Raw genomic sequence first — 55,302 nt, forward strand, 5'->3', positions numbered from 1 at the left:
CGCCGATGTGAATGGTCATCTGTGAATCTCCAATTGGGTTTATCACAAGATGCCCAGCCTGCGCCGCAGGAGCAAGGGCCAGTTGGTGACTGGACTCTAGTTCATCTGCAACCCATGCGTGTCGATCACATCTAGGTTACCCTAGTGCGAGAGGTGGCCAAAAGGCTTGGTTCCTCTCGCACTAGGGTCAGTAAAATCAGATTTCCAGTGTCGCTGGATCAATTCCATTTGCAATTGATTCGCGGTACCAATTGGGTTGGCGGCCTTTCCCTGTCCATGTTTTGCTTGGATCTGAGGGGTCAGCATATTTTGGTTTTGAAGGTTTCGCGGGCTTTTTAGGGGCCTTTACCTTTTTAACCTTGGTGGGTTCTTCGCTATTTAACTCATTGAGAGAAAAGCCAAATTCGGCTGCTGCACGTTCGGCGGCCTTGCGTGCGTCGCGTCTGTCTCGGGCTTGTGCCGATAGCAGCGCTTTTTTGACATCAGCGAGTAGTTTTTCAAGCTCTTTGCGGCCGAGCGCTTTGAGGTCGTGGTTCATGGACTAAGTATTCCTTCATAATCTTAGGTTCACTTAGTCCATGTTTTTAAATTTTCCACTACTAATTGTATTTAGACGGGAATTATTCGGCAGAAATTGGCGCAGGTTCAACCAAAGTAACGATATCTGCCATAATTGTATTCAGCTCGAAATCTTTTGGGGTATAGACCCGCGACACACCCATTTTCAAAAGACGTTTCGCATCTTCGTCGGGAATAATACCGCCGACAATAACTGGAATATGACCAAGACCTGCGTCACGCATTTGCGCCATTAAGTCTTCAACCAGAGGAATATGCGAGCCGGAAAGAATAGACAGCCCGACAACATGGGCTTGGTCCTCTAATGCGGCGGTAACAATTTCTGTTGGGGTCAGGCGGATGCCCTCATAGGCGATATCCATACCGCAATCGCGGGCGCGAACGGCGATTTGTTCTGCCCCGTTAGAGTGGCCATCAAGGCCGGGTTTACCGACAAGGAATTTCAGGCGGCGGCCCAGACGGTCACTGACAGCGTCCACAGCCATGCGCAGATCATCCAGACCTTCGGTTTTATTGGAACGGCCTTTGCCAACGCCGGTAGGGCCACGGTATTCGCCATGAACGGCGCGCATTTGTTCGGCCCATTCGCCTGTGGTCACACCCGCTTTGGCTGCAACAATAGACGCAGGCATGATATTGCGGCCTGCTTGTGCGGCGGCACGTAGGTCTTTCAGGGCGGCTTGGACCTCGCCTTCGTTGCGTTGATCACGCCATGCATTCAGACGTTCGATTTGTTCGGCCTCGGCTGCGGGGTCCACAACCATGATGCCACCATCGCCTGTCATCAGCGGTGAAGGTTCACCTTTTTGCCATTTGTTCACGCCAACAACGATGGTTTCGCCAGCTTCAATGCGTCCAAGGCGGTCGGCATTGCTGTCGACAAGGCGCGACTTCATATAGTCGATGCCTTCAATTGCGCCGCCCATACTATCAATATGCGCCAATTCGGCGCGTGCGCCTTCTTTCAGTGCTTCTACTTTGGCGTCCACTGCAGGGTTGCCATCAAATAGATCATCAAATTCCAATAGATCGGTTTCATAGGCCATGATTTGTTGCATCCGCATTGACCATTGCTGGTCCCACGGGCGTGGCAGGCCCAAGGCTTCGTTCCATGCAGGCAATTGCACCGCACGTGCACGGGCCTTTTTGCTCAGAGTAACGGCGAGCATTTCAATGAGAATGCGGTAGACGTTATTTTCGGGCTGCTGTTCGGTCAGGCCCAGCGAATTGACCTGAACGCCATAGCGAAAGCGGCGGTATTTCGGATCAGTGACGCCGTAACGTGTTTCGCAAATCTCGTCCCACAAATCGACAAAGGCGCGCATTTTGCACATCTCGGTCACGAAACGAATACCGGCGTTTACGAAGAACGAAATACGGCCCACCAGTGCCGGGAAGTCTTCTTCTGCAACGCGGGGGCGCAATTGGTCTAATACAGCGGTGGCGGTGGCCAGAGCAAATGACAGTTCTTGTTCCGGCGTCGCGCCTGCTTCTTGCAAATGGTAGGAACAAACGTTCATCGGGTTCCATTTGGGGACCGATGTATAGCAGTACTCGGCCACATCCGCGATCATCTTGAGCGAGGGCGCAGGTGGGCAGATATAGGTGCCGCGCGACAGATATTCCTTGATCAAGTCGTTTTGTACGGTGCCTTGCAGTTTCGATACATCGGCGCCTTGTTCCTCGGCCACAGCAATATAAAGCGACAACAGCCAAGGCGCTGTTGCGTTGATCGTCATGGAGGTGTTCATTTGCTCCAGTGGGATGTCTTTGAACAGGGCACGCATGTCGCCCAAGTGGCCGACAGGCACGCCAACCTTGCCGACTTCGCCGCGCGACAGGATGTGATCGCTGTCATAGCCTGTTTGCGTGGGCAGATCGAAAGCAACCGATAGACCTGTTTGGCCTTTGGCAAGATTGCCGCGGTATAACTCGTTTGAGGCCTCTGCCGTCGAGTGGCCCGCATAGGTGCGGATCAACCAAGGGCGGTCTTTTTGCGGAACTTCGGTCATGGCGGCCTCTTTGAATCGGGTTGGCAATAATCTTGCGTTAGTTGGAGGGTATAGGCAACTTTCGGCAAGTGTCAATTCGCCGCAATGCGGCATGTGTGATCAACTGTCCACGTCATCGGGGTTGATGTCGAAAAACCGAATAGCCATCGGAGGGGGCCGACATGTTGCGGGGCGGCTGCAATAAATCCTTCGCGCAGATACAAGGCACGGGCTCGTGGATTTATATCAATGACGTCGAGACGGACATGCGCAAGATTGCGCGATTGTGCATGAGCTTTGATCGCGTCTAACAATGCGGTGCCGACCCCAAGACCGCGTGCCGCGGCATCCACGCAGATCCCGTCCATGAGTAAAGTGTTTTCGGCCAAATCACGCTCCAAAAGGTGAAGAAAGGGCGCCCGCCATGACGCACCAAGCCAACCGTAATACTGTGAAAGCTCGCGCAGCCCACCACCCGTCAACGCGCCTTCGGCGGTCTTGAAACCGGCAACGCCGATCACTTTTCCCGCAGGGCTACGCGCAACCAGTGCGAAGTCGGGTGAAATGATATGCTCAAAAAAGGCAAGCGCACGTGGGGTAGGGCCCAATAGGCGCCCCAACTTTGCAGAGAAAGCCTGCCAATAGAGGCGTGCTATGTCTGGGCGCTCTTGTTCGGTAAAACCTGAGGATATTTTGAATTTTGACACCCGACACTCCTTAAAACTATGAGTTAGATATTGTCCTAAGTGTTACAGACTGCAAGTGTAGGGCACATGACACAAACAGTGCAGCTTCCTCTTTGGCTTTTTGTCCTGATCGTACTGTTCGCTGCGGTGACAGCGCTCAGCCACTTTCTATTGCCTTCTGTGCGCTGGTTCTTTCGCCGCCGTTTTGAAAAAGCAGTTGCGCGGCTGAATAGTCGGCTTAAACGCCCAATCCAGCCGTTTAAATTGGCGCGGCGTCACGATATGATTCAGCGGTTGATTTATGATCCCGAGGTCTCGCGTGAGATCGCTTTATATGCTGAGCATAATAAGGTTCCCGAAGCGGTGGCCTTTCAAAAAGCTCATGAATACGCCCGCGACATTGTGCCCAGCTTTTCGGCATTCGCCTATTTCAGTTTCGCCATGCGGTTGGCCAAATGGCTGGCCGAAGCGGTCTACCGTATTCGCACTGCATCGCAAAATGATGTCATCATTGCCGCCATCCCCGAGGATGCAACGCCTGTGTTTGTTATGAACCACCGCAGCAATATGGATTATGTGCTGGTGACTTATCTGGCCTCCAAGACTTCCACGCTCAGCTATGCAGTCGGAGAATGGGCGCGGGTGTGGCCGTTGTCTTCTTTGATACGACTGTGGGGTGCGTATTTCATTCGGCGTCATGCGCGGGGCGCGCTTTATCGCAAGGTCCTGTCTCGCTATGTGCAAATGGCAACCAACGGAGGCGATACACAGGCGTTTTATCCCGAAGGGGGGTTGAGCCTGACAGGTGCGTTGCAGCCGCCCAAAGTTGGACTTCTTAGCTATCTGGTAGAGGGGTTTGACCCCGAGGGCGCACGCGACATTGTGTTTGTGCCAGTTGCTATTAACTATGACCGTGTGTTGGAGGACCGCGTTTTGATGGCTGCTCATGCGCGGGGGGATCGGCGCTTTGGCGCGCGCATTTCTGTGGCGGTTGCGTTCATTTTGCGCAAACTGTGGAATAGATTGCGCGGCAAAGACACGCGCTTTGGCACCGCCGCAGTGGCGTTTGGTGATCCGGTGAGCTTGCGAGCGTTGGGTAAAACCGAGGATATTGACGCGCTTTCCAAGACATTGATGAGCAGAATTGAAGCGGTGATGCCTGTCTTGGGGGTGCCATTGGTGGCGACGGCCTTGGGACGAAAAGGCCCGCTGAACGTGATGGAGCTGGAAGCAGAAGTCGCGCAGATACTGGAACGCGTGCCAGAGCAGAGTGTCGCAGTGGACACGCAAAACATCACGGATGAGGTCGCGCGCGCATGTCGCCATATGGAGCAGCATGGTTTGATCGCGATGCAAGACGGCGCGTGGGCAGTTTCTGAGGGTCAGCAGGTTGCCGTACAATTTTATGCAAATTCCATTGCGCATTACCTTCCTGAGGCGCATGAATTGGATGATGCTGCGAGCGCGAGTGATTATTCTGCGATTGCAAAGTCATAAAGTTACCAAAATGACGCCCTTGAGGTTGCAATGTTGCGCGACCATCTTTAGTCATTCGTCAAGAGCCGCGATTCTGCACTGCGGCACCCCTTATTTACGCAGGAGACCGACATGGCACTGGATACTACGATCGCGCAATACGAGGCCCCTGAAAAAGACCTCTATGAGTTGGGCGAAATGCCCCCCATGGGCTATGTGCCAAAGCAGATGTATTCGTGGGCGATCCGCCGCGAACGTCACGGCAATCCTAACACCGCGATGTTGGAAGAAGTTGTCGATGTCCCCGCGCTGGACAGCCAGGATGTTCTGGTCATGGTGATGGCGGCAGGCGTGAACTATAATGGCGTTTGGGCGGCTCTTGGCACTCCCATCAGCCCGTTTGACGGTCACAAGCAGCCATATCACATCGCGGGTTCTGATGCGGCTGGCATCGTCTGGGCCGTGGGTGACAAGGTCAAGCGCTGGAAAGTGGGCGACGAAGTTGTTGTGCATTGCAACCAAGATGACGGCGACGATGAGGAATGCAACGGCGGCGATCCGATGTATTCCCCGACCCAGCGCATCTGGGGATATGAGACTCCTGATGGTTCCTTCAGCCAGTTCACACGTGTGCAAAGCCAGCAATTGATGCCACGCCCCAAGCACCTGACATGGGAAGAAAGTGCCTGCTATACGCTGACGCTGGCCACAGCATACCGCATGTTGTTCGGTCATGAGCCCCATGATTTGAAGCCGGGTCAGAACGTTCTGGTTTGGGGTGCGTCTGGTGGTCTGGGATCTTATGCGATCCAGTTGATCAATACGGCAGGTGCCAATGCCATCGGCGTTATTTCCGATGAAAGCAAACGCGAGTTTGTGATGGATTTGGGTGCCAAAGGCGTGTTGAACCGCAAGGATTTCAACTGCTGGGGTCAATTGCCCAAAGTGGGCAGCGACGAATACGGCGTGTGGTTCAACGAGACACGCAAATTCGGCAAAGCGATCTGGGACATCACTGGCAAAGGCGTAAACGTCGACATGGTGTTCGAGCACCCCGGCGAGGCGACATTCCCTGTTTCCACATTTGTGGTGAAAAAGGGCGGCATGGTTGTGATCTGTGCGGGGACCAGTGGTTTCAACCTGACGTTCGACGTGCGTTATATGTGGATGCACCAGAAGCGTTTGCAGGGCTCGCACTTTGCGCATCTCAAGCAGGCTTCTGCCGCGAACAAACTGATGATGGAGCGCCGTCTGGACCCGTGCATGTCTGAAGTGTTTGCATGGAATGATCTGCCCGAAGCGCATATGAAAATGCTGCGTAACGAGCATAAGCCAGGCAACATGTCTGTACTGGTACAATCGCCTAAAACGGGCCTGCGTACATTGGAAGACGCGCTGGACGCTGGCAAGTAACGCCATTTCTCCAGTTTGACATTTTGATGCCCCGCGTACAGGTTGTGCGCGGGGCATTTTCATATTCAGCGTTGTAAATTGGGGTGGGGGCCTTAACGGCACTTTCCCCCGTGCGGTCATACGCCTAAAGTCCGCGCATGAGCCAAGACCTTATATATTCCGACGACCAAGCCGCCGCCCATGATGCTGTCTGTGCGATGTTGAAATCCGCAGGCATCAGTCTGGAGGATGATCTGTTGATGCCACCAAAGGCGGATAAATCGCAGGTGATGGCGGTGACAGGCAAGGCGGGTTCGGGCAAGACCCTGCTTCTGGCCGAGTTGTACCGCGCGCTGGAAGAGGCGGGGGTTGATATTGTCTCGGGGGAATATGAGAGTAAAAAGCGTAAAGACAAACGCTCGTTAGCGATCCTTGCACCCACCAACAAAGCGGCCAGCGTGTTGCGCTTGCGCGGGGTGCCTGCCACCACGATCCACCGCATTCTTTATACGCCCGTCTATGACCCAGAATATGAACGCATCGCCGAGTGGCTGGCGGGCAGTGGTGATCGGCCCGTGGATGTGGAGGGGTTGACCGATGTGGCATTAGACCGTGCGCAGGCCTTTTATGCCAAGAATAAGTCCATTCCGGGTGCATTGGCGGCTGCGGGCCTGCGGGGCAGTGATTTCATCACCGGATGGAAGCGCCGCGAAGAGCCGTTGGATATTGGCTTTGTTGATGAATCCTCGATGTTGGATGATAAACAATTCGCAGACCTGAAAGAGATTTTCCCGACTTTGCTGTTGTTCGGTGATCCGGCCCAGTTGGCCCCGGTTGGGCAATCTGGCACGATGGTGTTTGAGAAACTACCCGAAGAGCGGGTGATGAATCTGAACCGCATTTTCCGGCAAGAAGCTGACAACCCGATCCTTGATCTGGCCCATGCGCTGGCTGATCCTGACATTGGGTTCGAGCAATTTGAACGCATGGTCGAAGAGGCCTCCAAACGCGATCCGCGTGTTGTGTGGGGACAGCGGGTTGAGGTGGACCTGATGGCGCGGTCGCCTGTTTTGGTCTGGCGCAATGCCACGCGCATCCGATTGATCAACGCCTACAGGAATGTGCATGGCGCGCCGGAGGATGCTTTGGTCGAGGGGGAACCTTTGATCTGTGACGGGATTGAATTGCCGCTGAAACATCGCAAAAAGCGGTTGGACCTAGAGGCGCGTGGTCTGATCAAAGGTGCACAGGTGGTATATCTGGGGGCAGGGCGCAAACCCGGCTTCTCGCGGTTGCATGTGATGGGGGCTGAAGACCCCCAAGTAAGTGCGGCAAGTATCGTAAAAATCGAAAAGCCCGATGAAGAAGAACCCTTTATCCCCTTTGCTGCGCGTATGGGGGCCACGTTTTTGCACGGCGCTGCTGTGACGATCCACAAGGCGCAGGGCAGCCAGTGGGACACGGTGCAAGTGTTTGCGCCTGATCTCTATGCTGCGGCAAGGATGGGGCGGATGGAGGCAGGGCAACCGCTGTGGAAACGGCTGGCCTATGTGGCGATCACCCGTGCGCAAGACCGCCTGATCTGGGTGGTACGCAACCGTCTGTCGAAACCGACATATGCATTGAACGTCGATGATCTACGCGCCGCCCCTGTTGCGGCCTTGACGTTGGATGCCACCGAGGAGGAATTTGGATGAAATCTATCATAATCACGGGCGCCAGCTCTGGCATTGGACGGGCCACAGCCGAGATGTTTTTGCAAAATGGCTGGCGGGTGGGCTTGATTGCGCGCCGTGCTGACGTTTTGCAAGAAGTTGCGCAGGGTCATGACAATGCCATGGCGCTGACGGCGGATGTGACCGACCCAAGTGCGATGACGGATGCGTTCACGCGTTTTGGCGAGGTGGATGTGCTGTTCAATAATGCGGGTATGTTCGGCCCATCCGCGCCAATTGATGAAGTTGCTTTGGACGATTGGGCGCAAGTGTTGGCCGTGAACCTGAACGGAATGTTCATCGCCGCCCGTCTGGCCTTTGGCGCGATGCGTAAGCAAGGACGCGGCGGGCGGATCATCAACAACGGCTCTATCAGCGCGCATACCCCGCGCGAAAATTCGATCTGCTATACCACAACCAAACATGCGGTAACGGGGCTGACCAAATCGCTGGCGCTGGATGGGCGACCTTTTGACATTACAGCAGGCCAGATTGACATCGGCAATGCCGAAAGCGCAATTGTCACCGAGTTGAAGGCGGGTAACCCTGACATGCATACGATGGATGTGCGCCACGCCGCGTCATCGGTGCTGCACATGGCGCAATTGCCGCTGGGGGCCAACGTGCCGTTTATGACAGTGATGGCAACCAAAATGCCATATTTGGGGCGCGGTTAACGGCGCAGCAGGTTAAACACAGCCGAGGCACCCCATCCTGCCGCAATAGCAATGGCAAGGGACATCAGCCCGTAAAGCAAGGATTGCTCGCGGCTGAGCACAAACAGCCAGCGTTCCAGTCCGACTTTGCGCACATAGATGCTGGTTTCATATTCAGCTACAACCGCGCCCGCACGAGTGAGCAGGATACGCGTCAGGTATTCCCCTTCGGTCAGGGCGGCAGGCAGTGCAACCGAGGTGCGAAACAGCGTTTCTTCGTCTAGGCTGACCGTGCCTTCGTTCAACTGGTATTGGTTGGCTTTGGTTTTGATCCGGATCAAGGCTTCGGTAAAAGTGCTGGCGTTCTCGACACTGTCAGGCGCCCCAACCGAGCGGATGGCGAGAGGGATAGAGATGCGGTGGCGCAGGTCTTCTGTAGCGCTGAGTGCTACGCTCAAGGGCGCGCTGGTAGACACTGCATAGAAGCTGGGCGCGCTGTCAATTTCGACAGCGTCGGTGTTGATCCAGATGCCATACCGTTTTTCTTTTCGCCAAACGGTTTTCTCTTCCGAGGGGCCAGCGACGGTCACGATCACCTCAAGCGGGGGATCAGCAGGGATGGGTGCGTCGCGTTTGACAGCGCCAAAAATCAGGATCTCCGAGCCGTCGAAATTGGTATTGATCGAAACAGTGTCACTGCTGAGACCCAGCACAATTTCCTCGGCGGCGGCGGGTAGGCTGGCAAGCCAGAACAGGCAGGCGGCAAGAAACTTGTGCATCAGTGGCCACCCGTCGCAATTGAGTAAACTTCGGAAGGTTGCAGGAGCAGCTCCAGCGCCAGTTTTCCGCAAACGATCAGCACCAGTAGCGCCAGCAAGACGCGCAGTTGTTCTGCCTTCATCTTGACCCCGATGCGTGCGCCAACCTGTGCGCCGATAACCCCGCCAATCAGCAGCAGCAATGCCAGCACAATATCAACGGTGAAGTTGGTTGTGGCGTGCAGCATGGTGGTAAAGCCTGTCACAAAAATGATCTGGAACAGCGATGTGCCCACCACAACTTTGGTAGGCATGCCCAGCAGATAAATCATGGCAGGCACCATGATAAAGCCGCCGCCAACGCCCATGATTGCAGTTAGGATACCGACAAAAAGACCAATGATCACGGGCGGGATAACCGAGATATAAAGACCCGATACACGAAACCGCATTTTAAGCGGTAAGCCATGGATAGGGCTGTGTTTTTTGCGCGGTGGCTTTTTGCCTTTTTTGAGGTTTCGAATTGCATTCAAGCTCTCAACAAACATCAGTCCGCCGATGATGCCAAGGAAGATGACGTAGAACAGCTTCACCAGCAAATCGACTTGGCCAAGGGACTCGAGGTAGTTGAAAATCATCACGCCCAGCGTCGCACCGACCAAACCGCCTGCCAGCAACACGCCGCCCATCCTGAGGTCCACCGTCTTGCGCTTGAAATGGGCAAGCACACCAGAGAAGGAAGAAGCAACGATTTGGGTCGCGCCAGTGGCCACGGCAACTGAAGGCGGGATGCCGATAAAGAACAGCAGGGGCGTCATGAGAAAGCCGCCGCCTACGCCGAACATTCCAGATAAAATGCCAACGATTCCGCCCAGTCCAAAAAGAAGGAAAGCGTTAACCGAAACTTCGGCAATGGGCAGGTATATTTGCATGGCTTGTCCTTAGGCCAAGCGGCCCTCAAAATCAATCTCTCAAGCCTTCGCAGATGCGACAGGACTTAACAATCCGTGTAATCTGGCCTTAACGCTCTTTCACATATGGTTCGCCACCCGCGCGGGGCGGAATGGCTTTGCCGACAAAACCTGCAAGGATGATCACCGTCATGATGTAGGGAAGTGCCGACAGCAGTTGGCCTTGTACTTTCATGCCAATCACGGCCTCGATTACGTCGGGGCGGGTTTCCAAGGCACCGAACAGGCCAAACAGCAGCGTCGCATAAAGCGCGTGCCATGGTCGCCATTTGGCAAAGATCAACGCAGCCAAGGCGATAAATCCGCGCCCCGCAGACATGTCTTTGACAAACCCCGCCTGCAAAGCAGTGCTGAGGTAGGCACCCGCAATACCACAAAGCACGCCGCAGATTCCCACAGCCGCAAAGCGCAGGCCGACGACAGACACACCAGCCGTATCCACAGCCGCAGGGTTTTCACCCACAGCCCGCAGGCGCAGGCCGAAACGGGTGCGAAACAGTAGCCACCATGTGAAAGGCACAGCGGCAAAGGCAAGATAAACAAGGATTGAGTGGCCCGAGATCAGCTCATAATAAAGCGGGCCAATGATCGGAACGCTTTGCAGGCTTTCGGCAAAGGGCAGGGTGATCGGTTCAAACCGGCCTTTACCAAAGAGCGATGGCGTGCGTCCGCCTTGCCTGAACCATGCTTGTGCCACCAAAACCGTCAGGCCAGCCGCAAGAAAATTGATCGCAACCCCAGAGATAAGCTGGTTGCCGCGAAAGGTGATAGAGGCGATGCCGTGAATAGCGCTGAGCACAAGCGAGGCCGCGATACCCGCGAGCAGCCCGACCCAGACAGACCCTGTAACAGCCGCAACTGCCGCCGAGAAAAAGGCCGCCGCCAGCATTTTGCCCTCTAGCCCGATGTCAAAAATGCCCGCGCGTTCAGAGTAAAGCCCTGCAAGACAGGCCAACAGCAAGGGAGTGGCAAGGCGGACAGTTGAATCGAGAAGCTGAAGAATGGTGAGATAGGCATCCATGATTTAGCCCTCCTTCCGGTTGCGAAGGCTTAGGAAAATACGCTCCAGCGGCATGCGGACCATGTTGTCCAGCGCGCCGGTGAACAAAATCACCAAGGCTTGGATCACAACAATCAATTCACGCGGAATCGATGTCCACAAGGCCAGTTCCGCACCGCCCTGATAGAGAAAGCCAAAGAGAATTGCCGCGATAAAGACGCCAAAGGGGTGTGAACGGCCCATCAAAGCAACCGCGATTCCGATAAATCCAGCCCCTTCAACCGAGTTCATGACAAGGCGTTCCGCTTCGCCCATAACATTGTTGATCGCCATCATGCCTGCCAGCGCCCCCGAGATCATCATAGAGACCATGATGATTTTGAAGGGGCGGATGCCCGCATACCGAGCCGCAGATTCCGAATTGCCGAAAGAACGAATTTCATAGCCAAGCCGCGTGCGCCAGATCAGGAACCAGACAAATACGCAGGCCGCGATGGCGATCAGCAGCGATACGTTTGCAGGGCCGGATTTGGAGAAGTTGATGCCAATAGGGGCAAGCATGTCATGTAGCGTCGGAAGGTTGACAGTATCCACAAAACGGGCCGAAGCGGGGTCTTGGGACCCTTTGGGGCGCAGGAGGTTGACCAGAACATAGTTCAGCAGTGAGGCCGCGATGAAGTTGAACATGATGGTGGTGATGACGATGTGGCTGCCGCGTCTGGCCTGTAACCACGCAGGGATCGCAGCCCATGCCGCGCCAAACAAACCGCCGGCAACCGCCGCACCCACCAGCGCCAATGACCAATGCGGCCAAGGGATATAGAGGCAGGCCAGTGCCACGCCCAGACCGCCCAACGCCGCCTGACCCTCGCCGCCGATGTTAAACATGCGTGCGTGGAAAGCCACGGAAACGGCCAGACCTGTGAACATGAAATTGGTCGCGTAATAGAGTGTATAGCCCCAGCCATAAGTGGAGCCGAGCGCGCCTGTGACCATCATTTTAACAGCGGCAATGGGGTCTTCGCCGATGGCGAGGATCACAAGGGCTGACAGGATCGCAGCAAGCAGCAGGGAGATGAGCGGCACAAGGATTACCTCGGCCCATTTTGGCATGACTTCCATCTATTTGGCCCCTTCACCAGCATGGGCAAGATTTGCTTGCACCTCTTCCACGCTATGCGGCGTGTCGGTATCCGTAATGCCCGCCATCAGCAGGCCCAGCTCTTTTTCATCCGTCTCGGACGGTAGGCGTTCGCCCATGATATGACCGTCAAACATCACCGCAATGCGGTCACTCAGCGCGATGATCTCTTCCAGTTCAACCGAGACGAGAAGCACGGCTTTGCCTTGGTCGCGCAGGGCGATGATTTGTTGGTGGATGAATTCAATAGCGCCAATATCCACACCGCGTGTGGGCTGACCGATCAGCAGCAGGTCTGGGTTGCGCTCGATTTCGCGGGCGAGGACGATCTTTTGCTGGTTGCCGCCTGAAAAATTCTTCGCGGCCAGCTTGGGGTCAGGGGGGCGCACATCAAAACGCTCCATCTTGCCCTCGGTATCTTCACGAATGGCAGCGTTGTTCATCAAAACGCCTGAACGATATGCGGGATCATGGTGATAGCCAAATGCGGCGTTTTCCCATGCGGTGAAATCCATGATCAGACCTTCACGCTGGCGGTCTTCTGGGACATGCGCAATGCCACGCGCGCGCCGCGATTGCCCGTCTGACAGTTTGCCCGTCAGGTCCAGTGGTTGACCGTTGACAGTGATGCTGCCCGTGCCATCGGCATAGCCGCCCAAAATCTCAAGCAATTCGGACTGGCCGTTACCAGCCACCCCAGCAATGCCCAGCACTTCACCCGCCCTGACCTGTAAATCAATGCCTTTCAGACGTTCGACACCCTTTTCGTCGCGTACGCGCAGGCCTTTGACATCCAATACCACGTCACCGAGTTTTGCGGGGGATTTATCTACGCGCAGCAAGACCTTGCGGCCCACCATCAACTCGGCCAGTTCGGCGGGGGTTGTTTCGGATGTTTTGACGGTTGCTGTCATCTCGCCACGGCGCATGACGCTGACAGTATCAGTGATTTCCATGATTTCGCGCAGTTTATGCGTGATCAGGATGATGGTTTTGCCCTCACTGCGCAGCCTGTCCAGAATGCGGAACAGTTGATCGGCCTCGGAGGGGGTCAGCACGCCTGTCGGTTCGTCAAGGATCAGAATATCGGCCTGTCGGTACAGTGCCTTGAGGATTTCAACACGCTGCTGCATGCCAACACCGATGTCTTGGATCAATGCGTCAGGTTTAACGTTTAGCCCGTAATCCGCGGCCAGTTCCACCAATGTCCGCCGTGCCTTCGCAATTGAGGGTTTCAGCCAGCGGCCGTCTTCGGCGCCGAGAATGATGTTTTCGAGGACCGTGAAATTTTCAACCAGTTTAAAGTGCTGGAACACCATGCCGATGCCCGCAGCGATGGCCGCCTGACTGTCGGTGATATTTGCCTTCTTGCCACTGATGAAGACCTCGCCCTTATCGGCTTTGTAAAAGCCGTAGAGGATGGACATTAACGTGGATTTACCCGCTCCATTTTCCCCGATGATCCCGTGGATTGTGCCGGGCATCACGCGGATCGAGATATCCTTGTTTGCTTGCACAGGGCCAAAGGCTTTGGATATGCCTTTGAGTTCAATCGCAGGGGCAGTTGTCATGCGGGTTGTCCTTCACACCAATGTGTCGCGAGGCCGAAAAGCGGTTAACATAATAGAGTGGGGCCGCGCTGAAATGTCAACGCGGCCCCGATGTTCAGGCCAAATCGGATTTAAAAATCAATCGCAGGGCAGCTGTCGTTCTCATAGTAGGAAACGACTTTTGTGTCGCCGCTGATGATGCTGTCGCGTGCGGCATCTACGGTGGCTTTCATCTCGGCTGTGATCAAGGATGCGTTGTTTTCATCCAGCGCATAGCCCACGCCATCTTCGGCAAGGCCAAAGGTGAACACACCTGTTTCAACATTTTCGCCCGCTTTCAGCGCGTCATAGACAGCGTTGTCCACACGTTTGAGCATGGATGTCAGAACTTTGCCCGGGTGCAGGTGGTTTTGGTTGCTGTCGACGCCGATGGACAAGATGCCGCTATCTGCTGCAGTTTGCAGAACGCCAACGCCTGTCCCGCCAGCTGCGGCGAACACAACGTCAGACCCTTGCGAAATTTGCGCTTTGGTCAATTCGGAGCCTTTAACCGGATCGTTCCATGCATCGGGTGTGGTGCCTGTCATGTTGGCGATGATTTTTACATCAGGGTTTGCCGCTTTGGCACCCTGTGCAAAACCACACCCAAAGTGACGGATCAGAGGAATGTCCATGCCGCCGATAAAGCTGACTGTGCCGGTTTTGGAGGCAAGCGCCGCCAGCATGCCAACAAGATACGAGCCTTCATGCTCGGCAAAGCCGATCTGGCGCACGTTGTCCAAACCCTCAAGCCACGTCACGTCAACCACGACAAACTTTGTGTCGGGGAAGTCTGGTGCAACGCTGGACAGTGGGTCAGCCATGCCGAAGCCCATTGTGATGATCGGGTTTGCACCTGCATCGGCAAAGCGGCGCAGAGCCTGCTCGCGCTGTGCTTCGGATTGCATTTCGATCTCGCGGTAAGTGCCGCCCGTTTCTTCGACCCAACGCTGGGCGCCGTTAAAAGCGGCTTCGTTAAAGGATTTGTCGAATTTACCGCCAAGGTCATAGATCAGAGCAGGTTCGGCGAATGCCGCACCAGCCATAAGTGCAGTTGCGGCGGAAGCGCCGAGGAATTTGGTCATGAGGGTCATTTGTCTCTCCCAGAGTTAGTTTTGGGGCGCAGGCCGCAGCGAGGCGGTTTAGCCCAGTATCGCGCGCTTGCGCGACGCTGGACCAAATAGTCGGTGCGGATTGTGTTGGGGTCAACCTGATTCTGGAAAGAGTAAGGGTAAGAGTGGCTCTTAACCTCGCGTTAAGGCGTGAGACATAAGCACCGCGTCCACTGCGGTGGCGTCGTTGCGTGCATAATAGGCTTTGCGCAGGCCGCTGCGGGTGAATCCTGCGCTTTGATACAGCGCAATTGCTGCATGATTGTCTGCCGCGACCTCTAAAAATGCGACATCGGCCTCTGACCTGACGGCGGCCAGCCATGTGGCAAGCAAGCTACGAGCGATTCCGTGGCGCTGGAAAAGGGGGCTGACGGCAAGGGTCAACAACTCGGATTCGCCTGCTAATGTGCGGGTCAGGGCAAAGCCACCTTCGGTTGTGAAGGGGTGAACAAACTTTTGGCCGAGCAGCTGGGTGAATTCATCTGCAGTCCATCCGCGCTCCTGAACAAAAGCGGCGGCATGGATGTGTGCCATCTGGTCGGCGGTCACGGCACGATCTGTGGCGGTGCATCGCGTGCAGGTGCCGCGTCTGCGGGGCGCAAATAGAGAGGTGCAGGCGGCGCGGTTTCTGTCTGAAAACGCGCGGCAGTGATATGTGCGATAGCTTCCGCTACAGGGTGCAGTGGCGGTGTGCCAAAGGCGCCGATAACAGGGGTGCTTGTTGGTAATTCGCTTTGGTTAATCAGCGCAGGATCGGTGAGGGTTGTCGTGTCATAGCCTTGTGCAAAAACCATGTCGCGCCGCGCATCCACTGTGCAAAAACAAGGGTGGTTAGTGCCAAGGCGTAGCGCATCAAAGGCACTTACCCCGACCGCAGGGATATCCAGCGCCAAGGCCAGACCGCGTGCTGCGGAAACGGAAATGCGGATGCCGGTAAAATTACCGGGCCCGATGCCCACGCCAATCGCGTCAAGCTGTGACATCTGTAGGCCAAGACCATCCAACATGTCTTGGCATAGGGTAAGCAAGCGTTCTGCCTGACCTTTTGCCATAGGTTCTTCTATGCTGGCCAGTACAGTTTCGCCACGTACAACCGCCGCCGCGCAATGCGGGGCGGTTGTGTCAAAGGCAAGGATCAGGGGGGCTGTCACGGTCTGCGGATCAGGCGACAGGGCGGACTTCGGTCACTTCTGGGATGTAGTGGCGCAGCAGGTTTTCGATGCCCATTTTCAAGGTCAATGTGGATGAAGGACATCCCGCGCAAGCGCCTTGCATGTGCAGATAGACAACACCGCGTTCAAAGCCGTGGAAGGTGATATCGCCGCCATCTTGGGCAACGGCAGGGCGCACACGGCTGTCCAGCAACTCTTTGATCTGGCTGACAATAGCACCATCTTCGCCGTCATGCTCTGCATGGCCTGACGTGGCAGTATGATCTGCGCCCATCACGGGCTGACCGGATTGGAAGTGTTCCATGATCGCGCCCAGAAGGGAAGGCTTGATATGGTCCCACTCGATTTCTTCGGCTTTGGTGATGGTCACAAAATCTGTACCAAAGAACACGCCTGTGACGCCGTCAACGGCAAACAACCGTGTCGCAAGCGGCGATGCTGACGCAGTGTCAGGTGTCGGGAAATCTGCTGTGCCCATTTCCAGCACGGTTTGACCCGGCAGAAACTTGAGCGTTGCGGGGTTTGGTGTGGATTCGGTTTGGATAAACATAGCGCGAGGCCTCCGTCAGGGTTGTTTCAAATATGCGGACAAAGGGCTGAAATGTCAAGATGCTTGGAATCATTCTAAACTGTTAAGCTTATGTGATGGCTTCCAGTTTTTCTTTGCTCATATCCCCCGGCACGATGGTGACAGGCACAGGCAAGCTGCCCGCATTCCTGCTCATCTGGGTGACAAGTGGCCCGGGTCCTTTGCCATCTGTGCCGGCGCCCAGCACAAGCACCCCGATTTGCGGGTCTGCCTGAATTTGCGCGATGATCTCATCGACGGGCTGTCCCTCGCGGATCACCAGTTCGGGGTTGATGCCCTGACGGTCCCGCATCCATTTGGCAAATACCTCAAAATGCACTTCGATCCGCTCACGCGCTTCTTCGCGCATGATGTCGCCGACGCCGATCCAGTGATTGAACTCTTCCGGCTCAATCACTGCCAATACCTCAACACCAGCATTGGTTTTAGAGGCGCGCATGGCGGCAAAGCGCATGGCATTCAGGCATTCGCGGCTGTCATCAAGAACCACAAGAAACTTGCGCATGGTATTCTCCCTACTACCGCGTGATCATGACGTGCGAACAGGCCGCTGGCAATTGGCTTTTGTAAAAGCGCGGCTGCGACAGTTTCGCACGCAGGCTCTTTACGCCTTTTGCGATGCCGCCCAATCCCAGTACATCTCGCGCACGCGCTGCGTGACGGGATTGTTTTTGCCGCCCACGTCATAGGTGGTGTCGTCAAATGCTTTGATCGGGGTGACCTTCATCATGTTACCCGACAGGAATACCTCGTCAGCGGCGTGGAAATCTTCGAAGCTGAGCACGCTTTCATGTACGGTTATGCCCTCGGCGCGCATGTTCGATATGTGACGGGCCCGGGTGATACCTGCAAGGAAAGTCCCGTTTGGAACAGGGGTGAACACCTCACCGTCCTTGACCATAAACACGTTAGCGGATGCCGTTTCGGCCACATTGCCAATTGCATCTGCAACCAGCGCATTGCCAAAACCCTTGCTGCGGGCCTCGGCCATCATGCGGGCGTTGTTTGGGTATAGGCAGCCTGCCTTGGCGTTCACTACGTTGTTTTCCAGCACGGGGCGGCGGAAGCGTGTGCGCGTCAGGGTTGAGGCAGCTTCTGGCGGGGCCATTGGGATTTGTTCTAATGAAATCGCAAAGCCTGTGGCGTCTTTGAGCGGCACAATCCCCAGCTCATCCCCCGCCAGTGCCCAATACATGGGGCGGATGTAGACGGCGGCATCGCGGGGATAATCGGCAATCCCTTCGCGGACCATCTCGATCATATCAGCAGTTTCAACCGTGGGCGTGATCATCAGCGCCTCGGCCGAGCGGTTGATCCGTGCGCAATGCGCTTCCAGATCGGGGGTCAGCCCGTCAAACAGACGCGCACCGTCAAAAACGGTTGTCCCCAGCCATGCACCATGGTCGGCGGCCTTGATGACGCTGATGTCGCCATTGTGCCATGTGCCTTCAAAATATGTGCGGATGTTGGTGCCAGTGGCCATGATACTGTCCTGTCATTGGGGCGCTTAGGGTGCGCTGTGGTAGATGCCTTCGGGCAAATTAAGCGCCGCAGCTAGGTCGCGTAGCTGGTTGGGAGACAGCGTAAGCTTGCTGATGCTGTCGGTCCGCGGGTCCCATTGCTCAATCGTGATGGTCTCTGCAAAGGCGTTTATAGTGACGTCTTCTTGCAAAGGCGTAGCACCCTCGTCAACGAGGGTGATCACAGAGGCGTCAAATTCGTGTTCAATTGTAAACATACGCGCATAATTAACCTTTCGGCGGCCACGTGCAAGCGGCGCGGCCGTGTATGCCCCAAGTCAGATCACTACGCAGAGGGGGCTTGCCTCATGATGATGCTGGTCCCTTGGCGATATCGTGCTAAACTAGGGGCGATTAGGGGGTATACACCCTATGAGCAGATAAGGATTTCGTGTTGATAGTCATGCGCGCATTTGTGGTTCTAGGATTCGTTGCGGCGCTTGCCGCTTGTGAGCCTGTGCCGAACAGCCCTGTTGCCACAACGCCCACGGCAGCGGCACCCGCATCACAACCCAGCAGCCGCGCAATGGCGCGCAGCTTTGTGCAGGTGGTCAAAACCCTAGAGCCTGTGGCCGAACGAGAGTGCCGCAACCGCACCAAGAACACCAATTGCGATTTTAACATCGTGGTAGATGACCGCCTCGATCAGCCGGCAAACGCTTATCAAACGCTGGACCGTGATGGGCGTCCGGTGATTGCCTTTACGCTGGCGCTGATCGCGGATGCCCGCAACGAGGACGAGCTGGCCTTTGTCCTTGGTCATGAAGCCGCGCACCACATCTCAGGGCATATCGCCCGCCAGCAGCAAAACGCTGTGGCAGGGGCGGTGATCTTTGCGGGGCTTGCGACGCTCAGCGGGGGCGATGCGGGTACGATCCGTTCGGCGCAGGAATTGGGCGCGCAAGTGGGCGCGCGCAGTTACTCCAAGAATTTTGAGCTAGAAGCGGATGCATTAGGCACAATCATCACAAAGCGGGCAGGCTATGATCCGCTGCGCGGGGCGGCGTTCTTTACGCGAATCCCTGATCCGGGTGATAAATTTCTGGGCACCCATCCGCCCAATGCCTCGCGTTTGGACACCGTGCGTCGGACCGTGGCGGGGATGTAACCCTGCCGCATACCCGTGACATAAAGAAATTGGGCATTATCCTGACAGATAAAGGCAGCAAATATGCTGTGTCTGGTTGTCCTGTGAACAGTCGCGCCGGAATTGATGCCGCGATCAAAGCGTTGAAACGCGATAAAGCCTACGCAAAAGCCACCCATAATACATGGGGTGCGCTGCTGCCTGACGATGGACCGATCAAGGCGGATGACGGCGAAAGCGGTGCGGGTATGGTGATCTTGCGGATGCTAGAGCGCGAAGACCTAACGGGCCATCTGGTGGTAGTTACGCGCTGGTATGGCGGTAAACACCTGGGCGGAGACCGCTTTCGCCACGTGCAAACCTGCGTGCGCGCCTATCTGGACGCGCTCGCAGGGTAGGGTGCTAGCGCGGTTTGTTGCTATCAATCCACCGCGACATCAATGTGCGATCCCGAAAACACTCAGGCGGAACAGCCGTGCGTTTCAACCGCGCAATCCGTTCAGCGAAACCCACCTGTTTGGAGGAGGGGTATTCGTTAAACGCCGAGGGTGCGGGTTTGTGGGCATCAATCCATTTGGACAGCCGCGCACGGTCTTGAGTGATACCCTTGGGCAAGCGCGAATGGGTCTTTTCCGCCAAAGAGGTCGCATAATCGATTTGCTTTTGCGTCGCAGGTACGGGCGTTGGAAGCCCGAGTTCTTCCTGCACGGCAGGCTGCGCCGCGGTGAGAAGGTCGGGGAACGTGGTCTGGTATGACATGGTACTCTCCCTGTGTTGCTTACAAGGATAATATAGAACGTATGGGGAACACTTTCAAGGGGGATGCTTGTGCGTTTCTGGAGTGGCGCTAAATATTGTATGCTATTCCATTTGCGTTCCATATGTTGTGTTGGGTACTTGATTGTAGGCTTGACTTCGTTGGGGGTAAAAACTGAAGTATTCTACGGTTTTAGAGCAAATTTTATTCTAGAATTGAATCATAGCCTCAAAGCAACTGCCGGACTGTTGAAAAGGAATGTTTGACATGATCGCTTATGTCACCGTCGGGCCGACGACTTGGGTCTCGCTAAACAATTTTATTCCGCTTTCCTTCCAAGCCTTGGCTATGGACTGAAAGAAGGTGCTGAAGGTTTGAGTTATGCATTGCCCGTTGAAGAGGGGCAGTTTCCAGCCTTGCCAGATTTTTACGTTAAACCAACTTTTGATGGCCTTCCTGCTTCGGCTGGGAACGGGGCGATGATCGCATTTCAGGCGCGTAACCAAAGGCAAGTTCGAGCGTTGCATTCCGCAGCTCTCGCGGCAGGCGGCTTGGACGAAGGGGCGCCTGACTTTCGCGCGTCATACGGGCCGCATTTTTATGTCGGTTACCTTCGCGATCCACAAGGCAACAAAATTGCATTATTTTCCAGCGACCCGACTGAGTTAAAACGAGGTGATTAGCGCGGCCTACTGCTGCCACTTTACTGTCGGTGTGAATGGGCGTTCAGGCGAGGTATCCTGATCAAACAACCCGACCCCACAAATCATACTCGCCTGCTTCCTCAACCTCTACCGTGACGATATCTCCCACGGTCAAGTTCTCGAAACCCTCGTCAATAAACAAGTTCCCGTCGATTTCGGGGGCGTCTGCCTTGGTACGGCAGGTGGCGGCGTCTTCATCAATCTCATCAATGATCACATCCATGCGTTTGCCCACTTTGGCTTCCAGCTTGGCTTCGGAAATTGCCTGTGCCTTCTCCATAAAGCGGTTCCAGCGGTCTTGCTTGACTTCATCCGCCACATGGTCGGGCAAGGCGTTAGAGCGTGCGCCCTCGACGTTTTCGTACTGAAAACATCCGACACGGTCCAGTTGCGCCTCGTCCAACCAGTCCAGCAGGGTTTGGAACTCGGCTTCTGTTTCGCCCGGATAACCGACGATGAAGGTCGAGCGCAGGGTGATGTCGGGGCAGGTGTCGCGCCATGCGGCGATTTCATCCAGCGTGCGTGATGCAGCGGCAGGGCGGGCCATGCGTTTGAGCACATCAGGGTGTGCGTGTTGGAACGGAATATCCAGATAGGGCAGGACCAGCCCGTCGGCCATCAGCGGGATTAACTGGCGCACATGCGGATAGGGATAAACGTAATGCAGGCGCACCCACGCGCCAAGTGACCCCAGATCACGGGCCAGATCGGTGATATGCGCACGGTGGCCGCGATCTTCGGCGTGTTTGATATCAACGCCATAAGCAGAGGTATCTTGCGAGATGACCAGCAGTTCCTTTACGCCGTTATCGACCAGCTTTTCCGCTTCGCGCATAATGGCATGGGCAGGGCGCGATTGCAGGCGGCCGCGCATGTCGGGAATAATGCAGAATTTACACTTGTGGTTACAACCTTCCGAGATTTTCAGATAGCTGTAGTGGCGTGGGGTCAGTGACACGCCAGAGGCGGGCAGCAGATCAATAAACGGATCAGGAGAGGGCGGCACAGCAAGGTGCACCGCGTCCAGCACTTGTTCGTATTGGTGCGGGCCTGTCACGGCAAGGATTTTGGGGTGGTGTTCGCGGATGTAGTCAGGCTCGGCGCCCAAACATCCTGTCACAATCACACGTCCATTTTCGTTCAACGCTTCGCCAATGGCATCAAGGCTTTCTGCTTTGGCGCTATCAAGGAACCCGCAGGTGTTCACAATCACCGCATCTGCACCCGAATAATCAGGGGAAATCGCATAGCCTTCGGCCCGCAGGCGGGTCAGGATGCGTTCACTGTCCACCAGCGCTTTGGGACAGCCAAGGCTGACCATACCGATTGTTGGCTGGCCTGCGCGGGCTAGCTCTTGAATTTTGGCTTTGGGGGCCAGATCAGGGCGGAGATTTGGTGGGTTTGTGCTCATGCAATGCCTATACGCCAACGCGCAGGCGTGAGCAATTGGTCACACACGCGTAAGCGGCAGACCCGCAGCCAGCCAACCGCCCCCCGCACCAGAGCCGAGCATCCCTTCGGGAACGTCGATGATATGGGTGAAACCCGACTGTTCCAATCGTTTGGCCAGCCCGCGTGATCGCACGCCGCGGGCGCAAATCAGGGCGATGGGGGCGGATTTATCAGGGACATGTGTCAGGAGTATTGTGATGAAGTCCGGTCTGCGCATGTCCAGCGGTATCGCGCCTTGGCCGATGCCTGTCTGTGCCCATTCATCCGGGCGGCGAATGTCGATCAGGATGATCTTGCCTTGCAGTGTAGCGGCATAGGCGTCTTGTACGCTCAGCGCGGTACCGGTGATGCCGCTGCCCAGATTGAACCAACGCGCCGCAACAACGCCGCCCAGCCCCAATGCGCCCAGCAAAATCCCCCGCCGCGCATAGGCACGGCGAGGGGGACGTGGGTTTGATTTACTCAAGAGGTGCCGCAGAGGACCACTGTGGAATGGTCGCTTCTGACGCGGGTTTTGGATCTAAATCGCCCCAGTTGGCGGTGGAGAGTTCAAGATTTCCCGGAATGTCTTCCTCCCAGAAGCCGACGACGTTTTTGGTAATGTTGAGGTACAGCTTACCATCCAGAATACGCCACAGGGTCGGGTTGCCGGGAACCTTACCGCCTTTGGCGACACCGTAAGCGCAGTGGCCGTCATATTGGGGAGCATATTTTGCGGGATCGGCTGTGAACAGATCGCGGTTGGCCTCGGAGGAGAATGCGAAGGTGGAGCCGTTATAGTCGGCGGTGATGGATTTATTACCTTGGGTCGGGGCAGGTTGCGCTTCACCCACTGGGTTTTGATCAAGAGAGAAGTAAGAAACCACATCATAGCCTGACACAGCAAAGCCGGTTTCGTCGATGTATTGTTCGCCTGCGAAAGCGGCGCTGGTAAAGCTGAGAGCCGTTGCGGCAGCGGCAAGTGTGAGGGTGAAACGGTTCATTATAGTCTCCTGATTGGGGCGCTGTTGGCCAGCTATCGTGAAACTATGCCGCAGTGGTGGCGATTGCATCTCGCAACTGCGTGAACTCGCGGGGCCGTTACAGCCCCGTGAATAATAGGTGTGATTATTTCAGAATAGGGGGCGCGTCGGGGTCGCTTCCGGGCATACGGGGGGTATTTTGTAACGTTTCCATCTGTGGCAGGTCAAAACGCAGCCCTATGCGCATCAGCTTTGTTACAGTTGGATCACTGTGATTAAAGAATCCCACATCCATCGCGCCTGCCTCAATCCCTGAGAAGGTCAGCGCCTCGGAAGCGGCCCGCACCAGCGCATCTTGGGCGCGCGGGATTGAGTCGATGAAGGCCAGCAAATGCCCACGTCCGCCGCCAGAATACTCTACACCCACCAGCCATGCATTTGCGGCCATGCCTGTGGCGGTGGCCAGCTTGGCGTCAATGGCTTCAATCAGCGACTCGGGCAAACCTTTGGGGGGCAGGACCGATTCAATCTTGGCTTCTACCTGTGCGGCCTCATGGGTCAGCGTTTCACGCAGCCACGCCACGGCAGTATCGGGGAGCAGGATCGCCGACGGGGCGACATCCATGTTGAGCGCGATGCCGAGGTTTTGCCCTTCTAACATCGCGGCAACATTGCGGCCCGACAAGGCCACGTAGGACGCTGCATCCCCTGCGTATCCCGCAAGGCGCTGGGCGCGGTCAAAGGCCAACAGATATTGTGCGCCTTCAGCCTCCAGAACTTTAGGGTTGATTTGATCATCAACAGGTTCTGCTTCTAGCAGTAAATAGAGCTCGGCATCGGCCATCCGTTCATAAAACCGCAGGCGGGCGGTGTCGTTTTCAGGGGCAGCCATCATGGCGGCGTGGGCTGTGTCCAGTGTGGTTTCGTCCATTTACATCACCTCGGCAACGGCAGTTTGAAGGCGAGGGATGACCTCGGCCTCGAACCACGGGTTTTTCTTGAGCCAACCCGTATTGCGCCAAGACGGGTGTGGCAAGGCAAAGACGCCTTTGGGATGGTCATGCCAATCGCTTACGGCCTGAGCAACGGTTGTGAAATTGGGCAGATGATAACGCATCGCATGGCCGCCGATCAGAAGGGTCAGTCGAATGTCAGGTAACATGGCCAAAGCCTGCGCACGCCATGTTTTGGCACAGATCGGCGGCGGTGGCAGATCGCTGCCTTTGGCATTATATCCGGGAAAGCAAAAAGCCATCGGCACAATCGCGACGCGGGTGCGGTCATAGAATGCAAGCTCATCCAAACCCAGCCAGCCGCGCAGTCGGTCCCCTGAAGGGTCTTTGAAGGGAATGTTGGTTTTGTGAACCCGCATGCCAGGTGCCTGTCCTGCAATTAATATCCGTGCCTCGGGTTGGAACCAGACAATGGGATTTGGCTGATGTGCCGTCGCAGTTGCGGTGAAGCGTTGGGCGCAAAGCGTGCAACTGCGCAAATCAGGGCGAATATCTGTCATCGGGATAGTTTAGGTGCACGAGCGGGTGATCAAAAGTGTAATTTACCCAGTCCTAGCAGACAGGAAAATTGGGACGTCTTTGAAATCGATGACAAGTTTTATTGTCTTATAACTACATTGTACATTTGTTTCCTATTCGGACATAATGTGGTCAATATTGAAAGATATTAACAACCATACCCTCCGCAAAGAGAGGTTTCATATCAACCCGCAAGTCGAACCGGAGCAGGCGCGCAATGCTGGAATTTCGTAACGTATCCAAGTCGTTCTGGACAGGAACGCAACATAAGGTCATTCTTGATCAGGTGTCGTTTCGTGTCGAGTTAGGGCATTCGTTGGGAATCCTTGCACCAAACGGCACGGGTAAAACCACTCTCATCAACATGATGGCGGGGCTGGAAAAGCCTGATGACGGCGAAATTGTTCGCGGGTGTAAGATTTCCTTCCCTCTTGGATTTATGGGTGGGGTTGTCAGTAAAGTATCCGCTATGGAAAACGCGCGCTATATTGCGCGGCTTTACGGATTGGACCCCGACTATGTAGAGAGCTTTTGCCGCTGGTTGTGCGGCTTGGGAGAGTATTTTGACCAGCCGCTTGGCACTTATTCATCGGGGATGCGAGCGCGGTTTTCGTTTTCGCTGATGTTGGCGCTGGATTTCGATATGTACCTGATTGATGAAGGCATGCCGTCCACAACCGATGTAGAATTTAACCGAAAAGCAGGAGAAATCCTGCAAGAACGCCTGCGTACCACGACCATTGTGATCGTGTCGCATCAGGCGGAAACGCTAGAAAAATTCGCGCGTAGTGCCGCAGTTCTTATGAACGGGCAACTCAACGTATTTGACAGCTTGGAAGAAGCGAAACAGTTGTATGATTACCAAACCCAAGGCTAGAAAATTCCGCGTGAAGCGTAGCCCTGCCACTCCCGCAGACGAGGTGTCTCCGTCAGTTGAGGCCGCAAAAGCCGCGACGCCGGAAGCGCCACCTCAGGCGCCTGCGCCCGAAGCAAAGCGACCTGTACAAGCGCCGCAAACGTCACAGGCGCCGCAACAAGCACCGCAGCAAAAAGCGGCAGCCAAGCCCGCTCCGGCAGCGAAGCCCACGCCGGAAGCGCCTGTCGCTCCGGCTGCGAAGGCTGGTGACGTTTCGTCCGCCGCCCAAGTGACCGGCGAGCAAGATATGGATGCGATCCGTAAAGAAGGTCTGACCGGACGTCAGTTGCGCATGGCGCGGCGGGTTGCGCAAAAGCACAACCTACCAGCAACCTCCGACTTTGATGCTGTGCGGTTGTTGCGTGCGAAAGGAATTGATCCGTTCCAGCGGTCCAACATGTTGGAGCTTGTTGTGCCACAAGCAGGGGGGGCGCAACACGAAGGCGGCCCGGGCAACGCATTGGCAGCATTGGCAGCACAGGAAGGTGGCGCAGGCTCGGGCAAAATACAACTGCCGCAAACGCTGGCCGCTGGCCGTGCCACATTGCCTTCGACCGAGGTGAGCCCGATGGAGCGCCGTACGCGCGAAATCTCGGATATTCAGCTAGACATTACACGCCGTCGTCGGAAAAAGATGGGCTTGCTCATTGTGCGCTTGGCGTTCTTTGTCCTGATCCCTACATTTTTTGCGGGCTACTATTTCTACAAAATGGCAACGCCGATGTATGCCACAGATAGCCAGTTTCTGATCATTCAGAACGAAGGTGGCGGCGGATCCAGCCCGTTTGCCAGTATGTTGCCAACGCAATTTGCCAACTCTGCGGACAGTATTGCAACGCAGGCTTATCTACAGTCCAAAGATGCTATGTTGCGGCTGGATGAAGATGCCGGTTTTAAGCAACATTTTGCCGAGGGTGACATTGACGCTATCCAGCGTTTGAATTCCGATCCGACCAACGAAGAAGCCTATAAGCTATACAAGAAAAACATCAAAATCGGATATGATCCTACCGAAGGTGTGATCCGTATGGAAGTGATTGCCGCTGATCCAAATGTGGCAACCCGCTTCTCTGAAAAGTTGTTGAGCTATGCGGAAGAGCGCGTGAATAACCTAAGTCAGGCAAAACGCGAAGACGGGATGCGCGATGCGCAGATCGGATACGACAAAGCTGTAGAATCGCGCCGCGAGGCGCAACAAAGGCTGATCGAGCTTCAGGTTGCTGATGGAGTTGATCCAGAGGCTGTGATTGCCGCGATCCGTGCACAGATTACCAATTATGAAACTTTGTTGATTGAAAAGCAGCTTGAGCTTGCTGCATTGATGGATAACGCACGCCCCAACAGCGCCAAGGTAGACGGTGCTCAAGGTGATGTGCGTCGTTTGCAGAATGCGCTGGCGCAGTTAAATGACCGGATGAACAACGCAACGGAAGGGCATAACTCACTTGCCAAGCAGGCGGTCACGCTTCAGTTGGCGCAGGCTGATCTGGTGAATGCAGATACCAACCTGCAACTGGCCCAAACCGGTTTGGAACAGGCGCGGACCAACGCAGGCCGTCAGGTACGTTATCTCACGGTTGCGGTACGGCCTGTTCCAAGTGAAGAGCCAAGCTATCCGCGCAAGTTTGAGAATACGATCCTCGCGTTCCTGATTTTTTCGGGTATCTATTTGATGATGTCGCTGACGGCTTCCATTCTAAGAGAGCAGGTTACCTCGTAACGCAAACGTAGCTGCTACAATTCAAAACGCCCGCCGGATTTCTCCGGCGGGCGTTTTGTGTTCAGACAATGCCGATTACAATTTTAGCTTTGACGGCGTCAGTGCAAGCGACAGTCTTGCACGTTCTTGTTGGGCACTTTGCATGATTGCGGGTTCGCGTAGGGTGTAGGGGCTATCCAAACGAAAGGACGCGGGTACACGGGACGATATCCGAACACCGGACAGGGCGGAAAGTGGCACGGCTAGCACCAAACTCACGACAATCGGCAACAGCCAGACCGAGATCAATCCGGCAAGGAACCCGCTGAGCAGCAGCAGCCCCAAGGCGACTTCAACCCAATGAAACTTGATCAGCGTACCCCAGCTGTGGCGGCGGGCTTCGCGTGATTGTGGTGCCCATGCTTCTGAATCGGTGGTCAGGGCGCGCAGTACCGCTTTGCACTGTTGGATCATCATGATCGGTGCATAGGCGATCGAAAGTGCGACCTCTATTGCGAAGCTGCCCAAAAAGGGACCAACGCCACCGAACACGCGTGCGGCACGCGGGGTGGCCGCGATGATGCCTGCCCCTGCGATTTTGGGTGTCAGCAGCATGGCGTACATGATCACCAGAAACACAGCGCTGTCGATGTGGCTCATGGCGGGGGGCCAGTCGGGGAACAACGGGTTTGCTTCGTTGAAGTAGCGGATCACGTTTGTCTCGGCGTCTTTGCCCAGTAGGGCCCAGATCACCAGCAGAAAGAACCAAGCAGGGCTCATCAGATAGGCAACTGCGCCGTGGAACAGGTGAAACCGTGAAACAGGGTGCAAGCCTTTGGTCCGCAGCAAGCGCAAGTGTTGAAGGTTGCCACGGCACCAGCGACGGTCACGGATCACGTAATCAATCAGTGTCGCGGGTGTTTCTTCAAAGCTGCCCGTGACACGTGGTAAAAACCGCACGCCCCAACCAGCGCGCCGCAAAAGGCCCGCCTCGACAAAGTCGTGGCTCAGGATTAGTTCGGAGCGCCCGCCACGGCCTTTGATGTGCGGCAACATTGCGCTGGTCGCAAAAGCACGGGTGCGGATGATGGCGTTATGCCCCCAATAGTTGCCTTCGGAGCGGGCCCAAGTGGCGAGTCCCTCTGCCAACAGCCAACCGTAAGCGACGTTAGAGAATTGCTGGAGCCGTGCGAACACGGTTTGCGCGCCGATCAGCATGGGAAAACTCTGGATCAAACCGGCTTGCGGATCGGTGGAGAGTTCTGAGGCCAGCCGTTCGATTGCGCGGCCTGTCATCAGGCTATCGGCGTCCAGCACAACCATACCTTCAAAGGCGGCACCCCAACCGCGAGTCCACTCTGCGATGTTCCCGACCTTTTTATCAGTATTGGTGTCGCGGCGGCGGTAATGCACGGCAAATCCTGCGGGTGCACGTTTGGCAAGGTCTTCAAATGCCTGCCACTCTTGGGCTGCGATGGCGTCATCGCGGGTGTCAGACAGAACAAACAATGTATAGGTATGTGGCCCTGCACGGTTGGCCAGATCACGCAGCATTGCGGCTGCATTGCCAAATACGTTCACGGGTTCTTCGTTATAGATGGGTACCAAAAGCGCGACGTCGATGCAGGGCACATCCCGCCATGAGCGCGCATCGGCACGGTCGCGCGCCAGAATGCCTGCAATCGCCACGCCCACCGTACTGACCGAAAGCGCGACCCAGACGAAGGTCGCGCCGATCATGGACAGCAGCGCCCACTCCATTCCGCTCATCCCGTTGACCGCCATCCAGCGATAAAGCCCGTAAGTCAGCAGCGCTGTGCCAATAAACGCGGGCACAAACGTTGCTATCCGCCAGCCGTTGTGGCGTGGGGTTTGCACGTGGGCTACATGCTGCGGCTGTTTGCCTAGCGTCTGCTCTTGTGCTGCCAATGGGGCCATTGGGGGCATGTGAGAGGGGAAAGTGGGTTCATTCATTTGGTCAGGGTCCAACGATACAGCCATATTTCACTCAGTGCGGTGTCGTTGGTGCGCAATTGCACACGGAATTCCGACACCTTCGCGTCTTGGGGGTCATAGGTGAACGCCAGACGGGGGCCATTGGTTTCAGGATTTCTTTGCAAAATTCCCGGCGTGGTGGTTCCGGCGCTTGTTCGCACAACCACTTCGACTGTTTCCAGATCATCAGGCACCAGATGCCCGTTTTCAAAATCGATCACCATTACCAGCCCGCCTTCGGGCCGCCCGCCCATGGCGGTGCCAATGACACGTAATAGATCGGGGGTTTGCGGTGCAGGATCGGCGCCCCATTGCAGGCGGTAAGCCATCTTGTGTTCCGCGCCCGCAGGGATCGGCGCGGCAGGACGCCAGTAGGAGACAATATTATCGTAAATCTCTAGATCAGCAGGGATTTCTACCAGCGTCACTGCGCCAGCTCCCCAATCGCCACGAGGAGTCACCCAGACAGAGGGGCGTTTGTGGTAATGGGCTTCCAGATCGTTGAAATCGCCAAATTCACGTTTGCGCTGCATCAGGCCAAACCCTTTGGGGTTTTCATCGCGGAATGAGCTGATTTGCAATTCGCTGGGGTTTGCCAATGCGCGCCAAATGACTTCGCCCGCACCATTGTGGAGCAGCAACCCATCACTGTCATGGACGTTGGGGCGGAAATCTGAAAACCGCGTGCGGTCCGTGGCGTCAAACAAAAACATCGACGTCAGCGGTGCGATCCCGACATGTGACATCTCTGTGCGTGCAAAAAGGATTGCCTCCACCTCCATATCCAGTATCGCGCCGTGGGTGATCACAAACTTGAACGCGCCTGTACAGCTGGGGCTGTCCATCAATGCGTGCAGCGTCACGGATTTATTTGAGGGTTCAGGTGTCTCGATCCAGAAGGCAATAAAATCGGGGAACTCTTCACCAGCCGGATCACCTGTATTAAGCGCAAGACCGCGCGCCGACAGGCCATAGTTTTCGCCTGTGCCGATGCCACGGAAATAGCTGGCACCTTGGAAGACGGCGTATTCGGTATAGAGGCCCGAATTCAACAAATCAGCACGCAGGCGCACACCCGCATAGCCCATGTATTCGTTCAACGGCAGATCAGGGAATTGATCGGTGGTTTCAAACACATTCATGTCAAAAATCAACGGGCTGGCCGTGCCGTTTTCAACAACGTTTACTTCCACTGCTTGCGGAAAATAAAGGCCAGGGGGAAAGACGTCCAACCGTTGCGGGCGGTTGGTTTTTTCCCACAGCCCGTTGCGCGGATCAAACCAGATCTTGCGATACTGATCATAGCTGAGCTTTTGCCATTCTTCGGGGATTTTGGGGCGCGGGGCATAGTCTTGGGCGGCCAGCGCACCTGCGCGGTTGATTACTGTTTGTGCATCAAATGGGCTAGCGGCCCCCGTGCGCAGTGGCGCATCTTCGGCCCATGCGGCGGCGGGGACCGCAGCCAGTGCGGCAATTGCTTTTAGGACATCACGGCGAAGCATCAGTTTACCCTCTTCCATGGTTGCGTTTTAAACCAGCCAGCACCGTAGGCTGTGCCGACAAGAACAATGGCGCCAATCAAATTGACCAGCAGCGTGTTGGCGGTGCTGCGGCTGGTCAAATCCATGGCAAGCCCCATGACCTGTGCCAAAAACATAGACATGATGAAAACGGCCAGTGATTGCTGACCGACTTTCAAAATGATTGCCAAAACCTTACCCCAGACACGTGCAATGATGCCTGTGCCACGGGCCAGAAGGTTGTCACCTTTGTCGCCTGCAATCACCCATGCCAGATAGGCAAGCGCGAGAAACTGCGCAAAACGGAATAGGCCAAAGTCGGTTTTGTTGATCAGGGGGGCAATGAATTTACGTGCATCCGAAACTGGGTTGCCTGCTTCGGTCACAAAGAACCAGTTCAGGCGGATCGCGCGTACGGCAACGTCGCTGAAGGCGATGTTGACCAGAACAATAGCTGCGGCCAGCACGATCAATCCGATATGCACAGGGGGCTTTGGAATCCATCCTCGCATAAACGCGAAGCCCGTGAAGAAGATAAGCTGCCAAGCAAACGGGTTAAAAAACCACCTGCGCTCTGACCAAGGCTCGGCCGGAAAAGCCAGTTGGGATGAACCCCAGAGCCACTTTTGGGCGCTGAGCCAGACCACGATCATAAAGACAAAGACCAGCCCTGTGTGAATACGTTGCAGGGCAATCACGATCGGCATCATCGCCAGTACCACGATGTACATGGGCAGAATGTCGAAATAATTGGGCACGTAGGTCAGCGTTACGAGGCCGATAAGAGGCACAGCTGGGTCGTCAAAGAACTTCCACAGGTTCAATGAGCCGATATAATGTTTGTCATAACCGCCATAGAAATCAACACCCGCCAGAAACGCTGCAAGGGCGATGAACAGGCCAATATGGGCCCAATAGACCTGCCATACACGAAACGCGACACGGGCAGTTCCGAGCAGCCAGCCTGCGCGTATAAAGGTTGACCCAAAAGCGATGGCCGAGGCCATGCCCGAGCAAAACACAAACATCTCGGTGGCATCCGAAAATCCCCAACGCGCAGGTATCCACGAGGATAGAAAATTTCCCGGTGTGTGTGCGATTAGGATGATGAACATCGCAATGCCGCGAAAGAAATCCAGCCGCAGGTCGCGCACACGGGGTGCGGCAACAGCGGCTGCGGCATCCGTCAATTGCGCAGGGGGAGACAGGGAGGAGGCATCGGAGGTCGTGTTAGTCATAAGTGTAGGGAATCCGGTTATTGCGCGGCGATACCGCGTGCAGTGTTAAGCTTTTCGAATCGGGAAGCAGCGAAGCGATCCATGTGACCGTCGCGTTGCTTTAATCTGTCTTTTAGAATTGCGGAAGTGGCATCGTAACGGCCGGCCCGCAGACCAGCATCGATTGTCATCCGGTCAAAAACATCCCGTTGGGCATGGCTACCGCCAATTGTCGTTAGCACAGCGCGTGCGGCGGCAAGATTTGAGAAGGCTGTATCATACCGCCCTTCGGAAAATGCGTTCAATCCGGCCAGTGCTTCTGTCCCCGGTGTTGCGACGCGGGCGGGCATTTCGCCAGATTTGCTAGCATCACGGGCGAAGCGTGCGGTCATCTGTGCACGCGCGCCGCCACGGTCCGCCCCTGACAAGGCCAGCATGTAGTGCAGATCCGCAAAGACCAGACAGCCATCTTCAACACGGTTTTCAGAAAAGTCGGCCAGTTCTTGCCAGCGATTGCCTACATCCATGCCTTCCAGCTCTAGCCGCATCAGCAAGGATGTTGCATTTGCGATGTCGCGGTAATCATCTGTTTTTTCAGCGCGAATTTGTGCGTCATAAAGGCCAAGCGCATAATCTATTTCGCCGCGTTCCATATGCAGCAGGGCTTTGTGCCACCAGACGTGATAGCGAAAGTTGTTGGACCCTTCCCAAGCGGCTGTATTTTGCTCAATCAATGTCAGGCCTGCATCAGGTTGCGCTGTCATGTCATAAACATGTGCCACGGCATGCAGCCCCCACGCATCATCTGCCGTCAGTTCCAACCCCGCACGGCCAGCCTTTTCAGCGGCAGCGTAATGACCGTTTTCTTCTAGCGCAAAGGCATGACAGCCCAGAAGGTAGCCACGGCATGAATGGTTTTCCGTATGGGCGGGCAACAAACGCTCCACCGAAGCAAGCATGCCAGCGCCGTCACCCAGCAAGAACCGGATGCCATGGCTTAGCTTTGCGGAAAGAGTGTCTTGGGGGAGGGCGGTAAGAACCTGTTCGATTGTGGCGATAGCTTGGGTTGGCTTGCCCTCCAACCACAGACCCAATGCGGTAATCCATCCGGTTTCGCGTGGGGTGATCGGGGTTTGCTCTGCCATGGCACGTGCGGTGCCATAGGCATCGCGGGCCACTGGTATCATTTCCGCGCGGCCTGTCATCATGCAGAACATGCCACGGGCGGCATGACCCATCGCAAAATCTGGCGCGGCATCAAGGACGCGGCCCAAGTGCACAGGGGTTTGACGGCCATGCGATAACAAACCTAGAATAACGCCGTTCCAGTCCTCCAGCGCGGCGGGTGTGGATAGGGTAACGGGGCAAAAGCAGATATCTGTCAGAGTCATGGAACAACACCTTCGGGTTTATGTCGCACGCAGTTGATGTGCGCGCTCCCTGTGAGTGTAGCGGTGGACAGTGGTCCAAGGCAGGGTCGGAGGTGATGTCACACGCTAACGTGACCCTGTCCAGATATTTTGTGAAGCAGGTGTAACCCTTGCCTTTTTCAGTATTGTTTTTGAGCGCGTTCTTGCCGCTAAGTTGCGGAATAGGCGTGTTATTGCTTGGGTTCGTCGCCCAGCAATGTTTCAAGAACTTCCGCTGTGTCCTGCCCGAAACGCGGTGGTGGGCGTCGGTATTTCACAGGTGTTAACGAAAACTTGAGCGGATTTCCCAAAAGCGGCACGTGGCCCCCTTTGACTCCGGCGGCAGGCACGTGCTGCACTGTGCCTCGGGCTTTGGCCTGATCCGATGTCAACGCCTGATCTATGGTGTTGATCGGCCCTGCGGGAACTTTGACAGCACTTAAAGCCTGCAAAATCCCTTCTTTGGTCCATTTTTTTAAAGCGGGTACAATGAAGCCCATCAGGGCAGTGCGGTTATCAATACGCCCCTGATTGGTGGCATAGTCTGGATCAGCGGCAATATGGGCAAGGTCAAGCACATCACAGAACCGCGCAAATTGCGCATCATTGCCGACAGCCAGCAGAAAATGACCATCCGAGACTTCAAACGCGTCGTAAGGCACAATGTTGGGATGCGCATTACCACGTCTTTGTGGCAGTTCACCTGAATTGAGATAGTTTAGACCCTCATTCACCAGCCACGCCATTTGTGCGTCGATCAGGGCCAGTTCCACGTGCTGGCCTTGGCCCGTTTTATCGCGGTGGCGCAGGGCGGTGAGAATGCCAATGGTCGCGTACATGCCGCACATCACATCTGCGATGCCCACGCCCACTTTGGTGGGGACGCCGTCAGGGTCACCTGTGATAGACATGATCCCGCCAAAGCCTTGGGCCATAAGATCATAGCCGGGTTTCTCGCGGTTCGGCCCCGTTTGACCGTATCCCGAGATAGAGCAATAGACCAATGAGGGGTGTGCGGCGCAAAGTGTGGCGTGATCCAACCCGTATTTGACCAAGCCGTCAGGTTTGAAATTCTCCACAACGATATCAGCACGCGCGGCAAGGCGGCGGATGATATCTTGGCCTTCAGGTGTGGCAATATCCACCGCGATGGATTGTTTGTTGCGGTTGGCAGCCATGAAATAGGCCGATAGGTCAGATTTACTGCCGTCTTCGTTATGGGCGTAATGTGGGCCCCAACCGCGTGTATCATCGCCGCCTGTTTTCGGGTTTTCGATTTTGATCACGGTTGCGCCCATGTCACCCAGCATTTGTGTGGCGGTGGGGCCAGCCAGAATGCGCGTGAGGTCCAGCACAACCAGACCGTCCAATGCGCCAGCGGTTTCGGGGGTGTTAGATGCGTCCGTCATAAGAACCTCTTGGAATAGGGCAGGCGATTACCGTGAAAGTGTCTGCGTTTCGGGCTGTTTGCAACGCGGTCGCCAGCTCGGCACGGGTGGTGGCAGTATGACCCGCGCCACCAAAAGCGCGGCCCATGGCTGCGAAATCATGTTCACCGATATCAACTGCGGCGTTGCGCAATTGGCGCTGGCGTTGCTTTAGTTCGATCAGCGCTAAAGAGGCGTCAACAAATACGATGAATATGGGTTTTAACCCCAACTCTTGCGCAGTCGTCAATTCCCCAGCAACCATAAGGAAGCCCGCATCACCGGAGAAAGAAACCACAGTACGGTCAGGGGCGCAGAGTGCTGTGCCCATCGCAAGTGGCAAGGCGCAGCCCATGGTGCATAGTGCTGAAGATTGCAGCAAGCCACGCGGCTGTGTGCAAGTCCACATTTGGCTCAGCAAAATACGGTGCGCCCCGCTGTCTGCCGTTGCGATAGTGTCGTCGGGTAGGGTTTGGCGGCAGGTGTCTATGATTGCGGCTGGGCCCCATGTCTCGTCTGTCGGGAACGCATTGGCCAACGCTTGTTTGACATCTGCAATCTGGCCTTGCGCCCATGATGTCGTTGCGCGCGCCGTTGCGGCACCAAGTGCCGTTAGGGTTGCGGGGCAGTCGGCGATGATGCTCAGGCTGGCTTGGTGCATGTAATGATGGTTTGGCGCGGCGGTGATCTCAATAACACGTTTACTGCTCGGGTCCCAAATGTCGCGCCAGCCCGTGCGCATTTCAATGGGATCATAGCCCACACAGATCACCAAATCCGATTGGTCAATAAAGGGCAGCAGACTCTTGTCTGCCAAAGGTGACAGACCCGCAGCGCCCAATGCCAGTGGATGCCGTTCGTCTAGCAACCCCTTGGCTTTGTATGTGGTGATGACGGGGATGCTAAAGCGCTCTGCAAAGGCGGTCACGGCAGGACCTGCATTTGTGTTCATGGCATCCACGCCGACAATCATCACGGGCCGCTGGGCGGCCTCTAGCCAGTCGCGCGCAGTATTCATTGCGTCGCCTGCGGGAATGGTTGGCGCAAGGGGTGCACGGCGCGGCGGGGCCTTGGGTGAAATACGGGCATCGGCGATGGAAATCGGAACGTCGATATGCACAGGGCCCGGTTGCCCCTCAAGTGCAATGGCAACGGCTTTATCTGCAACCACATGGGCGGCATCCGCGCTCAGGCGGAAGCTGGCTTTGGTGATGGGGCGCAACACCGCTTGCTGGTCAAGAACCTGATGGGTGTATGTCTCTGCCTCGGCCATATCAACGCAACCTGATATCACAATTAACGGCACTCGGTCCTGCAACGCATTGGCGATTGAATTTACGCCGTTCAGAATGCCCGGCCCGATGGTGGCAACCATGATGCCGGGCGCGCCCGTTTGTTGCCATGCGGCTTCGGCCATAAAGCCAGCGGCATTTTCGTGTTTGCACAGAACAAACCTGATTCCTGCTTTTTCTAGCGCATCCACAAGGGTCAGGACCTCGCCGCCGGGCATGCCAAAGGCATGGCGGCAACCTGCATCATAGAGGCGGCGGGCAATTGCATCTGCTGCACGGATCGTATCGGAGTTTGGCATGGGCGACCTTCTTAAACATCACCCGTTGCACAGACCACGCCTGCCTTGCCCTCGCAATACAAGACTACGTGGTAAATGTTTCAGGTCTGGGTTGACGATTTAGCGGCGGCGGTCGCGCCGTGCGCTCATCGGTTGGAATGCAACGCCCACATGCGCCTCGCAATAGGGTTTACCCTGTTTGACAGGCAAGCCGCAGAACCAGAAATCTTCTGTTGCGGGATCACCCACGGGCCATTTGCATGTGCGTTCGGTCAATTCCATCAAGCTCAGCTTTTTGGCCTTCTTCTCGATCTCGTTGACCTTGGCCAAAGCTTCGGGGCTGATTTCATTGGCAGACGGCTGCGGGGGCAGCGGCTGACCTGCGGGAATGATCTGGTTGCGCGGGGGGCGCGGTGTGTTGGGGGCGATCGCAGGCTCTGTTTTCAAATCAGGCTTGGTGGAGACGGGCTCAGGCTCGGGCTCAACCGCGACAGGCTTCGCCTTGGGCGGCGCTTTGGGTACTGGCTTGGCCTTTGGCTCGGCTTTGGGTGTATCGGTTTTGGCTGCTGCGCCTGCTGTGGTCCGGTTGGACAGGCCCAAACGGTGTACCTTGCCAATCACGGCATTGCGGGTCACGCCGCCCAGTTCTTTGGCGATCTGACTTGCGGACTGGCCTTCGCCCCACATTTTCTTCAGTATTTCAACGCGGTCATCGGTCCAGGACATGGAAGCTTCCCCAGTGTAAAAAGCGGCCCCAAGCTGGACCGCTTTGTCAAATTCAGTCCCCTATAGTAAGGGTTGTGACGGCAGGTGCAAGGGACCACACGGTGCTAAGTCTGTGGTGGTGCGGCTTTTTCATTAGGTTTGCACCGATTTGCAGCCATTATTTTGCGGTCTTGATGCAAACGATAGCGTTGTTGCGTGGTGATGTGGCGGGCTTTTCGCAACCGCCCCGCCGCCCAAATCGCAATAACAAGACTGTTGCATAGTTATTCAATCTGGGTATGGATGTCCCTATGAAAACGCAAAAGACCACTCAATCACGACGACGCCGCAGCTAACTGCCGCCTGCGCCTGCATTCTGTGCAGGTTCGTTTCTGAGTATATTCCGCGTATTCTTTTCCCCAAATTAACTTGACCCGCCGCTTTTCGCATGGCTCTTTGTGCTTTTCGCGGCTTCTTCATTTACCAACAGTTCTCCTGAAAGGATGACTTCGATGATCGCTTCTATCCTGCCGACCTATTCCCGCGCCCCTATGACCTTTGTAAAAGGCGAAGGCTCATGGCTGATTGAGGCCGATGGTCGACGTTTTCTGGATTTTGGCGCAGGCATTGCGGTGAACGCATTGGGCCATGCCAATCCGGCGTTGGTCGCCGCGCTGACCGAACAGGCAGGTGCATTGTGGCACACGTCGAACCTTTATCACATCCCGCAACAGCAAGCGCTGGCGGATAAGCTGGTTGAGCATACTTTCGCAGACACTGTGTTTTTCACCAACTCTGGCACAGAGGCCTGTGAGTTGGCTGTGAAAATGGCCCGCAAATATTTCTACGATAAAGAGCAACCAGAGCGCGTTGAAATCATCACTTTCTCAGGGTCGTTTCATGGCCGTTCCGCCGCAGGTATCGCTGCTGCAGGGACCGAGAAGATGACAAAAGGCTTCGGCCCGCTGCTGCCTGGATTTGTGCACGTGGAATTTGGAGATTCTGAGGCGCTGAGCGCTGCCATCACCGATAAAACCTGCGCTATCATGATTGAGCCGATCCAAGGTGAAGGTGGTATTCGCCCTGTGCCAGACGCGGATTTGAAAGCCCTGCGCGCGCTATGCGACGAACACGGTATCTTGCTGATTTTCGACGAGGTGCAATGTGGTGTTGGCCGTACAGGTAAACTTTTTGCGCATGAATGGGTGGGTGTTACACCTGATGTCATGATGGTCGCCAAAGGCATTGGTGGTGGTTTCCCGCTCGGTGCGGTCCTTGCCACTGAAAACGCTGCCAGCGGTATGACAGCAGGTACGCACGGCTCCACCTATGGGGGTAACCCGTTGGGTTGTGCTGTTGGCTGTGCTGTGATGGATGTTGTGACCGATCCTGACTTTCTCGCGGATGTGAATCGCAAGGCGGGCCTGCTGCGCCAAAAGCTAGAAGGACTTGTCGCGGCGCACCCTAATGTCTTTGAGGCCGTGCGCGGCCAAGGGTTGATGTTGGGTCTGAAATGCAAAATTGCGCCAATCGATTTCGTCAACGCAGGCTACGCAGCAGAAATTGTTACTGTTCCTGCTGCGGATAACGTTGTGCGTTTGCTTCCGCCCCTGACCATCACAGACGAAGAAATCTCCGAGGCCGTAACCCGCATGGACCGTGCCGCCACCACTTTGGGCACCGCCTGATTTTCATTTCGCTATAAACTCATAATCGGGGGCTTGCCCCCGATCTACGACCTATCCAGCAAAGAATTACCAATGAAAAATTTTCTCGACATTCACCAAACAGCGCAATCCGATTTGCGCGGCATCATCGATTCTGCCACCGCAATGAAAGACGCGCGCAAAGGCCGGTCTCGCGGGGCGCTTGATGATGATCTGCCGCTCAAAGACCAGATGGTCGCGTTGATCTTTGAAAAACCCTCGACCCGTACCCGTGTGTCTTTTGATGTTGGTGTGCGCCAGATGGGCGGGCAGACTTTGGTGTTGTCGGGTGCCGATATGCAGCTGGGTCATGGTGAAACCATCGCCGACACGGCCCGCGTTTTGTCACGTTACGTTGATCTGATCATGATCCGCACGTTTGAAGAGCAAACGCTGCATGAGATGGCAGAATATGCCACTGTACCAGTGATCAACGGGCTGACAAACCGCACGCACCCGTGTCAGATTATGGCAGACATCATGACGTTTGAGGAACACAACGGCCCCATCAAAGGCAAACGCGTGGTTTGGTCAGGTGACGGTAACAACGTTTTTGCCAGCTTCGCCCATGCGGCCAAGCAATTTGATTTTGAACTGGTGTTCACAGGCCCTGAAACACTTGACCCTGAACAGGCGCTCAATGGCCTCTATACAACCGTGCGTGACCCAAGCGAGGCTGTTAAAGGCGCTGATCTGGTAGTCACGGATACTTGGGTGTCTATGCATGATCCGCAGTCCGCACGCGAACGTCGCCACAACCAGTTGCGCGGCTATCAGGTGAATGATGCCTTGATGGCCAAGGCCAAGCCGGATGCGTTGTTCATGCATTGTCTGCCTGCGCACCGCGATGACGAAGTCACAAGCGCTGTGATGGACGGCGCCAATTCTGTCATCTTTGACGAAGCCGAGAACCGCTTGCATGCCCAAAAGGCAATCATGCGCTGGTGTCTTGAGAAGTAATACAGCGCCTTGCCCTCGCATTGTGATTGCGGGGGCAGGCGCGATTGGTTGTTTTGTGGGCGGTGTATTGGCCCATGCAGGCCACTCGGTCAGTTTTTTGGGTCGCCCCCGTATTCTGGACCGTTTGCGCAGTGAGGGTCTGCGCATCAGCGATTATGCAGGCCTGGACGTCACGCTTGCCGCTCATACTCTTGATCTACACGAAACGCCTGAGGTGCTTGCCCATGCCGATGTCATTCTTGTCTGTGTGAAATCGAAGGCTACAGCCGACATCGCAGTGCAGATTGCGGCACATGCGCGGCCTGACGCCATTGTGGTTAGTTTGCAAAACGGGATGGGACATGCAGATACGCTGCGGCGGTCTCTTCCGACATATGACATCCGGCCTGCCATGGTTCCCTTTAACGTAGTGCCGATGGAGAACGGGCGATTCCACCGCTCTACCAGCGGGGATATCGTGATTGGATCGGGGCCTCACGCACTGGGCCAAACTTTGAGCGTCGCAGGCCTGCGCGTCACGCAAAGCAATGAGATCGAAGCGATCCAATGGGGTAAATTTCTGCTCAACCTCAACAACGCGCCAAATGCACTGTCTGGTCTCACGCTTCATGCGCAGCTTTTAGACCGTGCTTGGCGCCGGGTTATGGCAGATCAGATGACCGAGGCTTTGCGCGTGTTGCGTGCACATGGGTGTCAGATCAAACCCACCACTGACGTTCCTGTTGGGTTGGTGCCTTTTATTTTGCGCCTGCCCACCCCTATTTTCATTCGCGTTGCGGCAAAAATGTTGACCATTGATCCGCAGGCGAAAACTTCGATGGCGCATGATCTATGGGCGGGGCGCAAGACGGAAATAGATGCGTTTCAGGGCCGTATCATTGCGATGGGGCGTGAGAAATCGATTCCCACGCCATGGGCAGATGCCTTGATGAGCGCCGTGAAAGCCGCCGAGCAGAACGGTGCCAGCGTGCACAGCCCAGAGATTTTGCGCCGTTAAGTCGGAACGCAAGCTGCATTGGCTTGCACCCTGTGCCCAAAACGGCGAACCTTATGCGATAATCAACCGATCAGGAGCACCCCATGAAACAGGCCAAAGCCGATATCGGCGTTTACGGATTGGGTACAATGGGCAGTGCCTTGGCGCTGAACCTTGCGGACAATGGGTTTCGGGTGGCTGTGACCAACCGCGAGGTTGAGTGGATTGCGCCATTTCTGACAGAGGCTGGCCCTTTGGCAGAGAGCCTGCTGCCTGCTTCGACGTTGGAAGAATTCGTTGCCGCGCTGAATGCGCCGCGCACGATCCTGTTTATGATTCCCTCTGGTGCGCCGATGGATGCGATGATCGACATGGTGCTGCCGTTGCTGGAAGACGGCGATACGATCATTGATGGCGGCAACGCTGATTTTAACGACACCCGCCGCCGTTTTGCACGTCTGGCAGGCACGGGCGCGCATTTTGTTGGCATGGGCGTGTCGGGTGGCGAGGATGGCGCACGCCATGGCCCCTCCATGATGGTGGGTGGCAGTGACCACAGTTGGCAGCAGCTTAAACCCATGGCCGAGGCGATTGCCGCCAAGTTTGAGGGCAGCCCTTGTGTGGCGCATTTGGGGCCGGACGGGGCAGGGCATTTTGTGAAAACAGTGCATAACGGCATCGAATATGCGGATATGCAGATGATTGCCGAGGTCTACGGCATTCTGCGCGATGGTGCTGGTTGGGAGGCCCCGCGCATCGGGGCGCTGTTTGAGGGCTGGCAGGCTGGCAAGCTTAGCTCGTATTTAATCGAAGTGACTGCTGCAGCGCTGCAAACTACTGATCCGGATACAGGCCTGCCGATGGTCGATGTGATTCTTGACCAAGCAGGGCAAAAGGGCACAGGCCGATGGACGGTTATTGAAGCCTTGAAGATGGGCCAATCAGCAAATGCAATTGAGGCGGCAGTGGGCGCACGGGGCTGGTCCTCGGAAAAGGCGGCGCGCGAACTGGCGCAACCAATACTGAGCGCTGGCACGCTGGAGGCGACGGTGCCTGTGCCAGAAGATTTGGAAGCCGCGTTGCTGGCTGCTCGTATTCTGGCCCATGCGCAGGGCTTTAGATTGCTGGCTGCGGCGTCGGATGAATTCGACTGGTCGCTTGATCTGGCGCGGATATCCGAAATTTGGCGTGCAGGGTGTATTATACGTTCGGCATTGCTGGATGATTTTGCGCAGGCTTTGCGCGGAGAGATGCCAGCGGGTCATTTGATTCTGTCGCCTGTGATCGCTGCGATGCTGGCGGATGCGATCCCTGCCTTGCGGCGTGTGGTTGTGGCAGGTGTGTCGCTGGGTGTGCCTCTGCCAGCCTTGTCTGCATCACTGGCGTGGTATGACACAATGCGGCACGCACGCGGCACCGCGAATGTTATTCAGGCGCAGCGCGATTTCTTCGGCGCACACGGGTTTGAGCGGGTGGATAAGCAAGGCAAATTCCACGCGAATTGGCCTGATCTGGCCTAGGTCACGTGCCGCGCGGTTTGGCCCGCAATGTCGGGTCTGCGGCGCGGGGATCATCGGGCCATGGGTGGCGCGGATATTGGCTGCGCATGTCCTTGCGCACATCCGCATAAGAGCCATCCCAGAAACCAGGTAAATCCATGGTGACTTGCACAGGGCGCTGGGCGGGTGACAAAAGCGTAACTTGCAATGGCTGGCCTGCGACGCTGGGGTGGCGGGTGACGCCGAACATTTCTTGCAAACGCACCGCGATTTGTGGCGTCTCGCCATCGTAGTCAATTGCAATGCGGCGGCCTAGCGGTGTCTCGAAGTGAGCGGGTGCGGTGCGGTCCATCTGTTGTTGCTGGTCCCAATCCAGCCGCCCGCGCAGGGCGGGCAGCATGTCAAATCGTTTCCAATCCGCAGTGCTGCGGGTGGTGCCCAGATGGGGCAGCAACCAGTTTTCCAGTGTTTCCAGCAGATGCGTCTCGGAAAAGTCGGGGAAATCCGGTTGATCCGCCATGAGCGCGGCACGGCGCAAGAACCGTGCGGCCTGTTTGTCAGGGCGCAGGCCCAGCTGCGCAATCCCTTCCAACATAGCACGGGCGACGGCCTCTTGTGGCGCATCGCTCCACGTGCGGTCATCTAGCACCAAAGTGCCAAAGCGTTCTTGGCGGCGGGTTTCAACGCGGCCTTCGCGGCGTGACCATGCGCAGTGGTCATGCCATGCGATTTGATCGCCAAAGGCGTCACGCAGCGCGGTCTCGGACAGGGGCGTGCCTTGGCGGACGCGGGCTTCGCGGGGATCGCCGTCCAAATCGGTGGCGACAATTAGGCGCTCTCCGGCCAGCGGATCGCCGTCAGGCACCACAGCGCCTTTGCCTCCAGATAGGACAAACCGCGCGGCATCGCCCTTGCGGCGCAGGCCGATGCGGTCAGGATAAGCGAGCGCGGCAAGCGTGCCGATGTCTTCTGGCCCATTGCTGAGTGTGGCGCGGGCTAGTCGTTTGGCCTCCTGCTTGATCCGGGCCAGCGTGGCGTGATGTACTTCGCCTGCCACACGTTCGCCCGCGACAGCGCGGATGCGGTGGCTGAGGTCCAGTGGCGCGCCGCGCAGCGGGTCGCGTTCGGCCAGAATAGCGGCCAAAGTGGCAGCGGTGCGGCCGCCCTTTGCGACCATATGGGCCAGACGCGGGTGCAGCGGCAGTTTGGCCAGCTTGCGGCCATGCGGGGTAATACGCCCCTGTGCGTCCAGCGCATCTAGCATGTTCAGCAACGCCTTGGCTTCTTGTAGGCGGCCCGCGTGGGGGGGCGTGACAAAGGCCAGTTCTTCGGCCTGTGCACCCCAGAGGGCCAACTCCAGCGCGAAGGCACTCAGATCGCCGCTTTCGATTTCTGCGGGAGGGTAGGCGGCCAGCGCGCCATCTTCGCCGCGTGTCCAGAGTTTGTAGGCGTCGCCTTCGCTCATCCTGCCTGCACGGCCTGCTCGCTGGGTCGCCTCGGCCTGTGTAACGCGAGCGGTCACAAGGCGCGACATGCCCGATGATGCGTTGAACTCGGCCCGCCGAGAGCGGCCGCCATCGACCACAATGCGAATGCCTTCAATGGTTAGGGATGTTTCGGCGATAGAGGTGGCAAGCACGATTTTGCGGCCTGTTGAAGCAGGGTTGATTGCGGCGCGTTGTGCTTTGAAATCCATCGCACCAAACAGCGGCGCTATGCTTACATCTGCGGGGACCTGCCGTGCCAGCAATCCTTCTACACGCCTGATTTCTCCCTCTCCGGGTAAGAAGACCAAGGCGGAGCCTTCGGATTGGCCCATCGCGTGTAGCACCAGATCAGCGACAGCTTGTTCAAAACGTTGGGTTTTGGGAAGTGGCTTGTCGAGCCAATGGGAAGTCACGGGAAAGCTGCGGCCCTGTGATGTGACAATGGGCGATTCCATCAACGCGGCAACAGGGGCGGCGTCCAGTGTGGCTGACATTGCGATCAGCATCAGGTCATCGCGCAACGCCCCCGCGACCTCTAGGCACAGGGCCAGCCCCAGATCGGCATTGAGCGAGCGTTCGTGGAATTCGTCAAAGATCACCGCGCCAATGCCCGGCAGTTCGGGATCATCCTGCATCATGCGGGTCAGGATGCCTTCGGTCACCACTTCGATCCGTGTGGCCTTGGAGATGGCAGAGGCACCCCGCACGCGGTAGCCGACAGTCTGACCTACGTCTTGGCCCAGCGTTTGCGCCATACGTTCAGCGGCAGCGCGTGCGGCAAGGCGGCGGGGTTCCAGCATCACGATGCGGCCTTTTGTCAGGCCGGCCTCTAGCATTGCCAGTGGTACGCGGGTTGTTTTGCCTGCGCCCGGAGGGGCTTGCAGCACGAGGCGGCCATGGGTGCGCAGGGCATCCAGAACGGCGGGCATGACTTCATCAATGGGTAGTTTGCTTTGCATGGCGTCGTTATCTGCGTTGCGGCGGGGCAGGGCAAGGCTGGACATTCGCGGCACAGGGCGTGAAAAACAGCTAAGCATTTACGGGAGACACCCATGGACATTACCGACATGGCACAGCGCATCATCGCAGGCGAGCGGCGCGCATTGGCGCGGGCGATTACGCTGGTTGAAAGCGCACGCGCAGATCACCGCGCACAAGCGACCGAATTGCTGGCGGCGCTGGGACAAGACAAGCAAGCTTTGCGCATTGGCCTGTCCGGCACGCCCGGTGTGGGGAAGTCCACGTTCATTGAAAGCTTTGGCTTGATGCTGACAGGGCAGGGCCTGCGCGTGGCGGTTTTGGCTGTTGATCCCAGCTCTTCGCGTTCGGGCGGGTCTATCTTGGGGGATAAAACCCGTATGGATGTGCTGAGCCGTGATCCGAATGCATTTATCCGACCCAGCCCCAGTCAGACCCATTTGGGTGGCGTAGCGCGGCGTACACGAGAAGCGATTGCCCTGTGCGAAGCGGCGGGCTTCGACGTGGTGTTGATCGAAACTGTGGGGGTGGGCCAATCGGAAACCGTGGTGGCGCAGATGTCTGATCTGTTTTTGCTGCTGCTGGCCCCCGCGGGTGGTGATGAGCTGCAAGGCGTCAAACGGGGAATCATGGAGATGGCGGATGTGATTGTGGTGAACAAGGCAGATGGCGATTTGAAAGCCACAGCTTTGCGGACCCAAGCTGACTATTCCGGAGCGTTGCGATTGTTGCGCAAACGTCCCCAAGATCCTGAAGGATACCCGCGTGCCATGAGCGTTTCCGCGCTGGAAGAACGCGGCTTGCCCGAGGTTTGGGAAGCATTGCAAACCTTGTCGGACTGGCGTCGTGAAAACGGTTTTTGGGATCAAACCCGTGCGCAGCAGGCGCGCTATTGGTTTGAGGAAGGAGTGAAGTCTGTGCTGTTGGCGCAGTTGGAAACACCCGCAGCACGTCAGGCCCTTGCTGCGCTGAGCGATGCGGTGGCCGCGGGTGAACAGGAGCCTGCCGCAGCTGCGGTGGCTTTTGTGCGCGATTTACGTGCGTAAACGCGAGAAAGCAGCGCTGGCGGGTTGACCTGAGTTCCGATTCCCCTTAAAGCCTGCGAACCAATTTAGGGGTCGGCGGATGTCCGGCCTGCTTAGCTGTGTTGCCGCAATAACAGGCGCCACGTCGAATCAAGAGGATGAACCCATGTCGCGCCGTTGCGAATTGACCGGAAAAGGCCCGATGTCGGGCAACAACGTATCTCACGCCAAGAACCGTACACGTCGTCGGTTCCTGCCAAACCTGAATGACACAACGCTTCAGTCCGAAAGCCTGGGTCGCGGTTTTAAACTGCGCATCTCCGCTGCTGCTCTGCGCAGTGTTGACCACCGTGGCGGTCTGGACAAGTTTCTGGCGAAAGCCAAAGACATTGAACTGTCAGACAACGCGCTGAAGATCAAAAAAGCGATTTCGAAGTCCAGCACAACTGCTGACGCGCTTTCCTAAACCTCGGGTTTAGAAAATAGATAGATTGACCCCGTTCTGGTTTCAGATCGGGGTTTTTTTTTGTTTTCGGGTCTGTGAATTCTAGGTATCAATACGCAAATTGATGCGAAGATCAAAAGGGGCTGTGCGTGAAAAATCCTAAACCGATGATGGGCGTTGTTGTTCTGATTGCCTTGGCTGCCGTGGTCATGGCGGTTGTGACTGTAAAGATTTCGCCCTTGGATCAAAATAACGCTGCATTTTCGGTTGAGCAGCCCTATCTGCGAAATGATCAGGCAGATGCCACCTTGGCGCGGGCGTTTTTTGTGCTGGGCAACCAGACCGGAAAAGAGGACCGCCTGATTGGCGCGGAATCGGATGTGGCTGAGATGGTAGAGTTGCATAGCGAAACGAAAGTTGCAGACGGCGGGGTTGAAATGGGCGAGATCGAAGGAGGTGTTGCCCTTGCGGATGGCGAGAGCCACGTTTTTGGCCCCAGCGGTGACCACCTGATGTTTTTTGGCCTGACAGGGCCGTTGGTGCAGGGGCAGCTTGTGCCTGTGACGCTGAAGTTTGAGGTGGCGGGCGACGTCGAGATTGTCGTGCCTGTGGATCAGACCCGCTAGACCCGCGCTGGTTACGTGCGCTTCAGGATGCTGTCGACCCATGCTGGCACTGTTTGGGTTGCTGGCCCAAGCAGCGCATCATCAAACTGCGACCCGACGGACGATGGTTCCAGATTGATCTCTAGAGTTTCAGCACCTGCGCGTGCGGCCTCGGCCACAAAACCCGCTGCCGGATAGACATTGCCCGACGTTCCAATCGCCACGAAAATATCTGCACGGCTCAGGGTCTCGAATATTTGATCCATGTGGTAGGGCATTTCGCCGAACCAGACGATATCAGGACGTGCCGTCGGGGCGCCACAGCTGGGGCAAGGGGCGTTTGCTGCCATAACTGCAGGGGCAGGCCAGCGGTGATCGCACGCGCCGCAGAGCGCGGAATTAAGCGCGCCGTGCATGTGGATCAGATTTTTGGTTCCGCTGCGCTCGTGCAGATCATCGACGTTCTGCGTGACGATCAGCACGTCGCCACTGTGTTCTGCTTCGAGCCGTGCAAGTGCGTAATGAGCCGCATTGGGGAGGGCGGCAGCAGCCTGACTGCGGCGTTTGTTGTAAAACGCGACAACGAGAGCAGGATCACGGGCGAAACCCTCAGGTGTTGCAACATCTTCGACGCGGTGCTGCGCCCAAAGGCCGGTTTCAGCGCGAAAGGTCTCTAATCCGCTTTCGGCTGAGATGCCTGCACCAGTCAAGATGACGATTGTGCTCACTTTTCAGCCTCATGATCGAGGAGTTCCAGATGGTTTTCCAGCCACGGCATTTGCGTGTGCGCGGGGGTGATGATGTGGCGCTCGATCAGATTTCTGACGGCGTTCGCAATGTCTTGGGGGACGTCAGCGCCCCAATCGCTGCGGATATAGAGTGATATCTGTCTGCTTGCGCCAGTTCCAGGCAACGGGTGTATCGTGATCTTATCGTGCAGGTCTTTTGCGCGCATTAACCCTGCCGCTGATGTGACCGTCCATCCTATGCCTTGGGCGACCATCGATATTAATGTCATATGGCTACGGATTTCAAACAGCTTGGAATGTGATTGTTTTTGTGTCGCGAGATGCAGTTCGATTTGCCGCGCAATCAGCTGCTCATCGGTGTAGCGCAGCAATGGGACGTCACTGACGCCCTGAAGCAGGTCGTGGGGTGTGCTGGCTACGTCTCGGGGTTTGACAAGAACCAAAGGGTCCCGCACCAACGGGAACTCTAGTAAGTTGTCAAAGGTTTCGCTGGTGCTGGCGCAAATTGCCATATGTAAGCGGCCATCTGCGACCATGGGCACCAAGTCGTGGCTGTGGGATGAAATGAGATGGAAGCTGCAATCGGCAACGTTTTCATTCAAAATTCGCACAAGGTGGGGCGTGAGATTGTCGTCAAAATCGGTGATCAAGCCAATGTTGAGCTGGGAAAGATGCCCCAGATCAATTCTTGAAGCGCCTGCTGTAGCCAGCCGTAGCTCGGCCAGAGCGGCGACAGTGTGACGCAAAAAATTGCGTCCGGCTGGGGTCAACTGCATCGGGCGGCAGGAGTGATCAATCAATGAGGTCGCTAGCGCGGCCTCCAGATTACGTAACTGTTGGCTGACGGCGGGTTGGCTTAGGCCAGTGTCTTGTGAGGTCTTCACCACAGAACCACTGCGCGCAAGCGCTTCGAATACTTCCAGTCCGCGAAGGCTGATGCCTTTGATATCCATTTTGTCTCACTAAGTGTTGCCCATACACCTCATGCCGATCAGCCAACCTGCCGTCAAGGTGGTGTGGATCGCTCTTGTGGCTCGGAGGCAAGGGAGGCAAACTGGCTTCCTATGCAGTTATTATCGGAACACACCACATGAGAATCGCCACAGCGTCCTACCCGTTGGACATTTTAACCTCTTGGGCCCAGTACGAGGAGAAGTTGACCCGTTGGGTTGCCGAGGCCGCGCAGAATGGGGCGGAGTTGTTGGTGTTTCCCGAATATGGCGCAATGGAACTGGCAACGTTGGACGGGCTAGACGTGGCTGGTGATTTGGAGAAATCACTGTTTGCGGTGTCGGACAAGCTCCCTGAGGCGGATGCTTTGCATCTGCGCCTGGCTGCGCAATACGGTGTGCATATTGTCGCGGCCTCTGCGCCTGCTGCGACAGAAACGCGCCCCGTCAATCGTGCGCGTCTGATCACCCCCTGTGGTAAGATCGGCGTGCAGGACAAGCAGATCATGACACGATTCGAGGGTGAAGTCTGGGATGTGATTGGCGGCTGTCCTTTGCAGGTTTTTGAAACGGCTTTGGGACGTATTGGCATATTGATTTGTTATGACAGTGAATTCCCGCTGTTGGGCCGCGCTTTGGAAAGCTGTGACATCATTGTCATTCCAAGCGTCACCGAGGCGCTGGCAGGCTATTGGCGTGTGCGCACTGGAGCCATGGCGCGGGCGCTAGAGAATCAGTGCGTTACCGTCATGTCATCGGTGGTCGGTGAGGCGGATTGGTCCGAGGCATTGGGCACCAGCGTGGGTGCTGGTGGTGTTTTCTGCCCGCCGGACACTGGTTTTCCCTCTACCGGCGTGATGGCCGTGGGCGAGCTTTGTGTGCCGGGTTGGGTCTATGCTGATATAGACATTGAATTAATTGCCGCAGTGCGCGCAGATGGCGTTGTTTTGAACCGTAAACACTGGGTTGAGCAGATTGGCCGTGATCAGCCAGCGGTAAATATGCCTCTTGGGCGTATCTCCTCTTGAAAATTCGCTCGGAAGCGCTCATTTAGGCGCGTGTCCCCGCAACTGGGGACGTTTTTACAGGAGAGACCATGGCTAAGGAAGATACGCTCGAATTTCCCGGTGTCGTTAAAGAACTCCTGCCTAATGCGACGTTCCGGGTCGAGCTTGAAAACGGCCATGAGATCATCGCACATACGGCAGGCAAAATGCGTAAGAACCGCATTCGTGTTCTGGCTGGTGATAAGGTACAGGTCGAAATGACCCCCTATGATCTGACCAAAGGCCGGATTAACTACCGTTTCAAATAACATTTTCCCCGCCCGCCCCGAAGGTGGGGCGAGGAGCTGCTCATGAAATTCATCCTCGGATCAGGATCACCGCGTCGCAAGGAATTGCTGGCGCAGATCGGCGTTGTAGCGGATGATATCCGCGCACCTGATATTGATGAAACCCCGCAAAAGGCAGAACTGCCGCGCCCCTATTGTGCGCGTATGGCCCGTGAAAAGGTTGCAGCAGTACCCGCCGACGCAGATGATATCGTGCTCTGTGCCGATACGACAGTTGCACTTGGCCGCCGGATATTGGGGAAACCCGATGACCGTGCGGAGGCCGAAAAATTTCTGCGCGCCATGTCTGGTCGCCGTCACAAAGTGATCACAGCCGTTGCCGTTAAGCGCGGCGGCAAGCTGTGGCAGCGCGATGTGATGAGCACGGTGCGCATGAAAAACATCGCTGAAGATGAACTGCGTGCCTATCTGGATACAGGTGACTGGCAAGGCAAAGCAGGCGGCTACGGTATTCAAGGACCTGCAAGTGTGCTGATTCCTTGGATTTCTGGATCATTTACAGCTATCGTTGGTCTGCCATTGGCCGAGACAGCAAACCTGCTGCGCGCAGCGGGATACCCGATATATGGAGAAAGCTCATGAAGGGCCGTACGATTATTCTCGATCACCTTGGTGACATCGAAGCCGCCGCCTTGATGGTGGATGGAAAGTTGGACGATCTGCTGGTGGATACGCCCGAGGCAGCCCGCGTCGGCACCATCTACCGTGCCATTGCCGACCGTCCCGTAAAGGGGCAGGGGGGCATGTTTCTTAAGACGCCTGATGGTTCAGCTTTCTTGCGCCAGATCAAAGGTCTTTCTCCGGGGCAACCTTTGCTGGTGCAGGTCACCGGATTTGCCGAGGACGGCAAAGCGATTCCCGTAACCAACAAGCTGCTGTTCAAAAGCCGCTATGCGATCATCACTCCCGATGCGCCCGGTTTGAATATCTCCCGTTCGATTCGCGATGAGCCAGAACGTGACCGCCTTTTGGAAATCGCACATGATGCGATGGACGGTGCCGCATACGGGCTGATTCTTCGATCATGCTGTGAGGGTGCCGAAAGTGAGGCCATCGCAGAGGATATCGAAGCGATGCTGGATTTAGCTAATGCCGTTTTGAACGATGAGAGCGCAGAGATGGAAACCCTGTCTGAAGGCGATGGCCCGCATGTGCTGGCCTGGCGCGATTGGGTCGAAAAGGCCGAGATCGTGACCGAAGACGGTGGGTTTGAAGAGCACGGCGTTCTGGACGCATTGGATGCACTAGCACAAGATCTGGTCCCACTCTCTGGCGGGGCTTCGATGTATGTTGAACCCACACGCGCATTGGTGGCCGTAGACGTCAACACGGGCGCTGATGTGTCACTTGCCGCAGGTATCAAGGCTAACATGGCCTGTGCCCGTGCCTTGCCCCGTGCGCTGCGCCTGCGTGGCCTTGGGGGGCAGATTACGCTTGATCTAGCCCCAATGCCGAAAAAGGACCGCCGTCCGTTTGAGACGGCTCTGCGGGCCGCGTTCCGTGCCGATGATGTGGAAACAACGTTGATTGGCTGGACCCCACTTGGTCACTATGAGCTGCAGCGCAAACGCGCCCGCGCACCTTTGGCGGAAGTGTTGGCGTGACTTGTCCGATCTGCGCCGATGAAACCCACGAAAAGTACCGCCCCTTCTGTTCGGGACGGTGCGCTGACATTGATTTGTCCAAATGGTTTTCAGGCACATATGCAGTGCCATCGCAGGACCCGGAAGACATCGAAAAGGCGATAGAAGCATTGGAAAATGCGCCCCCGCAGTGATCGCATTAAGCTAGATTCCCATCTAGTTTGAATAATGGGTAAAATGGGGCTGGACACCCGCCGCTATTGCTCCTAGAACCCGCTCACCCGACCAGTTAACTGGTCCCGGTGCCCGGGTAGCTCAGGGGTAGAGCAGTGGATTGAAAATCCTCGTGTCGGTGGTTCGATTCCGCCCCTGGGCACCATTTAAGTATCAGTAAAATATGGCTTTTTTCATTTGTCATATCCTGAACTTTAACTTTTCCGGCTTCGGGACGACAGCGGGACAACAGACTTCCCTCCCTCGATTGATTGCATCAAGCACGATTATTGACACATAGTCGTTTCCGGCGAAACCCGATCGACATCATTTCTTCTACAGTTCACCAATTGGAGAAGAAGAATGAACCACGAAAACTCCCCCCAGGACATCCTATTGCCTATCAAAGAAGTCTGCGAAATCGTGGCCCGCTCTCGGGCGAGCATCTACCGCGACATTAAACGTGGCACATTTCCCCCAGCGCAAAAGCAAGGAGGTTCGAGCCGCTGGCGCCGCTCATTGATCATGAAAGTGGTTGAAGGCAAATACCTGTCTTGAGGGCGACGGAGATCGTGCACAGCGCTGGCTCAATATTGCGCGGGTCGTGAGCTATGGCGGTTGTGCATGGAGGTCACAGCAAAGCTCATGATAGATCTAAGGTGGGGGGGCAAGCTTTTTGCCCCCCCTAAACATCGTCGAGTTCACTCGTCCCCCCGTTGTTCGAAGTTCGGTAAAATAGGATTTGATTGATCCCGATCCAAGCAATAACGACGATAGTTCAAGCTCAAGCCAAGAATGAAGTAGCAGTTCCCCAAATGCGAAAGGTTCCCGCATTCGGACCTGGCATAGGATCCACCTCGCCGTTGGCGAGGCGAATTCGAGGCCAAAGTCAATGGAGGCGGCCGACGTCCCTGTCAGCGCCCCATGATATCAGGTTCCGAAGCGCCGGTTGACGATACGCTCAGCGGCAAAGCGATGCCCCAAAACCAGTAGCATCTCGCGAAGAACACGCAAATTTCTGAGACAATCGGCGACTTGTTCACCGCGCGAGGTCAGAACCCGCTCATGGATGACGGTGCCGATCGCCCCCTCATCGGGATCATTGCGGCCATGAAAAATTGGCACGAAATCTCGTGTCTCCCGATCGAGTTCTTCGGCGAGGATCGAAATGACACGATCAAGGTCTTCGTAAGCATCGTGACGAAGAAATTTGCCTTCGGAAAGGGTGTTCATCGATTTGCGGATCGCGTTCTGATTGTGCGCCGTCCCCGCAACTTCCGTCGATGTTGCCGCGTCGGTGACATGCTTGATTTTTTCGAGGCTGCGTGCGCAGAGTTCCTCAAGGGGCTGTGTGTGGAAAAAGTTCGTCATGACCTACTCCTGGCCTGGCCCTGGCTGAATGCGAGGGCTTCAAGACGCCGGCCCAATGGCCGACGGAAGGGTCATGCAGCAGAGAGATCAAATATCTCGCGTTGAACGACGTCGCAGGTCGGGTGCTCATCGGCAATTGCGACGAGGAGATCGAAGAGCCGGTCTGCCCCGAGACAAACCTCTTCGACACGTGGGTCCTGAAGATCAAGCGCCACGAAACGCGCAGTTTCCTCACGCTCTGGATCCCCGACAAAATCCAGCATGAGCAGCCGATGTAGCCAGACAAGTTCATGCTTGAGTGTTTTTGAAAGGACTGCGCTTTCGACGATATTCGCATAGAGCCGCAAACAGCGGCGATGCGCGGCCGGTCCGCCGAGCATTGCAGCGGCGTTCAACACCGCTTCTCCGAATTCATGGAAAAAATCTTTGGTTAGTTCGAGCGCGTAGTCATCGCTCGCAGTGCGTGACAGAACTGATTGAATAGACATTGGATACCTCCAAGTTGTGCCGCCCATCATGGCGATCAAGAGCCCCGGGGGAGCCTCCTTTTGATTTCCGGGGTGGTTTTGCCGACTTTCAGGTAGCAGCAGGGGGTTTCACGGCCGGCGGGTTTCTTTATCTCTTCTGAGGCACTGCATTTTTGTCTGCCGCGCTCTCGCAAGAAGGGGCGCGGCAGACAAGAATGCTGTCCGATCACACTTTTCATTTCCTTTGCAAGATTTTCCGTGCCCCGTTCTCTACGTCCCTCGCCATTTTGCATCATTTTAGACCCGCAGCGATAGCCAGGCTGGGATGGCGAGGTGGTTGAGAGAAATTGAAACAACAGCGGGGATTGTTAAGGACAATGCCATTTTACCCTGCAGACATATCATCGACATCTTTTGTCTTGGCAGTCAGGCATATTAAGGATCGAGGACGATCGTTCTTGTTGCTATACTGCCTGTGCGATCTTCTGCCGGTCATTTTGCCAAGCGCGGACTGCGGCCTCGCTCTTACACTCAGTCGAGTATTCTTCGCCGGCTTCGAGTGTCCCGTGGCCGAGATGTGTCGCGATGACCCGCGCGGCGATCTCCGGATCGTGCCGTCGCATATAGTCGGCCGCGAGGGTCCGCAGGTCGTGCGACGGCACCCCGATTGCAGTCTTGATCCGTTCACTCGGCCATTTTGCAGGCCTGGCCACATCGGACAGTGTCAGCCAGTTTTTGCCGACAAGCTCCCGGTAGCGAATGTGGATCAATCTGCTTGGCCGACCGCACAGAATGAGTTCATCGAGAACTTCACCAATCTCCGGCCAGAGTTCCCCAGCTTCTGTTTTCCGGCCAGTTTTTCTCTGGTTCCACGCGAGATGCCACGATCCATCCGTCTCACGCCGTAGATCGCTGCCGATGATCCAATTTGACATGTCACCGGTCCTTGCAGGCTTGTTCATGTCAACAGCACAGCACGCCGCAGTCTGCAGCAGTAGCGCCTTGCGCGCTGAATGATCTGGCAACAGATCGGCATCTACAAGCAGATCACCGATGACTTCGGCGATGCACTCAAATCCGCCCTTTCTTATCAGATCGTTAATGCGAGCGACCTTCAACTTCTCGCCCAATTTTGCCTCATCTCGGAATGCGTCGCGCATGTAACGCATGCCATCGAGAGCCTCCGCATTGACGCCGCCAAACTTGCCAAGAGCAATGAGGCCCTCAAGGTAATTTGCGATCGTAATCGGCCTGATGTCCGTCTCACTGGCCTTGAATGCCTCCCCGAGACAATATGCGGTATAGAAAGTCAGGCAGTCATTCGCTCCGCCAGCATTGACGATCTGGGCGCAGCGGGAGATGGAAGCGACATATCGGTCTTTGGAAGAGGCCTTGATCCGGGCCTGGCGCAGAAATGGGTACATGGTCTGCCAAGATGTCGGCCATGATCCGATGAGCGCGTCTTCGCGGTGCACGTGTTGTGTGTGGGCGAGTGCCTTGCCTGGACGCCGGCCATACCATTCCGCCCGCACTTGACGGGCTGGACCTGTCACGCTTTAGTGCCGCCCCAAGTGCTCGTTTAAGCCACCTTTCGTTCGAAGGCGACAGGGCTTTTCCAGCCCAGTGCTGAGTGGC

At 56.1% G+C, this 55,302-nt stretch carries 56 protein-coding genes, 1 tRNA gene and 1 pseudogene (1 of these 58 cut by a window edge); 23 read left to right on the top strand and 35 right to left on the bottom strand.

Translation table 11 applies throughout. From position 1 onward, the window contains the following. From deoD to GGR95_RS13225, 4 genes are all read right to left on the bottom strand, one after another. On the bottom strand, nt 1–19 hold the 5' portion of the coding sequence (gene deoD / locus GGR95_RS13210; RefSeq protein WP_184566608.1) for a purine-nucleoside phosphorylase. It extends 692 nt beyond the left edge of the window; the window shows 19 of its 711 coding nt (coding positions 1–19); it begins with the start codon at nt 17–19; its stop codon lies beyond the left edge, outside the window. 177 nt (nt 20–196) lie between these two features. Then, a complete protein-coding gene (locus GGR95_RS13215) occupies nt 197–538 on the bottom strand; it encodes an H-NS histone family protein (protein ID WP_184566610.1) in 342 nt (113 codons plus the stop codon). 82 nt (nt 539–620) lie between these two features. Then, nucleotides 621–2,591, bottom strand: coding sequence for a protein meaA (locus GGR95_RS13220; RefSeq protein ID WP_184566613.1), 1,971 nt, complete (start codon nt 2,589–2,591; stop codon nt 621–623). A gap of 71 nt (nt 2,592–2,662) precedes the next feature. Further along, complete coding sequence (locus GGR95_RS13225) at nt 2,663–3,277, bottom strand: GNAT family N-acetyltransferase (protein ID WP_184566615.1); 615 nt, start codon at nt 3,275–3,277, stop codon at nt 2,663–2,665. A 66-nt stretch (nt 3,278–3,343) separates the two neighbouring features. On the opposite strand from GGR95_RS13225, the gene GGR95_RS13230 reads away from it, so the two are divergent. The 4 genes from GGR95_RS13230 (at nt 3,344) to GGR95_RS13245 (ending at nt 8,516) form a co-directional block, all read left to right on the top strand. Beyond that, complete coding sequence (locus GGR95_RS13230; RefSeq protein ID WP_184566617.1) at nt 3,344–4,753, top strand: 1-acyl-sn-glycerol-3-phosphate acyltransferase; 1,410 nt, start codon at nt 3,344–3,346, stop codon at nt 4,751–4,753. A gap of 111 nt (nt 4,754–4,864) precedes the next feature. Continuing rightward, entirely contained in the window at nt 4,865–6,145 is a 1,281-nt protein-coding gene (gene ccrA / locus GGR95_RS13235) for a crotonyl-CoA carboxylase/reductase (protein WP_184566619.1), read from the top strand. Between the two features lie 137 nt (nt 6,146–6,282). Further along, complete coding sequence (locus GGR95_RS13240; RefSeq protein ID WP_184566621.1) at nt 6,283–7,821, top strand: ATP-dependent DNA helicase; 1,539 nt, start codon at nt 6,283–6,285, stop codon at nt 7,819–7,821. Next, the gene (locus GGR95_RS13245) at nt 7,818–8,516 is read left to right on the top strand and encodes an SDR family oxidoreductase (RefSeq protein WP_184566623.1); all 699 of its coding nucleotides are present in this window, start codon (nt 7,818–7,820) and stop codon (nt 8,514–8,516) included. Before GGR95_RS13240 ends, GGR95_RS13245 begins: the two co-directional genes overlap by 4 nt. On the opposite strand, the gene GGR95_RS13250 is transcribed toward GGR95_RS13245, so the two are convergent. From GGR95_RS13250 to GGR95_RS13305, 12 genes are all read right to left on the bottom strand, one after another. Beyond that, entirely contained in the window at nt 8,513–9,274 is a 762-nt protein-coding gene (locus GGR95_RS13250; protein ID WP_184566625.1) for a TIGR02186 family protein, read from the bottom strand. The two genes, GGR95_RS13245 and GGR95_RS13250, sit on opposite strands and share 4 nt — an antisense overlap. Then, entirely contained in the window at nt 9,274–10,185 is a 912-nt protein-coding gene (locus GGR95_RS13255; RefSeq protein WP_184566627.1) for a sulfite exporter TauE/SafE family protein, read from the bottom strand. The genes GGR95_RS13250 and GGR95_RS13255 overlap by 1 nt, the downstream gene beginning before the upstream one ends. 88 nt (nt 10,186–10,273) lie before the next feature. Then, nucleotides 10,274–11,245, bottom strand: a complete 972-nt coding sequence (locus tag GGR95_RS13260) for an ABC transporter permease (RefSeq protein ID WP_184566629.1) — start codon at nt 11,243–11,245, stop codon at nt 10,274–10,276. Between the two features lie 3 nt (nt 11,246–11,248). Then, a complete protein-coding gene (locus tag GGR95_RS13265) occupies nt 11,249–12,346 on the bottom strand; it encodes an ABC transporter permease (protein WP_184566631.1) in 1,098 nt (365 codons plus the stop codon). Then, nucleotides 12,347–13,936: an ABC transporter ATP-binding protein gene (locus GGR95_RS13270; RefSeq protein ID WP_184566632.1), complete on the bottom strand. Its 1,590-nt coding sequence runs from the start codon at nt 13,934–13,936 to the stop codon at nt 12,347–12,349. A gap of 110 nt (nt 13,937–14,046) precedes the next feature. Further along, nucleotides 14,047–15,048 (bottom strand): BMP family lipoprotein, encoded by a 1,002-nt coding sequence (locus GGR95_RS13275; protein ID WP_184566634.1) that lies wholly within the window; start codon nt 15,046–15,048, stop codon nt 14,047–14,049. 150 nt (nt 15,049–15,198) lie between these two features. Continuing rightward, on the bottom strand, nt 15,199–15,615 hold the full coding sequence (locus tag GGR95_RS13280) for a GNAT family N-acetyltransferase (RefSeq protein WP_184566636.1): 417 nt from the start codon (nt 15,613–15,615) through the stop codon (nt 15,199–15,201). Beyond that, nucleotides 15,612–16,217: a tRNA (adenosine(37)-N6)-threonylcarbamoyltransferase complex dimerization subunit type 1 TsaB gene (gene tsaB, locus GGR95_RS13285; protein ID WP_343042272.1), complete on the bottom strand. Its 606-nt coding sequence runs from the start codon at nt 16,215–16,217 to the stop codon at nt 15,612–15,614. Before tsaB ends, GGR95_RS13280 begins: the two co-directional genes overlap by 4 nt. 10 nt (nt 16,218–16,227) lie before the next feature. After that, nucleotides 16,228–16,788, bottom strand: coding sequence for a NifU family protein (locus GGR95_RS13290; RefSeq protein WP_184566638.1), 561 nt, complete (start codon nt 16,786–16,788; stop codon nt 16,228–16,230). Between the two features lie 88 nt (nt 16,789–16,876). Then, on the bottom strand, nt 16,877–17,332 hold the full coding sequence (locus GGR95_RS13295; protein WP_184566641.1) for a universal stress protein: 456 nt from the start codon (nt 17,330–17,332) through the stop codon (nt 16,877–16,879). A gap of 99 nt (nt 17,333–17,431) precedes the next feature. Continuing rightward, entirely contained in the window at nt 17,432–18,310 is an 879-nt protein-coding gene (locus tag GGR95_RS13300) for a branched-chain amino acid aminotransferase (protein WP_184566643.1), read from the bottom strand. Between the two features lie 24 nt (nt 18,311–18,334). Next, nucleotides 18,335–18,565, bottom strand: coding sequence for a hypothetical protein (locus GGR95_RS13305; protein ID WP_184566645.1), 231 nt, complete (start codon nt 18,563–18,565; stop codon nt 18,335–18,337). A 185-nt stretch (nt 18,566–18,750) separates the two neighbouring features. On the opposite strand from GGR95_RS13305, the gene GGR95_RS13310 reads away from it, so the two are divergent. Together GGR95_RS13310 and GGR95_RS13315 are read left to right on the top strand one after the other, a co-directional pair. Continuing rightward, nucleotides 18,751–19,455, top strand: a complete 705-nt coding sequence (locus tag GGR95_RS13310) for a M48 family metallopeptidase (RefSeq protein WP_184566713.1) — start codon at nt 18,751–18,753, stop codon at nt 19,453–19,455. 20 nt (nt 19,456–19,475) lie between these two features. Further along, a complete protein-coding gene (locus GGR95_RS13315) occupies nt 19,476–19,832 on the top strand; it encodes a YigZ family protein (RefSeq protein ID WP_184566715.1) in 357 nt (118 codons plus the stop codon). Nucleotides 19,833–19,836: 4 nt separating this feature from the next. Here GGR95_RS13315 and GGR95_RS13320 read toward each other — a convergent pair whose 3' ends face one another. Next, on the bottom strand, nt 19,837–20,193 hold the full coding sequence (locus tag GGR95_RS13320; RefSeq protein ID WP_246423376.1) for a hypothetical protein: 357 nt from the start codon (nt 20,191–20,193) through the stop codon (nt 19,837–19,839). Nucleotides 20,194–20,458: 265 nt separating this feature from the next. Between GGR95_RS13320 and GGR95_RS13325 the strand changes: the two are divergent. Continuing rightward, a pseudogene (locus tag GGR95_RS13325) lies at nt 20,459–20,874 on the top strand (VOC family protein). 61 nt (nt 20,875–20,935) lie between these two features. On the opposite strand, the gene rimO reads toward GGR95_RS13325, so the two are convergent. From rimO to GGR95_RS13350, 5 genes are all read right to left on the bottom strand, one after another. Then, nucleotides 20,936–22,306 carry a 30S ribosomal protein S12 methylthiotransferase RimO gene (rimO, locus tag GGR95_RS13330; RefSeq protein ID WP_184566647.1) on the bottom strand — a complete coding sequence of 457 codons (1,371 nt, stop codon included), beginning with the start codon at nt 22,304–22,306 and terminating at the stop codon, nt 20,936–20,938. A 39-nt stretch (nt 22,307–22,345) separates the two neighbouring features. Further along, a complete protein-coding gene (locus tag GGR95_RS13335) occupies nt 22,346–22,813 on the bottom strand; it encodes a rhodanese-like domain-containing protein (protein WP_246423377.1) in 468 nt (155 codons plus the stop codon). Beyond that, a complete protein-coding gene (locus tag GGR95_RS13340; protein WP_184566649.1) occupies nt 22,806–23,330 on the bottom strand; it encodes a YHS domain-containing (seleno)protein in 525 nt (174 codons plus the stop codon). Before GGR95_RS13340 ends, GGR95_RS13335 begins: the two co-directional genes overlap by 8 nt. Before the next feature lie 124 nt (nt 23,331–23,454). Further along, the gene (locus tag GGR95_RS13345; protein WP_184566651.1) at nt 23,455–24,240 is read right to left on the bottom strand and encodes an SseB family protein; all 786 of its coding nucleotides are present in this window, start codon (nt 24,238–24,240) and stop codon (nt 23,455–23,457) included. After that, nucleotides 24,241–24,822 carry a uracil-DNA glycosylase family protein gene (locus GGR95_RS13350; protein ID WP_184566653.1) on the bottom strand — a complete coding sequence of 194 codons (582 nt, stop codon included), beginning with the start codon at nt 24,820–24,822 and terminating at the stop codon, nt 24,241–24,243. A gap of 236 nt (nt 24,823–25,058) precedes the next feature. On the opposite strand from GGR95_RS13350, the gene GGR95_RS13355 reads away from it, so the two are divergent. Further along, nucleotides 25,059–25,718 (top strand): ABC transporter ATP-binding protein, encoded by a 660-nt coding sequence (locus GGR95_RS13355; RefSeq protein WP_184566655.1) that lies wholly within the window; start codon nt 25,059–25,061, stop codon nt 25,716–25,718. Beyond that, nucleotides 25,696–27,477 carry a KpsE/RkpR family capsule polysaccharide export protein gene (locus GGR95_RS13360; protein WP_184566657.1) on the top strand — a complete coding sequence of 594 codons (1,782 nt, stop codon included), beginning with the start codon at nt 25,696–25,698 and terminating at the stop codon, nt 27,475–27,477. The genes GGR95_RS13355 and GGR95_RS13360 overlap by 23 nt, the downstream gene beginning before the upstream one ends. Nucleotides 27,478–27,552: 75 nt before the next feature. Here GGR95_RS13360 and mdoH read toward each other — a convergent pair whose 3' ends face one another. From mdoH to GGR95_RS13395, 7 genes are all read right to left on the bottom strand, one after another. Continuing rightward, nucleotides 27,553–29,430 carry a glucans biosynthesis glucosyltransferase MdoH gene (gene mdoH / locus GGR95_RS13365; protein ID WP_184566721.1) on the bottom strand — a complete coding sequence of 626 codons (1,878 nt, stop codon included), beginning with the start codon at nt 29,428–29,430 and terminating at the stop codon, nt 27,553–27,555. Beyond that, nucleotides 29,427–30,953, bottom strand: coding sequence for an OpgD/OpgG family glucan biosynthesis protein (locus GGR95_RS13370; protein WP_184566659.1), 1,527 nt, complete (start codon nt 30,951–30,953; stop codon nt 29,427–29,429). The genes mdoH and GGR95_RS13370 overlap by 4 nt, the downstream gene beginning before the upstream one ends. Then, the gene (locus GGR95_RS13375) at nt 30,953–32,209 is read right to left on the bottom strand and encodes an OpgC family protein (protein WP_184566662.1); all 1,257 of its coding nucleotides are present in this window, start codon (nt 32,207–32,209) and stop codon (nt 30,953–30,955) included. Before GGR95_RS13375 ends, GGR95_RS13370 begins: the two co-directional genes overlap by 1 nt. 17 nt (nt 32,210–32,226) lie before the next feature. Continuing rightward, nucleotides 32,227–33,579 carry a tetratricopeptide repeat protein gene (locus tag GGR95_RS13380; protein WP_184566664.1) on the bottom strand — a complete coding sequence of 451 codons (1,353 nt, stop codon included), beginning with the start codon at nt 33,577–33,579 and terminating at the stop codon, nt 32,227–32,229. A 209-nt stretch (nt 33,580–33,788) separates the two neighbouring features. Continuing rightward, nucleotides 33,789–35,006, bottom strand: coding sequence for a CaiB/BaiF CoA transferase family protein (locus GGR95_RS13385; protein ID WP_184566666.1), 1,218 nt, complete (start codon nt 35,004–35,006; stop codon nt 33,789–33,791). After that, on the bottom strand, nt 34,990–36,615 hold the full coding sequence (locus tag GGR95_RS13390) for a thiamine pyrophosphate-binding protein (protein WP_184566669.1): 1,626 nt from the start codon (nt 36,613–36,615) through the stop codon (nt 34,990–34,992). Before GGR95_RS13390 ends, GGR95_RS13385 begins: the two co-directional genes overlap by 17 nt. A 99-nt stretch (nt 36,616–36,714) precedes the next feature. Continuing rightward, nucleotides 36,715–37,320, bottom strand: a complete 606-nt coding sequence (locus GGR95_RS13395; protein ID WP_184566671.1) for a GcrA family cell cycle regulator — start codon at nt 37,318–37,320, stop codon at nt 36,715–36,717. Between the two features lie 491 nt (nt 37,321–37,811). Here GGR95_RS13395 and GGR95_RS13400 point away from each other — a divergent pair, with 491 nt between their 5' ends. The 4 genes from GGR95_RS13400 to gndA all read left to right on the top strand — a co-directional run bounded on the left by GGR95_RS13400 (nt 37,812) and on the right by gndA (nt 42,461). Further along, complete coding sequence (locus tag GGR95_RS13400) at nt 37,812–38,987, top strand: aspartate aminotransferase family protein (RefSeq protein WP_184566673.1); 1,176 nt, start codon at nt 37,812–37,814, stop codon at nt 38,985–38,987. 72 nt (nt 38,988–39,059) lie between these two features. Then, the gene (gene argF / locus GGR95_RS13405; RefSeq protein WP_184566675.1) at nt 39,060–39,965 is read left to right on the top strand and encodes an ornithine carbamoyltransferase; all 906 of its coding nucleotides are present in this window, start codon (nt 39,060–39,062) and stop codon (nt 39,963–39,965) included. Continuing rightward, complete coding sequence (locus tag GGR95_RS13410; RefSeq protein WP_184566677.1) at nt 39,955–40,962, top strand: 2-dehydropantoate 2-reductase; 1,008 nt, start codon at nt 39,955–39,957, stop codon at nt 40,960–40,962. Before argF ends, GGR95_RS13410 begins: the two co-directional genes overlap by 11 nt. Nucleotides 40,963–41,045: 83 nt before the next feature. Then, complete coding sequence (gndA, locus tag GGR95_RS13415; RefSeq protein WP_184566679.1) at nt 41,046–42,461, top strand: NADP-dependent phosphogluconate dehydrogenase; 1,416 nt, start codon at nt 41,046–41,048, stop codon at nt 42,459–42,461. Between the two features lies 1 nt (nt 42,462). Here the strand turns inward: gndA and hrpB are convergent, their stop codons facing one another. Next, nucleotides 42,463–44,886: an ATP-dependent helicase HrpB gene (hrpB, locus tag GGR95_RS13420; RefSeq protein WP_184566723.1), complete on the bottom strand. Its 2,424-nt coding sequence runs from the start codon at nt 44,884–44,886 to the stop codon at nt 42,463–42,465. Between the two features lie 93 nt (nt 44,887–44,979). Between hrpB and meaB the strand changes: the two genes are divergently transcribed. The 3 genes from meaB (at nt 44,980) to GGR95_RS13435 (ending at nt 47,001) form a co-directional block, all read left to right on the top strand. Then, nucleotides 44,980–45,951 carry a methylmalonyl Co-A mutase-associated GTPase MeaB gene (gene meaB / locus GGR95_RS13425; protein ID WP_184566681.1) on the top strand — a complete coding sequence of 324 codons (972 nt, stop codon included), beginning with the start codon at nt 44,980–44,982 and terminating at the stop codon, nt 45,949–45,951. A 145-nt stretch (nt 45,952–46,096) separates the two neighbouring features. Then, a complete protein-coding gene (gene rpmB / locus GGR95_RS13430) occupies nt 46,097–46,396 on the top strand; it encodes a 50S ribosomal protein L28 (RefSeq protein WP_184566683.1) in 300 nt (99 codons plus the stop codon). A gap of 128 nt (nt 46,397–46,524) precedes the next feature. Further along, a complete protein-coding gene (locus GGR95_RS13435; protein WP_184566685.1) occupies nt 46,525–47,001 on the top strand; it encodes a copper chaperone PCu(A)C domain-containing protein in 477 nt (158 codons plus the stop codon). An 11-nt stretch (nt 47,002–47,012) separates the two neighbouring features. Here GGR95_RS13435 and GGR95_RS13440 read toward each other — a convergent pair whose 3' ends face one another. After that, entirely contained in the window at nt 47,013–47,708 is a 696-nt protein-coding gene (locus tag GGR95_RS13440; protein ID WP_184566687.1) for a Sir2 family NAD-dependent protein deacetylase, read from the bottom strand. After that, nucleotides 47,705–48,682, bottom strand: a complete 978-nt coding sequence (locus GGR95_RS13445) for a LysR family transcriptional regulator (protein ID WP_184566689.1) — start codon at nt 48,680–48,682, stop codon at nt 47,705–47,707. Before GGR95_RS13445 ends, GGR95_RS13440 begins: the two co-directional genes overlap by 4 nt. A 137-nt stretch (nt 48,683–48,819) precedes the next feature. On the opposite strand from GGR95_RS13445, the gene GGR95_RS13450 reads away from it, so the two are divergent. From GGR95_RS13450 to GGR95_RS13480, 7 genes are all read left to right on the top strand, one after another. Continuing rightward, a complete protein-coding gene (locus GGR95_RS13450) occupies nt 48,820–49,707 on the top strand; it encodes a carbon-nitrogen hydrolase family protein (protein WP_184566691.1) in 888 nt (295 codons plus the stop codon). Between the two features lie 68 nt (nt 49,708–49,775). After that, complete coding sequence (infA, locus tag GGR95_RS13455) at nt 49,776–49,994, top strand: translation initiation factor IF-1 (protein ID WP_005978431.1); 219 nt, start codon at nt 49,776–49,778, stop codon at nt 49,992–49,994. Between the two features lie 42 nt (nt 49,995–50,036). Continuing rightward, nucleotides 50,037–50,615 carry a Maf family protein gene (locus GGR95_RS13460; protein WP_184566693.1) on the top strand — a complete coding sequence of 193 codons (579 nt, stop codon included), beginning with the start codon at nt 50,037–50,039 and terminating at the stop codon, nt 50,613–50,615. Next, nucleotides 50,612–51,637: a ribonuclease E/G gene (locus tag GGR95_RS13465; protein WP_184566696.1), complete on the top strand. Its 1,026-nt coding sequence runs from the start codon at nt 50,612–50,614 to the stop codon at nt 51,635–51,637. Before GGR95_RS13460 ends, GGR95_RS13465 begins: the two co-directional genes overlap by 4 nt. Then, nucleotides 51,634–51,810, top strand: a complete 177-nt coding sequence (locus GGR95_RS13470) for a DNA gyrase inhibitor YacG (RefSeq protein ID WP_184566698.1) — start codon at nt 51,634–51,636, stop codon at nt 51,808–51,810. Before GGR95_RS13465 ends, GGR95_RS13470 begins: the two co-directional genes overlap by 4 nt. A 110-nt stretch (nt 51,811–51,920) precedes the next feature. After that, nucleotides 51,921–51,995, top strand: a tRNA-Phe gene (locus GGR95_RS13475). Between the two features lie 197 nt (nt 51,996–52,192). After that, nucleotides 52,193–52,387 (top strand): helix-turn-helix transcriptional regulator, encoded by a 195-nt coding sequence (locus GGR95_RS13480; RefSeq protein ID WP_184566700.1) that lies wholly within the window; start codon nt 52,193–52,195, stop codon nt 52,385–52,387. Between the two features lie 372 nt (nt 52,388–52,759). On the opposite strand, the gene GGR95_RS13485 is transcribed toward GGR95_RS13480, so the two are convergent. The 3 genes from GGR95_RS13485 to GGR95_RS13495 all read right to left on the bottom strand — a co-directional run bounded on the left by GGR95_RS13485 (nt 52,760) and on the right by GGR95_RS13495 (nt 55,142). Continuing rightward, complete coding sequence (locus GGR95_RS13485; RefSeq protein ID WP_184566702.1) at nt 52,760–53,200, bottom strand: hypothetical protein; 441 nt, start codon at nt 53,198–53,200, stop codon at nt 52,760–52,762. Nucleotides 53,201–53,271: 71 nt separating this feature from the next. Continuing rightward, complete coding sequence (locus GGR95_RS13490; RefSeq protein WP_184566705.1) at nt 53,272–53,688, bottom strand: hypothetical protein; 417 nt, start codon at nt 53,686–53,688, stop codon at nt 53,272–53,274. A gap of 443 nt (nt 53,689–54,131) precedes the next feature. Then, complete coding sequence (locus GGR95_RS13495) at nt 54,132–55,142, bottom strand: hypothetical protein (RefSeq protein WP_184566707.1); 1,011 nt, start codon at nt 55,140–55,142, stop codon at nt 54,132–54,134. Nucleotides 55,143–55,302: the final 160 nt, after the last annotated feature.

Origin of the sequence: Sulfitobacter undariae (assembly GCF_014196805.1) — a bacterium.
Lineage (GTDB): Bacteria > Pseudomonadota > Alphaproteobacteria > Rhodobacterales > Rhodobacteraceae > Sulfitobacter > Sulfitobacter undariae.

Excerpts from the sequence above, each read along its gene's own strand:
- rimO (WP_184566647.1), bottom strand. The coding sequence starts at position 22,306 with ATGAGCACAAACCCACCAAATCTCCGCCCTGATCTGGCCCCCAAAGCC.
- GGR95_RS13215 (WP_184566610.1), bottom strand. The coding sequence starts at position 538 with ATGAACCACGACCTCAAAGCGCTCGGCCGCAAAGAGCTTGAAAAACTA.
- GGR95_RS13445 (WP_184566689.1), bottom strand. The coding sequence starts at position 48,682 with ATGGATATCAAAGGCATCAGCCTTCGCGGACTGGAAGTATTCGAAGCG.
- argF (WP_184566675.1), top strand. The coding sequence starts at position 39,060 with ATGAAAAATTTTCTCGACATTCACCAAACAGCGCAATCCGATTTGCGC.
- GGR95_RS13245 (WP_184566623.1), top strand. The coding sequence starts at position 7,818 with ATGAAATCTATCATAATCACGGGCGCCAGCTCTGGCATTGGACGGGCC.
- GGR95_RS13480 (WP_184566700.1), top strand. The coding sequence starts at position 52,193 with ATGAACCACGAAAACTCCCCCCAGGACATCCTATTGCCTATCAAAGAA.
- GGR95_RS13230 (WP_184566617.1), top strand. The coding sequence starts at position 3,344 with ATGACACAAACAGTGCAGCTTCCTCTTTGGCTTTTTGTCCTGATCGTA.
- GGR95_RS13385 (WP_184566666.1), bottom strand. The coding sequence starts at position 35,006 with ATGACGGACGCATCTAACACCCCCGAAACCGCTGGCGCATTGGACGGT.
- GGR95_RS13485 (WP_184566702.1), bottom strand. The coding sequence starts at position 53,200 with ATGACGAACTTTTTCCACACACAGCCCCTTGAGGAACTCTGCGCACGC.
- GGR95_RS13320 (WP_246423376.1), bottom strand. The coding sequence starts at position 20,193 with ATGTCATACCAGACCACGTTCCCCGACCTTCTCACCGCGGCGCAGCCT.
- GGR95_RS13370 (WP_184566659.1), bottom strand. The coding sequence starts at position 30,953 with ATGCTTCGCCGTGATGTCCTAAAAGCAATTGCCGCACTGGCTGCGGTC.
- infA (WP_005978431.1), top strand. The coding sequence starts at position 49,776 with ATGGCTAAGGAAGATACGCTCGAATTTCCCGGTGTCGTTAAAGAACTC.
- GGR95_RS13355 (WP_184566655.1), top strand. The coding sequence starts at position 25,059 with ATGCTGGAATTTCGTAACGTATCCAAGTCGTTCTGGACAGGAACGCAA.
- GGR95_RS13220 (WP_184566613.1), bottom strand. The coding sequence starts at position 2,591 with ATGACCGAAGTTCCGCAAAAAGACCGCCCTTGGTTGATCCGCACCTAT.
- GGR95_RS13305 (WP_184566645.1), bottom strand. The coding sequence starts at position 18,565 with ATGTTTACAATTGAACACGAATTTGACGCCTCTGTGATCACCCTCGTT.
- GGR95_RS13375 (WP_184566662.1), bottom strand. The coding sequence starts at position 32,209 with ATGACTAACACGACCTCCGATGCCTCCTCCCTGTCTCCCCCTGCGCAA.
- GGR95_RS13310 (WP_184566713.1), top strand. The coding sequence starts at position 18,751 with ATGCGCGCATTTGTGGTTCTAGGATTCGTTGCGGCGCTTGCCGCTTGT.
- GGR95_RS13270 (WP_184566632.1), bottom strand. The coding sequence starts at position 13,936 with ATGACAACTGCCCCTGCGATTGAACTCAAAGGCATATCCAAAGCCTTT.
- GGR95_RS13400 (WP_184566673.1), top strand. The coding sequence starts at position 37,812 with ATGATCGCTTCTATCCTGCCGACCTATTCCCGCGCCCCTATGACCTTT.
- GGR95_RS13295 (WP_184566641.1), bottom strand. The coding sequence starts at position 17,332 with ATGCGCAAGTTTCTTGTGGTTCTTGATGACAGCCGCGAATGCCTGAAT.
- ccrA (WP_184566619.1), top strand. The coding sequence starts at position 4,865 with ATGGCACTGGATACTACGATCGCGCAATACGAGGCCCCTGAAAAAGAC.
- GGR95_RS13265 (WP_184566631.1), bottom strand. The coding sequence starts at position 12,346 with ATGGAAGTCATGCCAAAATGGGCCGAGGTAATCCTTGTGCCGCTCATC.
- GGR95_RS13350 (WP_184566653.1), bottom strand. The coding sequence starts at position 24,822 with ATGACAGATATTCGCCCTGATTTGCGCAGTTGCACGCTTTGCGCCCAA.
- GGR95_RS13300 (WP_184566643.1), bottom strand. The coding sequence starts at position 18,310 with ATGGCCACTGGCACCAACATCCGCACATATTTTGAAGGCACATGGCAC.
- GGR95_RS13390 (WP_184566669.1), bottom strand. The coding sequence starts at position 36,615 with ATGCCAAACTCCGATACGATCCGTGCAGCAGATGCAATTGCCCGCCGC.
- GGR95_RS13250 (WP_184566625.1), bottom strand. The coding sequence starts at position 9,274 with ATGCACAAGTTTCTTGCCGCCTGCCTGTTCTGGCTTGCCAGCCTACCC.
- GGR95_RS13260 (WP_184566629.1), bottom strand. The coding sequence starts at position 11,245 with ATGGATGCCTATCTCACCATTCTTCAGCTTCTCGATTCAACTGTCCGC.
- mdoH (WP_184566721.1), bottom strand. The coding sequence starts at position 29,430 with ATGAATGAACCCACTTTCCCCTCTCACATGCCCCCAATGGCCCCATTG.
- gndA (WP_184566679.1), top strand. The coding sequence starts at position 41,046 with ATGAAACAGGCCAAAGCCGATATCGGCGTTTACGGATTGGGTACAATG.
- GGR95_RS13395 (WP_184566671.1), bottom strand. The coding sequence starts at position 37,320 with ATGTCCTGGACCGATGACCGCGTTGAAATACTGAAGAAAATGTGGGGC.
- meaB (WP_184566681.1), top strand. The coding sequence starts at position 44,980 with ATGGACATTACCGACATGGCACAGCGCATCATCGCAGGCGAGCGGCGC.
- GGR95_RS13360 (WP_184566657.1), top strand. The coding sequence starts at position 25,696 with ATGATTACCAAACCCAAGGCTAGAAAATTCCGCGTGAAGCGTAGCCCT.
- GGR95_RS13465 (WP_184566696.1), top strand. The coding sequence starts at position 50,612 with ATGAAGGGCCGTACGATTATTCTCGATCACCTTGGTGACATCGAAGCC.
- GGR95_RS13490 (WP_184566705.1), bottom strand. The coding sequence starts at position 53,688 with ATGTCTATTCAATCAGTTCTGTCACGCACTGCGAGCGATGACTACGCG.
- GGR95_RS13290 (WP_184566638.1), bottom strand. The coding sequence starts at position 16,788 with ATGTTTATCCAAACCGAATCCACACCAAACCCCGCAACGCTCAAGTTT.
- GGR95_RS13460 (WP_184566693.1), top strand. The coding sequence starts at position 50,037 with ATGAAATTCATCCTCGGATCAGGATCACCGCGTCGCAAGGAATTGCTG.
- GGR95_RS13275 (WP_184566634.1), bottom strand. The coding sequence starts at position 15,048 with ATGACCCTCATGACCAAATTCCTCGGCGCTTCCGCCGCAACTGCACTT.
- GGR95_RS13380 (WP_184566664.1), bottom strand. The coding sequence starts at position 33,579 with ATGACTCTGACAGATATCTGCTTTTGCCCCGTTACCCTATCCACACCC.
- rpmB (WP_184566683.1), top strand. The coding sequence starts at position 46,097 with ATGTCGCGCCGTTGCGAATTGACCGGAAAAGGCCCGATGTCGGGCAAC.
- hrpB (WP_184566723.1), bottom strand. The coding sequence starts at position 44,886 with ATGCAAAGCAAACTACCCATTGATGAAGTCATGCCCGCCGTTCTGGAT.
- GGR95_RS13340 (WP_184566649.1), bottom strand. The coding sequence starts at position 23,330 with ATGAACCGTTTCACCCTCACACTTGCCGCTGCCGCAACGGCTCTCAGC.
- GGR95_RS13450 (WP_184566691.1), top strand. The coding sequence starts at position 48,820 with ATGAGAATCGCCACAGCGTCCTACCCGTTGGACATTTTAACCTCTTGG.
- GGR95_RS13345 (WP_184566651.1), bottom strand. The coding sequence starts at position 24,240 with ATGGACGAAACCACACTGGACACAGCCCACGCCGCCATGATGGCTGCC.
- GGR95_RS13240 (WP_184566621.1), top strand. The coding sequence starts at position 6,283 with ATGAGCCAAGACCTTATATATTCCGACGACCAAGCCGCCGCCCATGAT.
- GGR95_RS13255 (WP_184566627.1), bottom strand. The coding sequence starts at position 10,185 with ATGCAAATATACCTGCCCATTGCCGAAGTTTCGGTTAACGCTTTCCTT.